Source organism: Bacillus sp. AFS040349 (assembly GCF_002577655.1).
Taxonomy (GTDB): Bacteria; Bacillota; Bacilli; order Bacillales; family Bacillaceae; genus Metabacillus.
On sequence record NZ_NUMC01000066.1, the window covers coordinates 1 to 51,308 of the forward strand.

The following is a 51,308-nucleotide window of genomic DNA, read 5'->3' on the forward strand; positions in this document are numbered from 1 at the left end:
GACTTTTGGGTCAGCCCCTTGTTATTTAATCAACGAAATAATTCCCTCATCATCATCTAATACTAGCTCTATTGCGGCAGCGAAAGGATCGATATTCATTTCGGTTTCTAACCAAAAACGAATGGCCTCTATTATATTGGCGGTTATCAATATTTGCTTACGATCCTGAATATATGCTTCAGCAGAAAAGCCGTAGTCATCATCATATAATAGCTCGATTTCTACGTCCGAAGGCTTTATTTTTCTTTTGTGAGCAATGTGTAAACATAGTGCATTTACAATGTTTTGTTCAGAAAGCTTTATTTGCCCCATATTGTATCTTCCTTGTGTTTACGTTTATTTTTATTTACAAAGTAAACAAATACTTTTCTGATAATAAAAATAACGGCAAAAATGGCTAAAACATTAATAACTAGGCCAATTAATGAACCTAAAATGCCAAGATTACTTAACAATCCCCCAAGTAATAAACCAGCTAACCCACCTAAGAACAAACCTTTCATTAAACTGCCGGCTTTTGGCTTTGTAGTAGTGTTGCTTTTTGTTGTAGAGGATTTTTGCTGAGTATCATCCTTTTTAATAAGTGACGGGCTGTTTGTATTTGAGTTAAACGATTTTTTACCAGATTTGTAGCCCTTTGCGCTAACTGTTGTAACTTGATCTCCAACTAAGAAGCCACTTATTGGAGTGAAAAGTAAGGTAATAGCGAGCATTGCTGAAAATAATTTCTTTATCATGGTGTATGTTCCTCCCTTTAAAAATGAGCAGTCACTTTTGTGACAATTAGTACTACGGTCTATCATATAGAAAGGTTTCATTTTTGAAAAGTTTTTTTAATCTGTTATTCCAACTTGTAGAAAGGGGAAAGAAATCAAAAAAATAGATCATTTTGATTCAGTTGAAGACGTTAACTGATTCAAAATGATCCATTTATTTATCTATACCACATAATTTCCCCAGATTTGTGGTCATAATTAATTTCAACATGAAAATCATGTTTTTCATAAAAGTGAACAAGTCTGTCAACATGATCCCAATCTCTTTTGGCAATGTCACCTGTAATTTTAGGAATGTTTTGCTCAATTGCAAGTTCTTTTAAGTAGTCCATACATATGGAGCCATATCCTTTATTGGCAGGCCCTTTAATATCACCAATGTGGATCGTTTCATCATCAATATAAGTTGCGTGAATGGAAAAATCCCACTTACCTTTATAGGAGGTTTCACAGTCGCATAACATAATTTTACAGGATTGCTCATCTTCTGGAGTATAAACGATAACTAACTTATCTTCTTTTGTTTGGTCAACACCTAGAACCTTACTTCTTTTGGCAATTTCCTTTAAATTGTCCTGCATCCTAAAGACTTGAAACTCAAGATCCTCTAATTCTTCTTTCAATTCTTCTGGATTATCAGAACGTTGGTCAACTTCTAATAGTTTACTAAACATTATTTCGCCCCTTTCATAGCTTATTTTGATGTGTGCAGGTATTTAGCGATTGTAAAATGATATATCTTCTTAAACTATATGAATGGTGTCTTCTTATCTTATTCATACGTAATAAAAAATGTTGCAACAAACAGTGTAATATTATAAAGGGTATTTTAAAACTATGCAATAGTTTCGTGTGCAAAATGTGGTTAATTATTCTTTTTTAAAACATTGACTAACCAGTCAATGTGGATTAAACTAAAATTGACTGATCAGTCAATATGACCTCATATAGGAGGAAGTTATATGAAAATAATCGAGATTAATAATTTGACCAAAAGCTATAAAAAAAACAGAGGAATTGATGACCTTTCCCTTTCAATTCATAAGGGGGAAATCTTCGGCTTTATTGGACCGAACGGGGCAGGGAAAAGCACAACAATACGTACATTGTTAAATTTTATTCACCCAACAAGTGGAACAGCCAAAATCTTTGGAAAAGATAGTGTGAAAGATTCAAAGGAAATTCGTAAGGAAGTTGGTTATTTACCATCTGAAGTTCATTACTATGATGATATGAAAGCTTTAGATTTACTTCAGTATTCTGCTAAATTTCATCAATACTCAAATGATCAACGAATCGTAGAATTAGCCGAGAAGCTTCATTTAGACCTTAATAAAAAAATTGAAGATCTATCGTTTGGAAATAGAAAAAAAGTGGGGATAATTCAAGCGCTTCTCCACGAACCAAAATTGCTCATTTTGGATGAACCAACAGGGGGATTAGATCCGTTGATGCAGCATACTTTTTTTGAACTATTAAAGATCGAGCGGGATAAAGGAGCAACCATTTTCTTTTCCTCTCATATCTTAAGTGAAGTTCAGAAAATGTGTGACCGTGTTGCGATTATTAAAGAAGGTAAATTATTAAAAGTAGAACGAGTTGAGAAGTTACTTAAAAATAATGTAAAAAAAATAAGCCTTACCTTTCAAGATGAAAATGAGCAAGCAATTGAAGAGATTGAGGGAATGAATAAAGTGAAAAACGGTGATGATTGGACCTTTTTGTATAGTGGCGATATAAATAGACTTCTTCATAAGATGTCAACACTACATGTGAAAGATTTACTAATAGAAGAGCCTTCTTTAGAGGAAGTTTTCATTCATTATTATGAGTAGGAAAGGGAGGGGATTTAAATGATATATCAACGTGAGTTAAAGAAAAACTTAAAATCACTTATCATTTGGGGGTTTGCATTAAGTGGAATCATTTTAATGACACTTAGCATTTATCCTCAATTTACTCAGGATCAAGAAACAATGAAGGAATTGCTTAATGCTTACCCGGATTCTTTTAAACAAGCATTTGGAATGGACCGCCTTGATTATGGATCTTTACTCGGATTTTATGGAGTTCAAGTTCACTTTATGACAACGTTATTTGGGAGTATCTTTGCGGTTATGTTAGCTTCAAATATTGTCGCTAAGGAAGAAAATGAAAAAACAATTGAATTTTTATTATCAAAGCCAATTACTCGTATGCAAATTATGACTGAAAAGTGGCTAGCTGTTATGACAAATATTGCTCTGTTAAATATAATCATTATGGTGATTTCTCTCATTGGCTTTCAATTTGCTGAGGAAGATCCGTCGATGAAAACGTTTATTTTGCTTGTTTTAGCAACTTTTCTACTGCATATTACATTTGCAGCTATATCATTCTTACTTTCAACGACAATGAAAAAGGCTAGAACAATCACATCGGTTTCATTAGGCTTTGTTTTTTTATCATATTTTTTAAGTGTAGTATCTGGTATTACCGAGAACTTGGAAGGACTCAAATATTTTAGTTTCTTCAAATATATCGATGCTGCTGACATTATTGCAAATCAATCCATTAAACTACTTTTTCTATGTATCATGATAACTATAGCTACTATAATGATCGTGTTAAGCTATGTTGCTTATCATCGAAAAGATATTGCTGTATAATCAGACAAAATGATAGTAATTAATTTGAGGTGTACACGTTGTATTCTGCATTTGAAAAATTACCTGATGAAAAGAGAGAAAAGATTTTAACAATCTGTATCGAAGAGTTTTCAAAAACTGGCTATGAAAAAACCTCAACTGAGACAATTACTTCAAGAGCTGGTATATCAAAAGGAATTCTTTTTCATTATTTTAAAAGTAAGAAAAACCTTTATTTATATGTTGTTGACTATTGCAGGCAGCTAATCGGAGATAAAATTATCGAAGAAATAAAAAAGGTTAAGACCGATGATTTTTTTGAAAGAATAAAAGAGGTTGTTCTCATTAAACAACGAATTCAATATGACTTTTTAATTGAAACAAAACTCGTTACAAGTGCTACTATTCATCCACCGGTTGAATTAAAAGAACAATTACAGAATTTGTTACAAAAAAATACTGATCAATATAGTGGAGAATTTTTAGCGAAGCTGTTAGATAAACAATTATTAGAAGGTCAAACCTCACCTGAAAAAATAATAGAATTAACTATGCTTGCATTAGATTCTGTTACTAAAAAATATGTTCATCTTTTTGAAAGTAAACAGCTAGAATATGACGATATACTAGAAAAAATGATGCCGGAACTTGATGAATATATTGATATTATTAAATATGGTGTGTATGGAAGTCGTTGATATGAACTTCACCATGTTGGGAAAAGATCAGTAGCGATACTGTTCTTTTTTGTTGGTTTCAATCTACAAAAAATCGGGTGGTGCCAGGTACCACCCGAACTGCTATGCTTTTACACTTCTATAATGATAGGAAGTATCATAGGTTTTCTTTTTGTCTGCTTATATAAATGCTGACCAATTGTTTTTTTGATGTTTTGTTTCATGACGTTCCATTGGTGAACTCTTTCTCTTTGTAGATCTTTAATAATTCGTTCTACTTGACGGTTAACATCTTTTAATAGGTCTTCAGAGTTTCGGGCATAAACAAATCCTCTTGAAATTGTGTCTGGTCCGGAAATGATTTTTTTATCGGCTTTACTTAAGGTAATCACTATAACAAGCATACCGTCCTCGGATAATTGTTTTCGATCTCTTAGAACAATATCACCTATATCACCCACGCCAATTCCGTCCACAAATGTGTTCCCTGCATGTACTTTTCTAGTTTGACGGGCTTCTTGGTTTTCAATGTCAACCACATCGCCCAGGTTTACGATAAAGGTATGATCTTTTTCTACTCCAACCGACTCAGCTAATAAACGGTGTTGATGTAACATTCTATATTCACCATGTATGGGAATAAAATATTTTGGCATCATTAATGTAAGCATAAGCTTTAGATCTTCTTGATATCCATGTCCTGAAACATGCATGCCTGTTGAACTTCCTGAACCGTAAATGACTTTAGCCCCAAGTGTAAACAAGTTGTCAATAATCTTCGAGACATTCCGTTCATTACCAGGTATTGGAGAAGCTGCTAATATGACTGTATCACCTGCAAGTATTTCTGCGTCACGATAATTTGAAGTGGAAAGTCGAGCAAGTGCAGCTAGTGGCTCTCCTTGACTACCAGTACATAATATAGCAACTTTTTCCGGGGCGAGCTCATTTATTTGACTAGGTTGAATCAACATACCCTCAGGAATGGTTAAATAGCCTCGTTCAATAGCTACATCAACCACATTCACCATACTTCTACCTAGAAGTGCAAGCTTTCTATTGGTTTTGAGTGCAGCATCAACAACTTGTTGAACACGATTAACATTTGAAGCGAAGGTGGAGACAATGACTTTTCTTGTGGCTTTAATAAAAGCTTCCTCCATATGCTCGCCAACCATTTGTTCTGATGGAGTTAAACCCGAGCGTTCTGCATTAGTACTTTCTGATAAAAGAGCTAGAACACCTTTTCTACCAATCTCAGCCATTTTGTGGATATCTGAATGTTGATCATTTACAGGAGTTAAATCGAATTTAAAGTCTCCAGTATGTACGACAACTCCTTCAGGTGTGTGAAAAACAATTCCCAAACAGTCTGGAATACTGTGATTAGTTTTAAAAAAGCTTAAGGAAATTTTATTAAATTCTACAGTAGATTCAGAATCTATTTGAATCAATTCAGTTTCTCTTACAAGATTATGTTCCATTAGCTTTAATTCAATTAAACCAAGTGTAAAACGTGTTCCATATATAGGAACATTCAATTTCTTGAGAAAGTAGGGAATACCACCAATATGGTCTTCATGGCCGTGTGTTACAACTAACGCTTTTATTTTTTCTTTGTTTTCTTCTAAGTAGGTTAAGTCAGGAATGATTAAATCAATACCTAATAGATTTTCATCTGGAAATTTACCTCCGCAATCGACTACAATGATTTCATCGGCATATTGAATCACATACATGTTTTTCCCGATTTCATTCACGCCACCAAGTGCGAATAATGATAATTGATCCGTGGCCATCATATGTCCTCCTATGCAAATAGTATTCATATTATGCCAATAATTTGGTTGTTTATTTGTTAATCGTAAAAAAAACTAGGGTTTTCTTAATTAAAGGAAAAAATTTTGCAGAGAAGTTGAGGTAACTGAATTTCTGTTATATAATAGGTAAGAATCAAATATTCTAAAAATTAGGACGGTGATTCAATATGAACACTGAGAAGAATATGATTGAGGAATTTAGTATTTGGCAAAAACAACTAGGAAAAGCTGATGGTACAATCAAAACCTATATTGGTGTACTAGAAAAATTCGAGGCTTGGTTATCATCAAAAGGTAAATCACTAAATTCGGTCTCTAAGAATGATGTTCAGTTATATATGGATGAACTTGAGAATCAACAAAAAACGGCTGGAACAATTGAAAAATATTTAGCGGCTATTAGTGTTTTTGTTCGTTTTATAGACAAGTCTGAAATTGTTTTGGATATCAAGCGTAAAGAGAAGATTAAGGATACAAGCATTCCTGAATCTCTGGAAGAAAGTGAAGAGAAAAAACTATTACTTGAAGTTAAAGCAGATGGTAATCTTCGCAATATAGCGATTGTTTATACACTATTATATACGGGCATTCGTATATCTGAACTATGTGCTTTAAATTTTGATGATATTCAAGAGGTTGATGGAAAAAAGAAGTTATTAATAAAAGATAATGATGGTGAGATTGATCGTTTTATTCCATTAACAACAGATGTAAGTTATCATCTGGAGAATTATATTGATTCTTTAACTATTAAAAAAGATGCCATTTTTGTATCAAGTGTGAATAAGCGGCTCTCTACTAGAGCTGTGCAGTATATGTTACAAAAATATGATGTTAATCCACATAAGCTTCGTCATACATTTTGCCAGAAGCTAATTAATAAAGGAATTAATCTTCATATAGTTGCAAAATTAGCAGGTCATAAAGACGTTAATGTGACAAAAAGATATGTTGGAAATACACAGCCAAATTTGGATAATGCAATTGATCAAGCTTTTTCATAGGATACACACGGATGCTTTGTCATGGTTAAACCACGTTATATAACGTGGTTTATTTTTTGTGAAACTAATTTTTTGAAAATTGTTGTTCTAAGAAAAAGCAGATTGTTTTTCAATTGAATAACATACTAACCATTATGGATATTCATTCCCTTTATACTATGACTATTGAACTATTTGATTGTAGAAATTTGGTGCTTATGACCTTTTTATTATTGGTGCTAATATAATATGCTTAATTTAATAGAATTATAGTTTGTCGATTTTTAGAAGATTTTTTATATAAACTAGAATATGTTGTCAAATACATAGGTTGTTTGTCATTGGGGGGATATTGATGATTGAAGAACACACGAGATACTCTCGTCTCGCACATATTACAAAATTAATTAATACAAAACTAGAATTGCATGAAGTGTTAGGGCATGTTGTAACGGCCATCTCTGAGGAAATCTTCCAGTGTGATTCAGTTGGAATATACCTCCCTCAAGAAGATGGGACATATCGGGGGTTTGTTGGTAAGCCTGAGTATATTAATGGTGCCACATTGGATATGCATGTAATTGATCCTAAGAAAGACCTCCTTGCAAATGAGGTCCTTGAAACAAAGGAAAGTATTTATATTCCTGATACGTCAAAGGATTCTAGGCCTGACCGTAGAGCGGTCGAGGCATTTAAGATAACTTCTCTTTTAGCACTGCCTATTAATTATGAAGATGAAGTATACGGACTGGTGTTTCTATTTAACTATGGAGTTTATATGAATCTTAAAGATGCTGAGATTCAGGCAGTAGAAGCTTATGTGAATATGGCTGCAGTTGCTATAAGAAATGCGAACAACCTGACAAAAAAGGAAAATCTTATTTCAGAAAAACAGCTTCTTATTGATGTTACAAAGGAACTGTCTCTTTGTTCTACTTTAAATGAAGTATTGGATAAATGTTTTTCATATGTAGGAATAGTCTTGAAAAATAAAAATATTGGGGCTCATTTATTAGATCCTGTTGCAGAAAAACAAATTAAGCCAGCCAGTCTTAGTAAAGGAAGCGATTGGACAGAAGAAGCCTGGATGAAAACTCATAATGTTATAAACATCGACCATTCAACAGATAAACTTTTTCAAGAGGTTATAAAAACGAAAAAGGCTGTGTTCATCCCGGATGTTTACTGCGACCCACGTCCTAACCATGAGGCGTGCCGTTCATTTGGTATTAAAGGTATTCTTATGCTGCCAATTGTAACAATGGGTGAAATATTGGGATTACTTGCTATTGTAAATCTAGGACAAAATAAACGTGTTTACACACAAGCTGAAATTCAGTTAGCACAGTCTATTGTTGAAGCGACTGCGTCTGTTTTATCACATATTATTTATATGGAGAAACAGGAACTTATCATAAAGAAGAGAACCTGTGAGTTAACAGAAAAAAATACGGAGCTTGAGGATGTTGTTGGAGAATTACAACGTTTAAGTCGTGAAAAGGAATTGATTCTAAATTCGGCAGGAGATGGAATTGTCGGTGTTAACATTGAAGGTAACATCTCTTTTTGTAATCCAGCTTCCGAAACAATATTAGGTTATAGTGAAAAGGAACTAATCGGTAAACCGTATAAAATCTTTTTTCATAAAAGTGATCAAACTCTACATAAGCAGGGGAATAAAGGTAACGGTGTAACAACCTATACTGATGCAGTATTTATTCGTAAAGATGGATCAAATTGTCCGGTTGAATATTCCTCAACGCCAATTAAAGAAGAAAAAAAGCTAGTTGGCTACGTTGTAACATTTAAAGACATTACGTACCGAAAACAAATGGAAGAGAAAATAAACTATCATGCTTATTATGATAGTTTAACAAATCTTCCTAATCGACTGTTATTAAAAGATCGACTTGATCAAGGATTAGTATATGCACAGTTGCACAAAGAAAAACTAGCGGTGCTGTTTTTGGATTTAGACCGATTTAAAACCATTAATGATATGCTTGGCCATAGCTATGGTGATTTATTATTAAGAATGGTAGCAAAAAGATTAAAAGAATGTGCTTACAATGGCTGCACGGTTTCACGTCAAGGTGGGGATGAATTTACTATTATTTTACCTGTAGCACGAAATGAATTCGCGATAAGGGAATTCGCGGAAAATATTATCTCTGCTTTTGAGGAACCTTTTGATCTTAATGGAAATGAGATTTTTGTTAAGGCGAGTATCGGCATTAGCTTGTTTCCTCAAGACGGTGAGAAAGCTGATGACTTAATTAAAAAAGCTGATACAGCCATGTACAAAGTGAAGGAACTTTCAGGAAATGATTATCAATTTTATACTTCGTCAATGGACAAGCGGACAATGGATAATGTGAAACTGGAAACGTCTTTATACCGAGCGTTGGATCTTAATGAATTTCTTGTAGTATATCAACCGCAATTTGATTATAAGCATAAGAAAGTTATTGGAGTGGAAGCACTTCTTAGATGGAACCACAGTTCAAAAGGAATGATTCCACCAGGACAGTTTATTCCACTTGCTGAAGAAACAGGGCTTATCGTGCAAATAGGTGAATGGGTACTTAAACAATCATGTAAACAACTTAAGGAATGGCAAGAAAAAGGATATAAGCATTTCTCAATATCTGTTAATGTATCGGCTCAGCAATTTAATAAAAAAGACTTTGTCACTATGGTTAAAAATATCTTAGCAGAAACACAACTTGATCCCAGTTATCTAGAGCTCGAATTAACTGAAAACTTGATTATCCAAAATACTGAGGAAACTCTATCTAAGATGTCTGAACTTAAAAAATTAGGAATTAAGATTTCAATTGATGATTTTGGAACAGGATACTCATCACTAGGATATTTAAGGAACTTTCCAATCAATACGTTAAAAATTGATCGATCTTTTATTAACGATGTTTGTCACGATTCAAAAAATGCAGCAATAACCAATACAATTATTACATTAGCGCACAATTTAAACTTACATGTTATTGCTGAAGGTGTGGAAACCAAAGATCAAATTGATTTTCTCTTATCAAGTGATTGTCACCTTGTGCAAGGTTTCTACTTTTCACCACCTGTAAAAGCAGACGATTTTTTTGAAAAGTACTTAAATTAGTTTTTACTATTTAATAGTCAGGAGGATAAAATGAAGGCAATTCGAGCTGTGCTTAACTATTTACATAATGGTGGAGTGAAATATATATTTGGAATTCCAGCAGGTTCTGTGAATGCGTTTTTTGATGAGTTGTATGATCTCCCAGAGATAACTCCTATTGTTACAAAGCATGAAGGTGCTGCTTCATATATGGCTGCTTCTTATGCAAAATATTCTCAGAGTTTAAGTGTTTGTATAGGATGTAGTGGACCAGGTGGTACAAACTTAGTTACAGGTGCAGCAAATGCAATGCGAGAGCATTTACCCGTTTTGTTTATAACAGGTGCTGTTCCTGTAAATACTGTTGGACTTAATGCTTCGCAAGAGCTAAATGCACAACCAGTATTTGAACCTGTTACGAAGTTTAGTGCTACTGTAAACCGTTCTGATGAACTTATGGACATTGTTGAAGAAGCGGTGAATATTGCCATGTCAGGTGTTCCGGGGCCAGTTCATGTTGCGATCCCAATAGATATTCAGCTTGAAATGGTTGATGAAAATATTGAAATTCCTGGATTCCCAGTCATGAAAAAGGTTGTTCCTCAACAAGAGATTGTAGAAAAAACTGCCCAAAGGTTGCTACACCATCAAGATGGAATTATTTTTGTCGGACAAGGAGCAAGACAAGCTGTTGATGAAGTAATTGAATTAGCAGAACTACTAAATATGTCAATTATTTGTTCTCCGCAAGCAAAAGGTTTAATGGAAGACAGTCATCCGCTGTTTAAAGGAGTATTTGGTTTTGCTGGTCATGAGAAGGCTTCTGAAATTGTTAATGAAAGCCAAGGGGATACTCTTCTTGTTGTTGGTTCAAGCTTAGGTGAAACTGCCACAAATAATTGGAATGTTAATTTAACAAAAAATAGAGAAGTTATCCAAATTGATTTCGATTCAACTGTTTTTAATCGCAAATACCAAGTTAATATACCTATAGTAGGGGATTGTAAGTTAACATTACGTACAATCATTGAAGAGGTGAAAAAGCATGTTAATGATCAACATGTTTATTTCAAGAAAGAAGAGTTTTTCGAACTTGAACATCATTTGGGAGAGTTTAACTCTCAAAATGTGTTAGTAGCTCTACAAAGAAGTTTACCAGAGTCTACTCGATATACAATTGACATTGGTGAATTCATGTCATATGTTATTCATTACATGAAGGTAAAAGAGCCTCATACATTTGATATTAATGTCCATTTCGGTGCCATGGGTACTGGAATAGGAACAGCAATAGGAAGTAAATTAGCTGAACCCAAAAGAGATGTTGTTTGTATAACAGGTGACGGTTGTTTCTTTATGCACGGTATGGAAATATTAACAGCAAAGGAATATGAGTTACCTATCCTTTTTGTTGTGATGAATAATGCACGTCTTGGTATGGTTTATCATGGACATAACTTACAATATCAACGATCGCATTCACGCTTCGAACAAAAAGCAGTGAGTATTGCTACAGTAGCAGAATCAATGGGTATATCCAGTGCATGTGTTCAACGAATGGAAGATTTAACACCAGAACTTATTCTACAGCTACAGTCTGAAAAGGGCCCTTCTGTATTGGAAATTCAACTTGTTGATCAAAATATTCCACCAATGGGTGATCGAGTAAAATTTCTTTCATCGTTTGGAAAATAAGAAACTCTTTAGATGGTTAATAACATTCACCACAACGGTATATGACAATAAAAAGCTGACGGTATTTTTGCCGTCAGCTTTTTTACTATTTTATTGTTCAATTTTTGGCTTTGTAATTAACTCGGCTTCAATAATGTATCGTTGTGGTGCTGGTCCGATATAGGTGAAAGGATAGCAGGTTGTAAGTGTTAGCGTACTTTTTGGTTTCGGAACAATTACCGTTTTATCGTTTTTATTGACAATTCTAATCTTTTTAATTTTGTATATAAAAGAAAAATCTGAACGGTTCACGATTAGTTTATCTCCAACGACTAAAGAATCAAGTTGACGAAAAAAGGTATCGCGATGTGCTGATAAGACTGAGTTACTATCCTCACCAGGTAAGGGTGTTGATGTTATATGACCAACACCCTTTTTAAGGATTTCCTCACTTGCTCCCTGAAATATAGGCAATGTTCTATCGAGCTTAGGAATAGTTAATATTCCTATTTTAGCACCTTCTTCAGGAGGGTCTGAATTGACGGTTTTTATTGTTTTACCTTGTTGAGGTGGAGAATAGGATGCTTTTACCTCTTGTTCGTTTATCGATTGAAATCCAATTGTAATCCAATAGGTTTGATAGATAAAAACGGTGATTCCAACTAAGATTAGCCCGATAGATAGATAAGAGACAATCCTAGTAGCCATTACTTAACCTGTTGAGGTCTTTTTGTTAAGAAAAATCCTGTTATTCCCACACCAATAGCTAATAATCCGAGAAGCATATTCATCCATAATGAAGAAGCTGTATCCGGTAATCGGTTGTGTAGAAGGTTAGTTAGCTCTCCGGCCATATCTCCTACTTCCGCAAGTTCAATACCAGATTCAATAAAGAATTCAGAGCTTAACATATCTTCAGATAAACTCATATCTAAAAGCATATCTCCATTTGTGTTATATAACTCTATTGTTAATGTATTACCATATAGCTCTTCCATATTCATTAGTTCTTTAAAAGTAACCTCTGTTCGCACTCCATTGTTATCATCTAAATAGAAGCGTGCATCTAGTTGTAAAACCTTCATCATATCTTGAAGGATTGAAACTAATTCATCCTGTTGTGCATCAGTTAAAACTGACATATCTTCCATCATTAAAAATGGATCAAGCCTTGTTATTATGCGTTCCATTTCTTGCTCTAACTGCTGTTCATCAAGTGCCATGAAATGGTTAAATAAGGAGTCTACCTCTTCATCAGTTAAACCGATTAAAGCTAGAAATTCCTCAATCTCTGCCATTTCTCCATCATGATCTAAATAAAAGCTTAAGGCAACATCAAGATCTTCAATGAAATAATAATCATCAAGAGTTTCACCAAATTCGGCTAAAACAACATCCATTTCTTGTCTGGTCATTTCATAAGAAGCTAATAATTCAGCTAGGTTTTCATCAGTTATCGGAGTTCCTAACATAAAGCGAAGATCTTCTGCTGTTTCAAAATCATCTAAACTTAATTCATAATACTCAAGATAATCTATTAACTCTTGTTGCGACCATCCTAATTCGGTTAATATCTGATCAATATCTTCCTGAGGTGGTGCAGCAAGTGCAGGTTGCTGTGTTAAACAAAACAATGCAACACATAAAACAATTATTTTTTTCATAAAAATTCCCTCCAAAAATAGTAGATGATGGTAGTATTAGAACAATTTCCATAACTATTCATAAATAGGGAAAAAACTACAGTTATTCACTCAATATGTATGATTTTCCATCTAGAGGCAAAAGCTATAGAAAACGCAGCATCAAATGAGGGGAACTTTGTTATGAATAGTGAAAAAGATCAGGTGGTAGCTACTATTAAGGAGGAACTTAAGGGTTCTTCAGACTTGGTGGTTCAACAATTGGATGCGAAAGAGAAAAAATGCGAATTTTATTATATTAGCAGCATTTGCAATAAAAAAAAGATACATGATGATATTTTAACGCCTTTTTTTGAGGTTGAGGATATTAAAAAGTACAAAGATTATTTGTTTTCACTGTCAGGAATTAGAGAACTGAAACAAGATGATAATCCAGTCGATTTATTAATACGTGGTTCTATGGTTATTTCAATTAATGAAGCATTATTAACGATGGAAATAAAAGAGTTTGTAAACAAAAACATTCCTGAAACAACAATTGAAACAACAATTCAAGGGCCTCAAACAGGATTTAGTGAAGATTTAGAAACAAATATAAACATTCTTCGTCATCGCTATCATCAACCAACACTGGTGATAGAAGATGAAAAGGTTGGGAAAAAAACACAACAGAATATAAATATTATTTACGATTCTAAAGAGGTTGATTGGGACGTATTAAGAGATTTCAAAGACAAACTTAAAGCAATCGATAAGGATGTGGTTCAATCATCCGGGCAACTCTCAAGGTTAATAAGTGGAAAAAAGGCATTCTTATTTCCGACCATTGTTATATCCGAACGACCTGATCGAGTTGCCTATAACTTATCAAAAGGTAAGGTAATCATTTTAATGGAAGGTACAAGGTTTGCGCTTATTTTGCCTTCGGTCTTTTATGACTTTATGAGTTCAATGGATGATTTGTATCAACCGAAAGGAATTACAAGATTTCTTCTCTTTTTAAGGTATTTTGGCCTTGCTACTGCTCTTTTACTTCCTGCGATATATGTAGGAATTACTGCATTTAATCCAGAGTTGTTTAGGGTCCAGCTCGCTCTGTCAATTGCAGGCAGTCGTGCGTCTGTTCCATATCCTGCTTATATTGAAGTGTTATTTATGTTAATAATGATGGAGCTTTTAACAGAGGCAAGTATTCGGTTGCCAAAAGCAATAGGACCAACTGCTACAACAGTTGGAGGTCTTATTTTGGGGCAAGCGGCTACAGAGGCAGGGCTTGTGAGTAATATTATGATTATTATTGTATCAGCAGTTGCAATATCTAACTTTGTTATCCCAATAAATGAAATGGGCTTTGCGATGAGGGTGACAAAATACTTTTTACTTGCAATGGCAACCTTTATAGGATTAATTGGAGTTATCGTAGCTTTAATAGGACTCATTTTTTATTTAGTTAGTTTGAATAGTTTTGGACAGCCATATTTAGGAGTCTTTCTTAAAGAAAACTTAAAAAAATGAATATTAGGAAATACGTAATGTAATGAGGAGCATTATCCCAATTCTACTAAAAAACTAGGAAGATGATTATGTCAAAGCGGTTTATCTATGTCATGTTAATTCTAAATATGTTAACAAATATCGTAGCTTATGTTCCAATGGTATTAATAGAAAATCGAAGTAATGGCTCAATATTAGCTATGATTTTAGCTGTACCGATCGGGATTATAATCATCTATTTTTTCACAAGGTATATGAGCAATTTCCCATACATGGGATTGCCAGAAATACTTGATAAATATACACCTAAATGGTTTCGATTAATTTTTCTGTTTATACAAGGTGTTTTATGGTACGTAGCAGGATTAGTTACATTAGTTGCTTTTACGAATATTTCAAAGCAGTATATTAATCCCGATATGGATGAGCTTCTGATTATGGTTACTTTTTTAATTGTCATTGTATTTGGAGCAATTTTACCATCAAAAAAGGTCTTATATGCAACGGAAATTATCTTATTACTTAATCTCCCCTTCATTGCTTTTATCATATTTAAGTCATACTTCAATGAAGACTTAATGTGGGATTCAGTTCGTGTTGCTGTAACGCATTTTCAAGAATTTCCAAGTTTTGAATCAATTTCTACGGCTACATTTGTTTACACAGGTTACACAAATCTTGTTATTTTTAATCGTTTATATAAGGAAGTAAAAGTTAAATATTTATGGCTTGTTGGAGTACTAGGATTTTTCACATTAATCACTACTTTTATCATTCCAATAGGGCTGAATGGATTTGATGGAGTTGAATCCTTTACATTTCCTTGGATTGCGACAACAGAAGCAATGCGAATTGAGTTAGGTTTTATTGAAAGAATTAGTTTTCTTTTCCTAGCTTTATATATCAATGTTTCTTTAGCCAGTGTTATACTCCATTGGCATGTGGGATTAGAGCAGTTAAAGAGTGTTTTCCCAGCTATTAAATTTAAAAACAAAGATATTAAGCCTTTTATTCTTGTTGGAACTTTTGCATTGTTAGGTTTGGTTGTTCAACATTTTTTTCAGGAAAAGACGATAGGAGATATTGCAAAAGTGTGGATGATGCTCTTGTTGCCTGCCCAAATTGCGGGCTTAGTCCTTTTGAAGATATTATCAATAAGAAAGGAAAAGCTCTCAAAATGAAAATCAGAATCTTATTGGTTGTTTCCGCTATGCTCCTATTCTTAGGTGGGTGTGGATATAAAGATATTGACCGGCGCTTTTTTGTTGTTTCGGTTGGAGTGGACAAATCTGAGGGAAATGAGAATAAGTATGATATTACGTTAAAGTTAGCAGTTCCATCAAGTGAAACAAAAACAGGAAGCAATGAATCACGGATGATGACCGAATCCGCTGAAACGATTTCTGAGGCAGTAAGAATAATTAAGTCAAAAGTAGATAAAGAGTTAGATTTTAGCCATACAAAAATGATTATATTAGGTGAAAATATTGTTGAAGAGGACTTAACAAATATCCTAGATTGGTTTTATCGTAGACGTGATATTCAAGCTATTGCCTGGATGGCAGTTGGAAGCCCATCTGCTCTATCAGTACTTGAAGCAGAGCCTCCCGGAGAGAGAGTACCATCAAATGCACTGTTTTTGAGCTTTGGGAATTTTGGAACTGAAACACCCTATATAACATCTATTTATGTATTTGACTTTAGAAGAAAGCAAACAGAAAGAGGCATTGATCCTGTTTTGCCAATTATTAAAACTGACGAGGAAGCATTCTCTATTAACAAAACAAGCCTTCTCTCAAATATGAAACAAGCCTTAATTTTGTCAGGGGAAGAAACAAAATACTTTAACATGTTAAGAAATAGGGCTTCAAAATTTGAAATTAAGGTAGTAAAAGCAGGGAAACCCTATTTTGTTTTTTCAACAGATAAGATTAAGGCAAGCTTTGATTTGAAAACTGACAAAAACAATCGTCCTGTTATATCTTATGATGTTCATCTAAGTGGTATTGTTGAAGAAGCTTTTGAAACATTAGATGAAGGTAAAGCTAGTGAGTATGAAAAAAAGGTAAAAATTGAAGTGAAAAAACAAATTAACAGCCTGCTAAAGAAAATGCAAAAGGAAAAGGTAGATCCACTTGGGTTTGGATTAAGGTATCGTGCAACAAAAACAGGTAAAGAATTTAATAAAATAGAAAAATGGGATGAAATTTATCCTGATGTTCAATTTAAAGTAAATATATCAGTGGAAATGAAGAATGTAGGAATAATACATGACCAGGAAGGATATCCTGAATGATTAATTAGAGACAACTTTCCATCAGGAATAAATTTTCATATGAAAAAGTAAGCAGCTTGATGGAGGGATAGTATGATATTAATAGGTGCAGATAAACCACACCATGCTCACAGATTTTCAGCTGTCACAACGACATATCGGGAACATTTTCATATAATTGATGGATTTACAAGGGAAGTAAATGGCAATAGTTTTGATCGCCACCGCCATTTATATAGAGGAATTACTTCTTTTAAAAATAAACATTATCATCGATTCTATGGTGAAACAGGTCCTGCTATACCGTTACCGGGTGGAGGTCATTATCACTTATTTGAAGATCGAACTTATTATAATTATGACGAGCCGATCGATATAGAATATGGTGGTGTGCTGTATGGTGATGGAGAACGTCCAAAACACGATCACCGATTTAAGGGAAGAACTTATGGGATTGTGGGGGAAGATCCGCTTGCTAGAATATCATGTACGGGAATTGCGACTAATTTAATTAATCATAAAGGCTCATGAAAAAAGAGGCGGGGTTTACCCCACCTCTTTATTTTTTTATCTATAAATCTTTGAACCACCGTCAATAAATTCTTTTGACTTTTCTTTCATTCCTTCAGTTAATAACTCATGCATTGGTTTACTTGAGTCATTCCCCAATTCTCTAATGTCATGTGATATTCTCATAGAGCAAAATTTCGGTCCGCACATTGAACAAAAGTGAGCTGTTTTTGCCCCTTCAGCAGGTAAAGTTTCATCATGGTATTCTCTTGCTCTTTCTGGATCTAAGGAAAGATTAAACTGATCATGCCACCTAAATTCGAAGCGTGCCTTTGAAAGAGCATCATCTCTGTTTTGTGCTCCAGGATGACCTTTTGCTAGATCTGCAGCATGTGCTGCAATTTTGTAGGCAATTACACCTTCTCGAACATCTTCTTTATTTGGTAAACCTAAATGCTCTTTTGGTGTTACATAGCAAAGCATGGCTGTTCCGAACCAACCAATCATCGCAGCACCTATAGCAGAAGTGATGTGATCATAGCCTGGAGCAATATCAGTAGTTAACGGACCTAAGGTGTAAAATGGAGCTTCTTTACAAATCTCCTGCTGCTTCTCAACATTCTCTTTTATAAGATGCATTGGAACATGGCCTGGGCCTTCAATCATCACTTGAACATCGTAATTCCATGCGATCTCTGTTAATTCACCAAGAGTCTCCAGCTCAGCAAATTGAGCTTCATCATTTGCATCGGCGATCGAGCCTGGTCTTAATCCATCACCTAAAGAAATGGAAATATCATATTTTGAGAGAATTTCACAAATATCTTGGAAGTGAGTATATAAGAAATTTTCTTTGTGATGAGCTAAACACCATTGCGCTAAAATGGAGCCGCCTCTAGAAACAATTCCAGTGGTCCGTTTAACTGTTAAAGGGATATATCTAAGAAGTACTCCAGCATGTATAGTAAAATAATCTACCCCTTGTTCTGCCTGTTCAATAAGCGTGTCACGATAAACTTCCCATGTTAAATCTTCAGCAATTCCATTCACTTTTTCCAATGCCTGATAAATAGGGACAGTACCAACGGGAACAGGAGAATTTCGGATAATCCATTCACGGGTTGTATGAATGTTTTTCCCTGTTGAAAGGTCCATTATCGTGTCTGCTCCCCACCTAGTTGCCCATGTCATTTTTTCAACTTCTTCTTCGATAGAAGAGGAAACAGCAGAATTTCCGATATTAGCATTAATTTTAACGTGAAAATTTTTCCCTATAATCATTGGTTCTGTTTCGGGATGATTAATATTTGCGGGAATAATAGCACGGCCAGATGCAACTTCTTCACGTACATATTCGGGGTCCATTTGCTCTCGAATAGCAATATACTCCATTTCGGGTGTTATAATCCCATTTCTAGCATAATAAAGCTGTGTTACGCGGTTACCGTCTTTTGCCACAAACGGGTGAATTTGATTAGAGGGAAAAACCTCTAAGTTAGAATGTTTACTAGAAGCTTTATATCCATTATCCTCTGGCTTAATTTCTCGTCCTTCGTATCGTTTAACATCATTACGATCAAGGATCCATTTTTCTCTCGCTCTTGGTAATCCTTTTCTAATATCAATTTCAGCAGTTATATCAGTGTATGGTCCACTAGTGTCATAAACTCGAACAGGTGGATTAACTTCTTCACCATATGTATTCTTCGTTACACTCTGAGTAATTTCTCTTACAGGAACTTGAATGTCAGGATTACTTCCTTGTACATAAACTTTTTTACTTCCGGAAAATGGCTGTTTAATTGTAATCTTCATACTTTCTCCTCCTTGAAAATGAAAGTGATCGATTGAAACATCAGCGGAAGGCAAAAATAAAAACGGGTTCTGAAATTCAGAACCCGTTCAATAGGTGTAGGTAGAAATGTAAAAAGATGCGCGCTTATCCCTTTACAATTGTCGCTACTTCCCTACGCTGGTATCATCCAGATCAGGTTCAAAGGGTCAAAGAACTTCAAACGCGTTCCTCTCTCAGTCCAAGCTAATGGACTCCCCTAGTAGAAAATGGTAATTTAATTAAAATCAGTTATAATCATAACATAATTATCCATATAGTCAACAGAATATTTTGAATAATAAGAGGAGGTGAAGTACCCTTACCTTTTCATCAATTGTCGACGGAGCTTCTTCATACGGACGTGCCATTCTTCAGATAGTTCACTAAGAGATAGAATCTTTTCAACTTGAGATAGATCATCTTTTTGATGGAAAAATGTATCGTGAATGGCTGCAACTGAAATTCCTGCAGAATGTTTTTTTAACAGTTTAATACTTGAATTTGAAGAGATTTTCCCTTCCTCTAAAACACGAAAGAAATAACCGGTATAACCATGTTCAACGATCTTATTTAATAATGTGTTGATATCTGTATACTTGTTGATCGTTGAACAAGGAAATCGTCCTTGTGAAACTTGAACTACAACTTCACCAATTTGATAAATATCACCTATACATACATCTGTTTCTTTCATACCTGAAACTGTTAGGTTTTCTCCAAAAGCAGCTTTTGGTAATGTTTGTTTATAAAGGTTCTCCCAAAATTCATAATGTTCGTAGGGATAAACACAAATGACACGTTCAGCCCCTCCATGGTACTCGTGGTTAGCTACATCATCGTCTACAATATTGCTTGCTTTAACCTCTAGTTTTTCAACTTGATTCTTACATATCCCTGAGCGAAATTCTTTTCCTTTATGTTCAAGTGTAGATGGTTTTCCTTTACTAAGCCAAATAATTTTTTGATTCAATAGTATCACTTCCTCATGTATTTATCTTTGTGTCAATAATAGAAAAAAATACACCATAACCTTATTAAATGGTGTATTTTCAAGAAAGCTAAATTTTTTTTTTCTTATTTATAGGTAAAGGATTATTTTTATTCATTTCAATATTTAAAATTTCATCTAAGTTTTGACTAGCAACCAATGTTCGTTGTGCACTAATTCCATCTTCTTTGGCGATTGAAAACATTCTTTTTCGGTATTCTTCTATTACTGCATCTAGTGATTTCACACTGAACACCTCGAGATTTACATATATAGATATATAGGTGGTAAAAAGTCCTATTAAATCTATTATCGGTTATTTTTGCCAATTGTAAATAGGGAAATATGCTTTTTATGTGTAATTTTTTGAAAATATAGAAAAAAGAAGGGTTAACGATTGTGGAATGAGAGAATAAGGGGAAATATCAGCTAGTTTGTTTATTGAGGGAAGCTAAAATTTATCGCTGCAGCAAGAGATGATGTGCTGTCTGCAGCGATAATGATTAATTTCTGCCACGTCCAAACCTGAATTGTGCGTTCAACTGACCTTGTAGCATTTTTTTTCTAACATCAGCTTCACTTTCTCGTTGTCTTTCTTTTAATCTCATTTCTTTTAAGATTTCAGTTGTTTGTACACCGTCCTCTCGTTTATCTGCGATGTCCATTAGTGTCTCAATATCAGAGAACGAATATTTTCTAGTACCTCGTTCATTCCGATATGGAGCAATTAGTTTTCTTTCTTCATAATATCGAATTTGTCTCAACGTTAATCCAGTCAACTCACTGACAGTACCAATTGAGATTACCTTTTTATCCTTGTATGAGCGGTCTTGGTGATTCATTACTCCACCCCTTAAAACATTCTTTTTACAAGTATATCCTGTTATGTAAGGAATGGCTTTTGTTTTGTTAGAAAATCTAACATAAAAATATGGGATTTTAAAATGGGTGTTAGGAATACTCACAGTGAAACTGAATCTTCTTTTAGATGAGGATAAAATGGGGAAAAACGCAAGGGATTTATAACATCGTTAGAACATTCTGAGCATTCACGTTGCTTAATCAGAAATTGCATATTCAACCTATAAATTCTTTATAGGAATCGTGAGGAAACCCGGTATTGAGTTGCACGAGGATTTGTTGGGTAAGAAAGCTTAAAAAGGTGAGTGGAAATATTGAGGTTACCTCTTCATACTGATTTGTTTTAGAATTGTAAATTGTTAGGATATCAATTTTCTCATTTTTTAAGATTGCCATGTATAATTGCTGAGCTTTCGGCTCATCTTGGTTAAGGTAGAAAACCGTTGTTCTCAAATGATCTGCCTTTTTTGCTATAACCTTTACTTTCACAAGTTTCAACTCCTTAAAGTGTTGAAACTATTGTCGACAAATTTTTAAGAATTTAATCAAATTAATACAATCTTAATAACTCGAAAGAAAATCTTAACATTATATTAATCGTCACATAATATTTTTGAGGTAAAGTAAGAAAGGTAAAATTATTAAATATGGAGATGAGTGCTATGAGCAAAATGTTACAAACTGCACTTGAGGAACAAAGAAATTATTACTCTCAAAAACTACTTGCAATTGGTGTTTATAATGGTCAGGTTATGAATAAGATGACGCTAACCGAACTTAAAAATGAATATAATTATTTCTATCATAATGTTCCGAATGTAAAGAAAAAAGGGAATTCTGCGGGATGATAGAGGATGAGAGCTCCACTTAATAGATAAAGAGCTCTCTATACATTACATGCTTATTCTTGTATGGATTTAATAAAAAATTCATTAAATGGGTCGTGTAATATGGTCTTAAGTGCTTGGAATTCTTTTTTTACTTGATCAAGATTCTCTATGGAGGAGTGGATATAGAGATCAAGAATTTCTGAACGGAAATCATGTTGATCATTTTTTTTACAGTGAATTAATCTGTCAATTTCAGTCAATACAAGATGATCATTTGAACATTCCTCAAAGATCCATTTCTTCCCTATTTCTGGAAACTCACGATGATTAACAATCCACATACAGCATGCAATGGGTTTTATTACATTTAAATATAGTTTTGTTTTTGATTTATTCGTTTCAAATAAAGATTGATGATTTCTTTTTGCCATGCTTAAATAGTGATGCAGGACGGAAACTGGGGAAAAAGAAAGTTTTGATAGTTTTCTTATTTCTTTTCTAAAAGAAGGGTGACTATGATAGATGATAGGAGAATGAATCCACTCTAGCAATGTTGGATTAGATTTCAAAAGTAGTTGCAGAGCTTTTTTTATATCCCACCCAACATATTCCTCGTTATCATTTATAGAATACTCTAAGGTATTCTTTCCTTCTATAAGCTGTAAGTACCGGTTCATTTCACGTTTATAAATAAATCGAACATCACAATCACTAAAAGATGTGTTCATATTCCATGCTCTGCTTCCAGATTCGCACGCATATAGAATTTTAATATTTTGCTCTTTTTCTATTTTCTCTAATGTTTCTAGTATTTTTTTATTCATAAGTCACCTCAAGATACATCTTTTCTTCTTTTTCTCCTTTAATACCTTCAAATATTCAATGATTAATAGTAAAATAAAAAAGAATCTAAAAATTGAATAGTTTATCTATGGTTAATTTTGAACAAGAGGGCGATGGAATGAGATCATTTACTGAAGAAGAATTACAGAATGCATTAGATTTATTTCGTGTATTTGCAAGAGCTTTTAAAAGTATTTCCGAGCATTCTATCCGAGATAGTAAAGAGCACGGGTTTAATCCAACAGAATTTGCTGTTTTGGAATTATTGTTTACAAAGGGGCCGCAAAAATTACAGCAAATTGGTTCAAGATTGTTACTTGTTAGTGGAAATGTTACCTATGTTATAGATAAGCTTGAAAAAAACGAGTTTATCTATCGAGAACAGGATCCTAAGGATAAGCGTTCTATTTACGCTAAACTAACTGACAAAGGGCAAAACTATCTAGAAGAAATCTATCCTATACATGCTATACGGATTGCTCGTGCATTTTCAGGTCTTTCGGATGAAGAACAGGAACAATTGAAAGCGTTATTAAAAAAAGCTGGAGTTCATAGTCAACACTTGCTATTTAGATAGACAAAATGTTAATTAGTTTTGTAAACGTTTTCCGAGGAGTGACTCATACAGGTCACTCCTTTTTATTTTCTAAAACAAAATAAGATAAACCACTAAGCTGTATATTTGCCCTTGTAAAGATAGTCACGTATCCTAATAATTAAATGCTACGAAAAGAATGGATGACTCAAAACATGTTAAAACTTGAAATAGCAATTGTAAGAATTTATATTGAGTTAGATATTACATAATAAATCTTACTTTTATAGAGAGGGGTAAAGAATGAAAATAAGTTCTTTTTCAATAAGAAGACCTGTGTTTACTATCGTGACAATGATCCTTGTTTTAATACTTGGTGCTGTTTCTGTTATAAATATTCCATTGAAGCTGATACCGGAAATCAATCCTCCAATTGGTGTAGTCGTGACCAATTATCAAGGTGCTGGGCCTAATGAGGTGGTTGAAAAGGTATCAAAACCATTAGAAGAGGCACTTTCAACAGTTCAAGGAGTGGACACAATCACCTCCACCTCACAGGAGAATGCAAGTTTAGTTATTATGCAATTTTCTTGGACAACACATATTGATGATGTTCAGGATGAAATTAAGGCGAAAATGGGGGATGCACTGCTTCCTGATGATGCTGGTGATCCACGTTTCTTAAAGTTCGATCCATCACAGTTTCCAATTATTCAACTTTCGTTAACATCAAGTGAAAACGCTGATCAGCTACAAGAGCTTGCAAAACAATTAGAGCAGGAATTAACCAAAACAGTAGGTGTAGCAAGTGTAAACCTCTCAGGTGTAACTACAGATGAGGTTAGTGTTGTCATTAATCAAGAAAAGTTAGAAGAATATGCAGTTAGTCAATCAGAAATTGTGGATGTTATTAGAGCAAACTCAGTAACAACACCTGGAGATCCCGTTGTCACAGAAGGCAAACAGCTAACAACCAGGGTGATTAGCAGTATTGATTCTGTTGATGTATTAAAAGGTCTCGTTGTAAAAAAGAACCCAGCAAATGGAGATAATATAACAATAAAAGATGTGGCAGCTGTTGCTATTACACCACAAAAATCAAATACCATTACCCGTGCAAATCAAGAATCTTCTTTATTAGTAAGTGTACTGCAACAATCGGATGCCAATACTGCTGCTGTTTCAGATGCTTTTCAAGAAAAACTAGATGACATGCTATCAGAGGAAGAGTATGAATCTATTGAAGCGGATATTATTTTTGACCAAGGAGATTATGTTGACCAGGCTATCGGTAACATGGTCAATACTCTAGTAATCGGTGGACTTCTTGCCATGCTGATTTTATTTATCTTCCTTAAAAGTGTTAAAAGTCCTTTAATCATTGGGATAGCCATTCCATATTCCGTTATTGTGACGTTTGTGTTAATGTACTTTTCAAATTTCACCCTAAATATTATGACCTTAGGTGGTTTAGCACTAGGAATTGGTATGCTTGTTGATAATGCCATTGTTGTAATAGAAAATATCTATCGACACTTATCTATGGGAAAGAGCCCGAAAGAAGCAGCTTATCAAGGGGCAAAAGAGATGGGACCTGCCATCATTGCATCTACGCTAACAACGGTTGCTGTGTTTTTACCTGTTGTCTTTATAACGGGAATCATTGGAGATCTTTTTACAGAATTTGCGTTAACAATTGCTTTTAGCCTATTTGCTTCACTATTTGTTGCGTTAACAATTGTTCCAATGCTCGCAAGTCAATTATTAAAAAAACCCCGCGAAAACATAGAGAAGGTTCGAAGAGAGTCTTCATTTATGCACTCATTAGATGGAACAATAAGATGGGCACTCCGAAATCGTGCACTAGTTTTGATTTTAACGTTAATGGTTTTTGCTGGAAGTTTATATGGGTTCACAAGGGTAGGAGCAGTCTTTCTTCCAAATACTGATGAAGGTTTTTTTACAATTGATGTTGAACTCGAAAACGGTACTGCTTTATCGGCAACAAGTGAAGTTGTTGACTCGATAGAAAAAGAGCTAGAAGAAGAGGAAAATGTTGAATTATTTGTAAGTTTAATTGGCTCTACACAGGAAGAATCCTTTAGAGGATCTGGAAGTACTAACATAGCCGAAATCTATGTGAAATTAAAAGAATTACAAAGTAGGGATATATCTACATTTGATTTTATTGATGATATAAAGAAGTCAATAGAGCAAGCGGCGAATCAGGTAAATAATACAGCTGAGCTTTCTTTTAACACCCAATCTTCAACAGGTTCAACACCTAATACTTTGAGTTTTCACGTTAAAGATACAAATGAGACTCGTTTAAAAGAATCTATTGCTAAAATAGATGAAGCGTTACTCGATATTGAAGAGGTAGCTGAGTTAAGCAATGATCTAACTGAAACTGTTGAAGAAATACAGATTAAGGTGAATCGTGAAGAAGCACTTGAAAATGGATTAACTCCTGCTCAGATTGGTATGGTTGTTAATGATGTAACAAGAGGAACAGACACAATTCAAATGACGAATCAAGAAAACAACGAGATTTATACAGTGAATGTGCGATATGAAGATTCTGTTCGTGAAAATATTGATGCATTAAAACAATTGCTTATTAAAAAGCCAGATAATAGCTTTGTAAATTTAGGTGATGTGACAACCATTGAAGTTGGAGAAGGCCCGGTTTCTATTCAGAGAATCGATAAACAACTAGCTGTACAATATACATTACGGTACGAGAATACGACAAATTTAGGTGATATTTCAAAAGTTGTTGATGAAGAAATAGAAGAGCTTGATCTGCCGGAAGAAACGGAAATTGAATTTGGCGGTGATCGAGAACTTTTAGAATCTTCAATGGACGATATGATATTGGCTTTTGTTCTTGCAATCGTTTTTATCTACATTGTCATGGCTGCACAATTTGAATCTTTCAAATATCCATTTGTTATTATGTTTACCGTCCCATTAATGTTAATTGGAGTTGCAATTGCGTTAGTAGCCTCAAACTCTCCAATTAGTTTAACAGTTGTTATTGGTCTTATTGTATTAGCTGGTATTGTGGTTAACAATGCAATTGTCATTGTTGATTACATTAACCAGAAAAAAGCAGAAGGATTTAAAACTTATGACGCACTTGTGGAATCTGTAAAAGTAAGAATACGCCCTATTTTAATGACTGCACTCACGACCATTCTTGGACTTGTTCCACTAGCTCTTGGTCTAGGTGAAGGAACCGAAATTAACAGACCGATGGGAATAACAGTAATAGGTGGACTTATCTCAAGTACTTTCCTAACATTGTTTATTATTCCTATTGTGTATAGTTTATTTGATAGGGAAACTAGAAGGATGAATAAAAAATATGTAACTCCAGACGGTCAGTTGATTCCAGCTTATTTACTTGAAGATAAACTAATTCAGGAAGATGGACAGGAAGAAATCGAAAGCAGCTCACAAGATAATAAAGAGCAACTTCCGGCCCCACCAAACCCTTCTAAATTTGAAAAAGAAGATATGGTGAATATGCTCGAACAAATCATTGATATTGTGAAAGATAAAAAATAAGGACAAGTGGGGCGTAGATCCCATTTGTCTTTTTTTTGTATCTCAACCGATTTGATCGATTAATGAGCGTAACATATCATCTTGTGGAGATTCTCCATATTTTTCAAACGGACAGCCTGAGTTTTTCACTCTGTTTAATACATGTTCTATTGTAAATTGTTCAACAGAAAGTTGTGGAGTAATTTCCTCCCAATATAGAGGGGCAGCGATATATGCACCTTCTTTTTTACCTCGAAGAGAATATGGAGCAATAATTGTTTTACCCTCGGCGTGTTGAATATAATCCACATACAACCGGTTTCCACGATTTTTCTTCATCCGTTCAATAGTAAAATCATCAGGAAAACTTGTTACCAAAAATTCAGCAATAAAACCTGTGAACTTTCTTGTTTCTTCATAAGTTAGAGAATTTTTGGAAATAGGTATATGGATTTGTAATCCTTTATTACCTGATAATTTTGGAAAGGTTTTTAACTGAAATTTGTCAAAAATCTTTTTCATTTCTAATGAAGCTTTAATAGCTAAGTGAAAGTATCCTTTAGAAGGAGGATCTAGATCAAATACGATTTCAGTTGGGTTACTAGTATCGATTGTTTGAAATGGTATATGATATTCAAATGCTAATTGATTCCCCAACCAAATTAATGTTGATAAATTATTACAAACTATATAATCAATATCCTCATGTTTTTTTGTTTGTATAAAGTCAGGTGCATAGTCAGGGCAATTTTTTTGATAAAAGGCTTCACCGAACATTCCATGTGGAAAACGGATGACAGTTAACAGTCGATTTTGTAAGAATGGCAGCATATATTGAGAAATTTGATATAAATAACTTAAAAATGTCTCCTTTTTTAAGTCAACCGTTTCCCATAAAGGTTTGTCTGGATGTGTGATTGAAATTTCTTGATGAATAGGTGCAGTTTTAAGTAAAAGCATGTCCCATGTACAATCTTCCACATGATAATCAAATCGAAATGTAAAAAAAGACGGTTCTCTTAGCTGATCTTTATATAGGGATAAAAACTGTAATTCAACCACAATTGCTGGTTTAATCTCAATAAAATTAGCTGTTTCCGAATGTTTGTTTTCTCGGATAATTTGCAGAAGTGCATCGCGTTCTTGACTGGAAATTCCATGAGAAAACACTCCTACTTGTATAATGTTATTTTTTGAATAAACCCCAACATGAAAGTAACCATTTTCTTTATCATAACCAGTAATAAAAAAACAGGCTCTTTTATAATTCTTAATTTTTAGCCACTGCTTCGTGCGAACGCCTGCTTCCCATTTTCCTTTTTGCTGCTTCGCAATAATGCCTTCTCCATCTTCTAACTTCATCTCTTTCCATAAGGTTGAATAATCGGTTGTACAGGGAACATACTGTAAAAGATTAGAAGTTTTAGTATCAACAGTAGTACCGAGGTTTAACGCCTTAAAAAGATTTTTCAACTCAGACTTTCTTTCCTTCAAAGTATATGATTGTAATGAATTACCCTTTAATTCAAGTAAATCAAAGGCAAGAATTCGACAAGGATGTTTCTCTGATTCATGAAGTATTTTTTCCTTGTTTTTTAACCTGCCTCTAATTTGAAGCAATTCAAAGTTTGAAAAATGGGGAGTTTCAAGATAAACAAGTTCTCCATCCAATGTAATTGGTAAAAATGGCTTGAAGGCTTTATGTAGTTTTTCAACTTCTTTTATAATTTCTGGGAAGTTGTCATTTAGTGATTTTTCATTTCTACTCGTTAACTCAATGGAGGTGTTTGTAATAGTTAATATCGAGCGAAATCCATCATATTTCGTTTCGTAAATCCAATCTGAACCAGTTGGAATATCTGCGTGTAATGTAGGAAGCATTGGTTTCATGATTTTCCCCCTAAAAATTGATAATCGTAAGTATCTAATTCTTAATATGGACAGATATAGCATGAAACATGAAAGGAGAGAGGTATTTTTGAACAAAGCTGTATTTTTGGATCGAGATGGTGTAATCAATGAGGTGTTAACCAAACGGGTAAAGTTTGTTAATAAACCAGATCAAATGTATTTGCTTGAAGGTGTTGGTGAAGGAATAAAAATGTTAAACGATGCAAACTTTTTAGTCTTTGTTGTAACAAACCAAGGTGGAGTTGGATTGGGGTATATGAAGGAAGAGATGTTAAAAAGGGTACATGAAAAAATGAAGAAAGATATTAATGAGTACGGTGGAAAAATTGATGATATTATTTATTGCCCTCATAAACCACATGCTGGCTGTGCTTGTCGCAAGCCGGAACCTGAGATGCTCCATACACTTGCGAACAAACATCAAGTTTCTTTAAAAGAAAGTTACATGATTGGTGATCGTGATGTTGATATTATGGCAGGGAAGCAAGCCGGAGCAAAGACAATTTTAATTGGAGATGAAGAAGGGTTAGCGGATAAACATTTTCCCTCTTTATATGAAGCCGCAGAATGGATTATTGCTCACTAAAAAGCGATCGGATGTGTTCCGGTTGCTTTTTAATAATCAGAATATTATTGCAACCTTTTTTACTACATGGTATTCTATTAACGTGAAAACGCTTGCAACAAAAGAGATTTCGGGAATATTGAAATCTCTATTATTTTTAATTTTTGTGCAAACGTTTCCGCAATTAACGACAAAAATTAGGGGAGGTAAAGAAATTTGAACGTAAAAGAAAGAAGATCATTAACTTATTTAGTTGTATTTGTTATGTTTTTACAGCTGTTTTCGGGTCTTTTTCCTTATGCAAACGCTAGCGCGGAGGTAATTAGTCCTGTCATTGAAGAAGATGGCAGTGTAACATTTCATTACAACCAGACAGACGAAACATCGGTATTTGTCATTGGTAATTTTAATGGATGGGATGTAACAACTGCAGTTGAAATGAAATTAGAAAATGGGGTATTTTCTGCTACTATTTCAGACCTGGAGCCAGGAGAATATGAGTATAAGTTTCTTTTTAATAATCGCAGCTGGGATAAAAACAGTACTGATCCACTTAATCCAAATACAGCGAACGGCAATTCAGCCTTTACAATTGAGTCATTAGAGCCTGTAAAGGTTCAATCAGCTCTAATGGACTCACTTAATGAGATTCTTGTTACAACAAATAAGAACTTTGGTGAGCAGAAATTTGTTTTAACAGATGTTGCTGAAAATAAGGTTATAGAAACAACTGTAACAAAAGTGGAAGATAAGAAAGTCAAATTGACTGTTACTGATGAATTAAGTGTAGATGTAAGAAAAGTTTATAAAGTATCATTAGGTGATTCTGAGGGTAAAAAGGTAGTAATGCGTAACATATTAAATGATGAGAGCTTTTTTTATGCCGGAAATGATTTAGGATATACGTATTCTCCTAGTAAAACAACTTTTAAACTTTGGGCACCAACTGCAACAAAAGTAAGTCTAGCAATCTATGAAGATGCAGGTACCTATGAAGGTCCTTTTGTTTTTGACCATACAGGCGGTACAGAAAAAATGATGACAAGAGCGAACAATGGTGTCTGGTCATTAACTGTTGATGAAGATTTGAAAAATAAATACTATATGTACAAACTCGATTTCGCTGACGGAACTTCGCATTATGCCGTTGATCCATACGCACGTTCTACTTCTGCTAATGGACAAAGAGCTGCGATTGTAGACTTAGACAGTACTGATCCAACGGGATTTGATCCTGCAGATAAACCTGCAGTAGTTTCTCCTGCTGATGCCATTATCTATGAACTCCATGTAAGAGATTTCTCAATCGATGAGCAATCAGGTATGGAGAATAAAGGGAAATACTTAGCTTTTACCGAGACAGGTACAACAGGTACTAACGGTGTAAAAACAGGTGTGGATTCTCTAAGAGAATTAGGTGTTAACTATGTTCACTTATTGCCAACTTATGACTTTGGATCAGTGAATGAATTAACTGTCAACGACCCAAATTCTTCGGATGTTAAGTTTAACTGGGGGTATGATCCAATTCACTTTAATGTACCAGAAGGCTCGTATTCTAGTGATCCTATGGACCCGACTAGTAGAATTAAAGAATACAAGAGAATGGTTCAATCCTTACATGATAATGGAATACGTGTTATAGCAGATGTTGTTTATAATCACACTTATATGAATGAATCAACACAGCTTGAAGGAAGCTCACCCTTTGATCTTATTGTGCCTGGTTATTATTATCGTACCGATGATGCTGGAAGTATTACAAATGGATCTGGTACAGGTAATGAAGTGGCCTCTGAACGACCAATGGTCCGTAAGTATATCAAGGATTCTGTGCAATATTGGGCAACTGAATTTGGAATTGATGGATTCCGATTTGATTTAATGGGACTCATCGATCAAAAAACAATGCAGGAATTAACGAAAGAACTACAAAACAAAGTGGATCCTAATATGTTAATTTATGGAGAGCCATGGACAGGTGGTTCAACTAGTCTTCCATCTTCTATGCAGCACGTTAAAGGTTCTCAAAAAGATCAAGGATATGCTGTTTTTAATGATAATATTCGTGGAGCTATTAAAGGTGACAGTGATGCAGCTGGAACAGGCTTTGCAACAGGTGCTTCTGGAAAAGAGGGAGACATTGTTGAAGGTGTAAAAGGGGCAATTGATCAGTTTACAAACAAACCACAAGAGAGCATCACATATGTAACTGCACATGATAACTTGAACCTATGGGATAAATTAATGAGAGTGGCTGGTACTGATACGGATCATGAGTCAGATCAATATGATCCTCATGCAGTTATTACAGAGGAAGATGCTTTAACGAATGAATGGGTAAAACGTAGTCTTTTAGCAAATGGAATTGTATTAACTTCACAAGGCATTCCATTTCTTCATGCTGGTGAAGAGATGCTTAGAAGTAAATATGGTGTTCATAATAGCTATAAAAGCCCTGACAGTATCAATAAGATTCGTTGGGAATTAAAGAACGACTATCAATCTGTTTTTAATTACTACAAAGGATTAATTGAACTACGTAAAAAACATGCTGCTTTTAAAATGGATTCGAAGGAAGAAGTGCAATCACATTTACAAGTACTAAAACAGAATGAAAATGTTGTGGCATATCAACTAAAAGATCACGCGAATAATGATACATGGAAAAATATCGTTGTCATTTATAATGCAAATAAAACGGCAAAAGAGGTAGTATTACCTGTAAACGGAAATTGGAATATTGTGGTTGACCATACATCAGCTGGTACTGAAACAATTCGTACGGTTAATTCAGGCAAAGTAACTGTTGAAGGTCTTTCCATGATGGTTCTTTATGATCAAAAAGAAGCAGAATACACACCTGTGCCGACAAGTATTGAAATAAACCCTGATGTTTTTGCTATTAATCCTGGTGAAACAAAAGGTGTTAGTGCATATGTGAAGGATCAAAACGGACGTGTAATGTTAGGTGAAGACTTAACGTGGACTTCTTCTAATGAAGCAGTTGCAAAAGTTAATAATGGTCGAGTTGTTGGTGTAACAGAAGGAACTGCCATTATTACCGTAAAAGCAGGAGAGATTCAAGCGAAAATTGAAGTAACGGTTGCAACACTTCTACCGGATACAATTTCAATTGTCGGGAATGACTCAGTATTTGCAACATATTCAACACAACTATCAGCTCATGTAAAGGACCAATTTAATCAAGATTTATTAGATTCAAAAGTAACATGGTCATCCTCTGACAAAACGATTGCAACTGTTGACAATAGCGGAAAGGTGACAGGAATCAAACCAGGTAATGTTGTTATTACAGTTACTTCAGGAGCTGCACAAGCAACTTTTGATATAAAGGTTAAGGAAAATGTTAAACGTTATGTGCGTATTAAGTATGTGAGACCTGACGGTGATTTCACTGGTGATTTTGGTGCTTGGAACTTGTGGGTTTGGAATACAGGTGTGAAAAACGACCAAATTGACTTTGAAACAATTGAAGGTGATACAGCTATAGCAAATGTTGAAATTGCACCTGAAACCGAGTCAATTGGCTTCTTAGTAAGAAAAGGAACAGATTGGAACACAGCTAAGGTTTCACCTGATAGTGATGACCACAACGTGACGATTAATCGTGATGATATGATAACAAAGGTAACCGTTGTGACAGGTGTTGCAGGTCAAACAGTTGTACCAACTGTGAAAGGTCCTGATTTACAAGATGGAGATGCTACGTTCTATTATAGAGATGAAGAACTTTTCCAAAATGATGAAATGCATACGATTGATGATGTGAGGGTAAAAGTTAATGGCCAAGAATATCAAATGGATTATAGTGAACAAAATGAGTATTTTATTTATAAATTAAAGGATTTAGAGGAAGGTTCATATGAATATTCCTTTTTAGTGACAACAGACGGTGAAACCAAAGAAGTAACCGATCCAAAGAACACGAAAAATGGCAAATCAATCATTACTTATACTCGTCCAGACTTAAACATTGAAACGAAGGTTTCTCCTTCTGAAATCACATATAATGAAAACACTGTTTTAAAAGTAAATGTAACATCTGAGGATCAAGTTAGCATAAAAGAAATTACGGCTGATTTGTCAGCATTGGGTGGAAAGAACAAGGTTGAAATTGATCCAACAATAGGTGCTGTTTCAATAGGTGCTAACGAGTCGGTGACAGCTGGAGAAAAGGAAATTGTCATCAGTGTAGTTGATGAGTTCGGAAACACTCACAAAAAAACAGTGATCGTAACGATCAAGCCAGAACAAGTTGTAGGAGATAAACTAGACTTTGATTGGGATGAGGCACGAATTTATTTTATGCTAACAGACCGTTTTAAAGATGGTGATCCATCTAATAACGGCGGAGTAGAATATGATCCAACACACTCAGAAGCATATCATGGTGGTGACTTCCAAGGGATCATTGATAAGCTAGACTATATTGAAGACCTTGGTATTAATACAATCTGGATATCACCAATTGTTGATAATATTGACTTCAATAAAGGATTAGATTTCAACACGACAGAAGGGCTTAAAGCAAAACAGTATGGTTACCACGGATACTGGGCAAAGGATTTTACAACGTTAGATGAGCATTTAGGTGATATGAAAACTTTCCAAAAACTTATCGAAAAAGCACATGATCGTGGAATAAAAATTATGCTAGATGTGGTTGTAAACCATGCAGGATATGGAATGGATGGGGAAGTATGGGAAACTTGGAAAGCAGATTCTGATCATCTTCCAACTGAAGAAGAATTAGCTGAATTTAGCGGTATGCTTCGAACAGTCGATGAAGATCCTACAGTACGTGGTGAACTAGATCATTTACCAGATTTTAAAACAGAAGATGCTGCAGTGCGCCAACAAATCATAGACTGGCAAACAGCTTGGCTTGAAAAAGCGAAAACGAGACGTGGAGATACAATTGACTTCTTCCGCATTGATACAGTTAAACATGTAGAAGATGCAACATGGCAAGCATTGAAAAATGATTTAACTTCTATTGATCCTGAATTTAAAATGATTGGAGAATATTGGGGAGCAAGTATCAATAATGACGGGGGATACTTAGGAACTGGTCAAATGGATTCACTATTAGATTTTGATTTTAAAGAAAAAGCAAAATCTTTTGTAGATGGTTCCATTGATAGTGTTGAAACATATTTACAAGATAGAAATAAACAACTTTCAAACACAGCAACATTAGGGCAATTTCTAAGCAGTCATGACCAGAATGGTTTCTTAACGGAATACGTGAATGGGGATGTTGGGAAGCTGAAGGTTGCATCCTCTCTACAAATTACATCGAAAGGTCAACCTGTTATTTACTATGGTGAAGAACTAGGACGATCTGGGAAATCGGATTGGGAAAAAGATACGGATGGAAATGTAGTGGCATTTGGTCAAAATAGAGGTGATATGCCATGGGAACTTTATGAAAATAAAGATCCTGAAGCAATGGCTCTACATGATCATTACTCTAAACTTCTTACTATTCGTAAAGATTTTTCAAAGGTCTTTTCAAAGGGTACAAGAGAAAAAGTTGCTGGTGGAGACTCTGATAAATACATTGTTTTCTCAAGAGAATATGATGATGATCGACTGTTAGTTGGCCTTAATACAACATCAGAAAAGAAAAAAGCAACTTTTAAAGTGGACTTTGCTCCAAAAACAAAGTTAACAGATCTTTACAGTGGTAAAAAATACAAAGTTAGTAAAAATCAAGAAATAACGATAGAACTACCTTCAAAAGATCAAGGTGGAACAGCCATTTTGGCAGAATTTACTCCAGGTAAATCAAATAAAAAACAAAAAGATCATAAGAAAAATAAATAAATGGCAAAATGTTGATTGATACTAAAGAAGTCTGATGAGATTTTCATCAGACTTTTTTCGATTAAGAACAAGAAGCTGTGAAGATAAAGTTCCTGCACTGGGGAGGATCTTTCTAGCTGAATTTAGTGACTAATGGAATCTTATAAAGACCCTTTTTTTAGAATATTTAAGCTTTTTTACGTACTGTTTTTGTTTTCTTTCCAGCTGTAGCTGCATTGGTTGTTGTTGCAGTAGATACAGCAAGATCGTCTCCTGCAGCTTTTGCTTGTTTTGCGGGTTTTGCTTTTGGTTGTGGTTTTTTCGTTTTTTCAATACTAGCCTGAAGGGCGCTCATTAAGTCGACTACATTTTGTCTAGGAGCTGCTTCTGCTGCAGGAGTTTTTCCTTCATTTTGATTTACCTTACGTTCAATTAGTTCTTGAAGCGCTAAACGGTAATCATCTTTGTATTTTTCAGGTTCAAATGTTGTTGTTAGTTGATCAATTAGCATGATGGCAGTTTCAAGCTCTTTTTCACCAACTTCAACTTGCTCGGGAACACTCGGTACTTCTTTTACATTTCTTACTTCATCAGGATAGTGAACAGTTTCCATAACAATGCAATTTTCATAAACTCGAACCATTGCTAGTTGCTGTTTTGAACGAATTGTAATCTCAGCAATCCCAATTTTTCCGGACTTTGTTAATGCTTCACGAAGAAGACCGTATGCTTTTCCACCGTTTTCTCCAGGGCCAATAAAGTATGAACGATTAAAATAAATAGGATCTATATCATCGATACTAACAAAGTCAATAATTTCAACTGTTTTGTCTTCATGCTCATCTTTCAATTCTTTTAATTCTTCCTCAGTTAGAACAACATATTTTCCCTTAACATATTCATATCCCTTTACAATTTCATCTGGAGTAACTTCTTCATCACAATTCGGACATGTTTTTTCATATTGAATTGGGGAGTGACATTTTTTATGAAGAGTTCTAAGTTTTATATCCTTGTCTTCAGTAGCTGCATAAAGCTTTATAGGAATATTAACGAGTCCGAAGCTAATTGAACCTTTCCACATTGTGTGCATCTACGATCCCTGCCTTCATCAAATGTTTATTTAGTACTTAGCTTCAGTTTTATACAGTGTTTTCATAAGTAGAAATAGCTACCAATTAAAAAAGAGCAGAAACAGTCCTGCTCAAAGTTAAAATGTCCCCATTTGTTGAAGTGCAATAATAACTACACCGAGAATCCAAACATACACAGCAAATAATTTTAATGACTTGTTCTTTACGAATGAAATCATAAACTTTACAGCAATATAGCCAAAGATAGCAGAAGCAAGCGTTGCGATAAACATGGATGTTAAACTTATTTGTGGGACATTTCCAGATACCATATCCTTTAATTGGTAAATAACTCCTCCACAAATGGCTGGAATAGACAGTAGGAAGGAAAAGTAAGCAGCTGCTTCTTTGTCCATTTTTCGCATTAGAGCTCCAACTATGGTCATTCCAGACCGAGATATGGCTGGGAAAATCGCAAATGCTTGAAAGCTACCAATAAAAAAAGAATCAAAAAGAGAAATGTCTTCTACTTTTTTTGCTCCATTTTTAATGGAATCAGCAAACCATAAGAAAGCACCTGTTACCAGAAATTCCCATCCAATTGTAACGCCTGATTTAGAAATGCTATCAAAATAGTCACTAAACAAGACACCAGCAATAACGGCAGGGATTGTTCCAATAACTAGAAGAGCAGTAATACGGCTAAAAGGATTTTTAATTAGTTTTAGTAAAATATCTTTATAAAAAACAACTAAAGCGATAAGTGTACCAAGATGGAGCATGGTGTCTAAAAATAAGCCCGCTTCTTCCAGTCCAAAGAAATTGCGGCCTAAATATAAATGCCCCGTGCTACTAATCGGAATAAATTCAGTTAAACCTTGGATAATTCCTAATATGATTGCTTGAAGCCAATCCATTTTTCATACCCCCCATTAAAACAATGCTTGTCTGTATACATGAATATGTGTAATATATAAGCTTGTAGAACAACTTATTGGAAAATAGGTGATATAGTGGAAGAATTAATTCTTTCTATACTTGAACAGTTTAAAGAACTTTCTTATTTTGGAATTATGCTGGCATTAACGATTGAATTTGTACCAGCTGAGTTAGTACTACCTCTTGCTGGTTATTGGGTTTATGAAGGTGATATGACATTATGGGGGACTGTTCTTGCAGGGACAGTAGGTGGAACGTTCGGGCCATTGACTCTTTATGCTGTTGGAAGATATGGTGGACGACCATTTATCCTTAAGTTTGGAAAATACTTTTTCATTAATGAAGAAAAGCTAACTAAAGCAGATGAATTTTTTGAGAGGAATGGTGCAATGGTTGCTTTTACAGCAAGATTCTTACCTGGAGTAAGAACGTTGATCTCCATTCCATGTGGTATGGCAAAAATGAATGTTTGGGTTTTCTCTATCTATACGTTTGCTGCAATGCTGCCGATTACTTTTATTTATGTTTATCTCGGATTAAAGCTAGGCGAAAATTGGAAGAACGTAGGTGAGCTTGCAAACCAATATATCCTTCCTGCCGGTATAGCAGTTCTCGTTATATTCGTTGCTTATAAATTAATTACTCGTAAAAAAAAGAAAACTTATAGTGAACAACATAAAACAGCTTCAAAAAAACATTAGAATAGATTGACTATAAAATTCAACGGCATTGTTGCCATGATCGGAATTTAAATATGCTCAGGAAGACCTTTGCCTACATTGGCAAGGGTCTTTTTTGTTGTCTCAATTGTAAACAAGGGTAAATAATAGAATTTAATTAATAAATGAGTGTCACGAAAACCTTGAAAATAATTATTCAATATGTCAAATGTGTAACAAATTATAGGTCTTAAATCCTTAAAATGAAAAAAAACTATAAAATTTAATTTCTACACCCTTAAGTTAAAAAAAGAATTCGAAACTATGTATTGAAACGAAAAAACACTAAGTAGGATTTGGTGAAACCGCATTGCATCAAATGAAATACATGTGTAATTTATTGGAAATCGGCGATTTCTCTGAAAAAAAGTTCATATGATCTGCTAAAATGCATTTATAGTCTGATTTAATATCAATAGGTCTAAAGTAATTTGTTTTGTAACAATTGACTTTCTTTTGTAGAAATTCAGAAAGATAGTTTCATATATCTTCCTTTGCGGTCCCTCTATAATTTAGCTATTATAGACAAAGTAATATAGGGGAAACAGAGGTGAACCGCCATGCTTAGCCTTTTGTTTAGACTAGGTAAGAAAAAGCGAACATTAGAAGAAACGGTTCTCCTAATTCAAAAAGGAGACCTTCAATTACAAAATGAATTAATTGAACAATATAAGCCATTTGTTGCTAAAACAGTATCATCTGTTTGTAAAAGATATATTAGTGAAAATGATGATGAATTTAGTATAGGTTTAATTGCGTTTAATGATGCTATTGAAAAGTATTCTACAGATAAAGGAAGCTCTCTGTTAGCATTTGCAGAATTAGTTATAAAGAGAAAAGTGATTGATTACATTCGGAAGGAAGCTCGTAATCCTTACACGGTTAACTTAGATCTGCAAGAGCACGAAGAAGGAGAGTATTCTCAAAGTAAAATTGAATCAGATTTATCAATTGATGAGTACACGAAGGCAATTGAACAAGAGCATCGAAAAGAAGAGATTATATTTTTTCAACACTGTTTAAACGATTTTAATTTAACCTTTGCTGAAATATTAGATCAATCACCAAAGCATTTTGATGCACGTCAAAATGCCATCATGGTTGCAAAGGAAGTCGTCAAGGATGATGACCTACGACATCACCTTTTTACTAAAAAACAACTTCCGGTTAAGCAACTAGAAGCAAAAGTAGCAGTAAGCCGTAAGACAATTGAGAGAAACAGAAAATACATCATTGCAATGGCCATCATCCTTTCAGGGAATTTCGTCTATTTAAAAGATTATATTAAAGGGGTGCTAGATTCATGAAAAAGGGAGTCGTCGTAGAATATAGTGATGACTTTGTTACGTTGCTCACCCCGGATGGGCAATTTTTAAAAGCTAAGAATAATGAAGGTGTCTATGAATTAGGTGAAGAAATATCTTTTTTTCCTGTAGTGGATAAACGTGAAGAAGTTATCAGAAAGAGAAAAAGAAATCACATCCTCAGCTATTTTAGTACTCGTATGGCTAAGGCAGGGGCTATATCAGCAATTGCTATCATATTTTTTATGATCAGTTTTCTTCCATTTTTTCAAAATGATCAGGTATATGCCTATATGTCTATTGATATAAACCCTAGTTTTGAAGTGGGTGTTGATGATCAACTAAATGTGATTTCTTTAGAACCACTAAATGACGAGGCTAACAAGCTAATGAAAAAGGTTTCGGACTGGGAGAATAAACCTTTTGATGAGATTGTTGATCGGATCGTTGGTGAATGTAAATTAGAAGGGTACGTTTATCCTGGTAAGGAAATTGTTATAACGACAGTGGTTAATGAAGAAGATAAAAAGGCGCAAAATAAGCTTCAAGAGGATATTAGTAAAATCCAATCTTCGTATGAAGAAGACCAGATGATTGTTAAAACAATTGAAGCTGATCAAGAAACTAGAGAAAAAGCTCAAAAACAAGGGGTTTCGACTGGTAAATATATTGAATTAACTGAAAAAGAGGTAAAACCAGTTAAGGAGAAAGAGACAACACCAGTGGAACAAAACAATACTCCTTCAACCCAAGAAAAAGAAGATACAACAACTACTGATCCAGTAAAACAGGAAACTTCAACAACAGTTGAAGAAAATCAACAAACAAAAAATGAACTAAATTCAAAAGCAAAAGAAAAGTTAAATGAAGTGAAAAATGAGTTAAAAGGGCAGAAAAACGAACAAAAACAAAATAAAGGCAATCAAGTAAGTAACAATAATCGTGACAAACAAAAACAGAAAAACAACAATCGACATAATCAAGATAACGTTGACGATGATCGTGATAATCGAAAAGACAGAAAAGATAGAGATCATAATGATGATGATCGGCATAAAAGATGGAACTCGAATAGAGATAAAGATAAAGATCGAGATGATCGTGAAGAAAGAAAAAGAAACAACAACCGCGATGATGATTAAGGCTGATCCAAATGGACCAGCCTCTTTGCCATATTATTCAGTTCTTTGTCCGTTTAGTTGTGATTGTGCTTGTGCAACTAAACGCTTAGTAATTTCGCCACCAACAGATCCGTTTGCACGGGAAACTGTATCTGAACCTAGGTTTACACCAAATTCATTTGCAATTTCATATTTAATTTGATCCAGAGCTTGCTCAATCCCTGGTACAAGTAACTTATTGCTGCTTCTAGCCATTTGGAACACTCCTTTAGATGATTGTTCTAAGCTGATAAAGTATTCGATTTTTCAGCCTTACTCATAAGGTATCTTTCATTGTTAGTTTCTATACTGGAAAAGTTTAGACTAACTTGATGACTTTTTTATAGGTAAATTATTTCTTACTCCTAATGAATTAATATACATGAGCTTCACGATTAATTGTGTCTTTCATTCAAATATACTTGTGCTCTTGTTTGTAAATGAGAAGCTGTTACTGCTAAAACAGTTGTTACAAGAATTCGTTCGATCGTTTTCCACTGACTTTCAGTAAGTTCACTAAATTTCTTTGGTATTGCATTTACTTCTTCTACTATTTGTTGTTCCAGTGTTTGACCTCTAAGTGGGAGTTTTTCCAGTTTCTCAAGAATTGTTCCATACATTTCATAAAACATAATCGGGCTGATTAAATCATCGCTTCGATCTGAAAGAGTGTTAAAAACTTCTGTAAGGACCTTTCGAATTTTTTCGAAGTCAAATACATATTTTAAATCTTTTACAATCAATAGCATAGCTGCTTGGTCAATTGAATATTTTTTACCAAGTTCAGGAGGCCCGATTAACTCTTTAACATCTCTTTTAATCCAGTTTTGAATGGATGTTGATTTTAAAGATGTTAATTCACATAAATTTGCTAGTGACACAATTTCATTTGTAGATAAGCCAAACTCCTGTAAATTTCGCCGTTTACTAGCTTTTATTAAAAAGGCGGGAATATGTATATCAATTGGAGAAGTAAAGTTTGATGCTTTTTCTATAATAAGTAAAGGAGGCTGTTTGGACTCGCCTTTAAGTGAATATAATAATGCTGTCATTTCTTTACGTGTTAATTGTATAGTCATCTTGACACCTCTTTTTTAGTGGTCTCATCGGAAAGTATAATGTGATTTCATTTTAAAAACCTGTGGACATACCTCGATGTTAAATATGTAACAAATTAGTGAACAATTTGTAAAGTGTAAATAAGTATCTTGCTTTTACACATAAAAGTTTCTATAATTTTATTATAGTATAAGTTCATGTGAACTTGAAATTATTTGGAGGTATTTATGGCTAAAAGAATTTTTCTATTTCTTTTATCAAATATTCTAGTCATTACAACGATTGGAATTGTTTTATCACTCTTTAACGTTTCTCCCTATCAAAATGTAAATGGTAATTTAGATTTGGTTAGTCTTTTAATTTTTAGTGCTGTGGTAGGTTTTACTGGAGCATTCGTATCACTTGCCATTTCTAGATGGATGGCTAAAATGATGATGGGTGTCAAAGTAATTAACCCTGAGGGCCAACTATCGCCTTATGAAAGAGATCTTGTTGAAAGAGTGTATCGATTGTCTCGAGCTGCTGGTTTAACAAAGATGCCTCAAGTTGGTATTTATCAATCACCTGAAGTAAATGCTTTTGCGACAGGACCTTCAAAGCGACGTTCTTTGGTGGCTGTATCAACGGGACTTCTTCAGGAAATGGATGATGATGCAATTGAAGGTGTATTAGCTCATGAGGTGGCTCACATCGCCAATGGTGATATGGTTACAATGACGTTGCTACAAGGAATTGTCAATACGTTCGTTGTATTCTTTGCACGTATTGCTGCATGGGTAGCCTCTCGTTTTGTACGAGAAGACCTGGCACCAATTGTTCATTTTGTTGCAGTGATCATTTTCCAGATTGTATTCTCCATTTTGGGAAGCCTGGTTGTTTTCGCATTCTCTAGATATCGTGAATATCATGCTGATCGTGGTGGAGCTGACTTAGCTGGCAAGGATAAAATGATACACGCGTTAAGATCTTTAAAACATTATACTCAACGAGTTAGAGATGACCAAGCATCTTTATCAACTTTAAAAATAAATAGTAAAAAAGGGATGTCATTATTCTCAACACATCCCGATCTTGATGATCGTATAAGTCGATTAGAAGCTAAATAAATTTAAAAAAAGAATGACAATGGAAGTGCCGTTGTCATTTTTTTTTTGTACGATTTGAATCTATTTATTTTTATTGGATGAATTTGTGAAAAACAAATGCTTTGTTATTAGTGCTTGAAGATAAAGCGAGTTTTTCTAATAAAGCACTTTTCATTTAATCGTTTTTTCTTTATGATTATAGGACTTAGTTTTTTATATAGGAAATTGTTTTTGCAGGATAGGAATGAAGAATGAATGAATAAATTAAAACTTCGAATACAATCTTTAACCCCGGTACAATTAATTGTTTCATATTACTTTTTAGCTGTTACAGTTTCTGTTCTTTTATTAAGTTTGCCTGTGGCACATAAACCTGGTGTTGAGTTTGCTTTTATCGACAGGCTCTTTACTGCTGTTAGTGCAGTTAGTGTAACAGGTTTAACTGTAATGTCTACTGCAGATACATTTAGTGTACCTGGTATTTTTATATTAGCCTTTGTTTTACAATTTGGTGGGATAGGCATTATGACACTAGGAACATTTGTATGGCTTATTGTGGGAAAGAAAATAGGGCTAAAAGAACGCCAGCTAATCATGACTGACCAAAATCAATCCAACTTATCTGGTATCGTAAATTTAATTCGGCAAATTATTGTACTCATTCTTATTATTGAATTAATTGGAGCATTAATTTTAGGAACTTATTTCTTAAAATACTATCCAACATGGCAGGAAGCATATCTGCATGGATTTTTCACTTCGATTAGTGCAACAACAAATGGTGGCTTTGATATTACTGGTCAATCTTTAATCCCCTATGCTGATGATTATTTTATTCAGTTTATTGTGATGATTTTAATCATTTTGGGTGCAATTGGTTTTCCGGTATTAATTGAAGTGAAAGATTTTCTTTTTAATAAAAGTCAACGATTTCGTTTTACGTTGTTTACCAAAATAACATCCATTACCTTTTTTGCTTTAATTTTGGTGGGCACAATTACAATTGCTGCTCTTGAGTATGCTTATTTTTTTAAAGGAAAAGAATGGCATGAAACGTTTTTTTACTCTCTATTTCAATCAACAGCAACCAGAAGTGGTGGTTTAGCAACAATGGACGTTAGTATGTTTACAGATACGACGATTTTAGTTATGTGTGCGTTAATGTTCATTGGGGCATCTCCAAGCTCAGTTGGAGGGGGAATTCGAACGACAACATTTGCTTTAAATCTTTTATTTCTTTTTCATTTTGCAAGAGGAAATAAGTCAATTAAGATTTTTAAAAGGGAGCTTTATGAGGAAGATTTAATGAAGTCAGTCGTAGTGACAATGATGGCATTTCTAATTTGTTTTTTTGCCCTTGTCATATTAACGATAACAGAGCCTTTCGATTTTATTAAAATATTATTTGAAGTTTGTTCAGCATTTGGTACAACAGGACTATCGATGGGAATCACACCTGAATTAAGCTCAATTGGTAAAATTGTTATTATGATCTTAATGTTTATCGGTAGAATTGGTATACTTACGTTTTTGTATCTTTTAGGAACAAAGGAAAGGAAAGCAAATTATCATTATCCAAAAGAGCGAGTAATCATTGGATAAATTGCGAAGGATTGATGCATTGAGCATCAATCCTTTTTGAATTTTCCTTTATAGTTTAGCTAATCATTGTTATAGCTTACATCTTTATCGGGATTATGGAAGGCATTGGCGTTAAACATATTTTCCGTTTTCTACCTATGATAGAAATGAGAACTTCAGGTAAAAGTAAAAAAGTAACATAATAACAAAGCTTAGATAAAAGCTTAAAATATGAGGTGATTCGTTTTGAAAAGAAAAGCGTTTAGAAATCAAGCTACAAAAAATAATTTTACCCCTACTGAAAGCCTACCCGATACTGAATTTGCAGAAATTAACGATGATCAGGATCTGATGAAGGGTGCAAACCGTAACTCTAAACAAGGAAAGCAAGGGAAGTAAAGATGACAAAAAAGAAAAATATGAAAAGTAAAGATATGCAAAATCATAAGAAACCGATGGAGACTGACATATTACAAGAAGAATTTGGTCAAGAAACTGGTGATGTTAACGCATCAAAGCTTTATGAGGCAATAGCAGGAAACGAAAAAAAAGAGAAAAAAAAAGGTGAACAAAAAAAATAAAATAAAAAGTGAGAGATAAAAAATCTCTCACTTTAGCTAACCATTGTATCAAGCTCACTTGAAAGTACTGTATAAACAGTTGTTTTAGAATGAATAGCATCATAATGAACAATTACAAAAGAGTTTTCATTTTTAATTTTACCCGTCTTCAAGTAATGATCTAAATTAAACGGCAAAGTTTCTAGTACAGTATGCTTAAATAAATCCTTTTCAGAGAACTGTTTTTTAGCAAATTCTTCTCCTAATAGAAGAGGGTTTTCTAGTACTGAGTGATAAATCTTACTTCTTTCTTGCTTTGATAATGTGTCACTCCACCATGGCTTACGAGGTTTATAATTTTGGTTCCGTAAATAATCAAACTTCATAAAACCGCTGGCAATTGTTAAATCGCTTCTCTTAATGCTTCCGAGGAAATCATATAAGTGTTTGAATAAATCTTCAAGTTGATGACCAATTCTTGTCCATCCTTTTTTATCCCAATATGTTCCGAAATCTTGAAAGAAGTCAAATGGTGTTGAGAAAAGATGTGTTACTAAATATTCAATTGTTTCATCCATTCGATGGTCATTCCAGTATTTTTCCAATACATCTTCAACTTGTTTAATTTTCGTAATATCTTCAAAGGAAAGAACATTGTTTTTAAGAATTTCATAAGGAGAATGATCCATATATACATATCCATGATGTTCAGCTCGAAGTCGTAATCCTGTGCCTCTAAGCATTTTTAAGAAACCAAGTTGAAGCTCTTCAGGACGAAGTTCAAATACATCATTAAATGTTTTCTTAAAGGAATCATAATTTTCCTCAGGCAGACCAGCGATTAAATCAAGATGCTGATCAATTTTTCCGCCTTCTTTTACCATTGTCACAGTTCTCGTTAGCTTATTAAAGTTTTGCTTTCTCATAACAAGTTCGTTTGTAGCATCATTTGTTGACTGAACACCTATTTCAAAACGGAACAAACCTTTTAGAGCATGATCATTCAAGAATTGAATTACTTCTGGTCTCATGATGTCTGCTGTAATCTCAAACTGAAAAACAGTACCTGGTTTATGCTCATCAATAAGAAATTGAAACATTTCCATTGCATAGCTACGACTTATATTGAAGGTACGATCAACAAATTTTATTGTTTTGGCACCATTCTCCATAAGAAAGCGAATATCTTCTTTCACTTTTTCACGATCAAAATAACGAACTCCAACTTCAATGGAGGAGAGGCAAAATTGGCAGCTAAATGGACAACCACGACTAGTTTCGATATATGTTACGCGTTTTGAAAGGTGTTGTAGATCTTCTTCAAAACGAAATGGAGAAGGTAGAACCTTTAGGTCAAGTTTATTACGTTGCGGTTTAATCTGCACCTTGCTTTCCTCACGGTAAGCTATCCCACTTACATTTTCAAAGTTTTGATCCCCACTCAATTCATCCAGTAGCTGTTTGAATGATTGCTCTCCCTCACCAATGATAATGAAATCAACCTCTGGGATTTTATCCATCCATTCTTTAGTATCGTAAGTAACCTCAGGGCCACCTAAAACAATAATTAAAGAAGGATTGATTTTCTTAAGCATTTTAATCACTTTTATTGTTTCTTCAATATTCCATATATAACAGCTAAAACCGATAACTTCAGGCTTTTTAGCGTGTAAATCTGTTACGATATTCATGGCAGGATCTTTTATTGTGTATTCTGCCAGTTCAACTTCGTATTCAGGTTGTGCATAGGCTTTTAAGTAACGGATTGATAGGCTTGTATGAATATACTTAGCATTAAGCGTTGATAAAACAGTTTTCATTTTCGTATACACCACTTCAATTATTTTTTATACATAAGCTTGTTGTGCTTTTGATACAGTAAAGACAAAGAAAGGGTTAGTTCCCCAATTACATATTGTATCATAAATATTCTTAAAAACGTATATGTGTCATGTGGGCATGTATCCATAGTATGGAAAAGTTCTTTTGAAAACAAACCTAAAAAAGAACAAGCATAATACTTGTTCTTTAGGAAGTGTTTATTTGTTAAGTGACAGGCTCTTTAAGTAATAGTGAATACCTGAAGGCTTTATTTCTATAAAAGGACTAGTTAATTCTTTTATTATCTTAGTTGACAAAATGGATGTAAGGAGAATTGATAATGTTGTTAGCAGAACAATACTTTGAAAATCTCCCATCCAATCTACTGCATCGGTGTTTCTCATGTATTGAATGATAAAACCATGTAACAAATAAACATAGAACGTTCTAGTGCCCCATTCCGTGAAAAAGGTCTGTTTCGTAGGAATCAATGCCAAAAAGCTAAGAGAAGTTACAAGTGTTAAACAGTAAAATCCTAGTCGTATAAATGCACTGCCTATTGATAAATCACCGAATTGTGCATATGACTTTGAACCAAATAGCCATTCATAATCAAAATCAGCAAAGAAATAAGTAATAAAGGTGATAGATAATAGGAAGAATGCGATTCCTCTAACATGTGCCTTTGTTATATAATCAAAATGCTCTCTTTTAAGGTAAAAGCCAATTAAGAATAAGGGGAAGAATACAAATGTTCTAGATAGACTTAAGTAATTGCTTATATCTTCTAAATACCCAACTGAAAGTCCAATAACAAAGGCAATCGCAAGCGACCATCTGGCGGAAAGCTTCGTTGCTCCAAATAAAAACAGATTCCAGAAAAATAAACTAACTAAAAACCATAAAGACCAGTGCGGATCTAGTGGATCAAGCACATTTGCATTCTGTTTCTCAACAAAAAAATAATAAACAGAATAGATTCCCTGAAAAATTAGATAAGGTATTATTAGCTTTTTAGCGATTTTGCTTACATATCCTTTTTTCTTAAACCCTTTTGCGAAATACCCTGAGATAAGGATAAAGGCAGGCATATGGAAGGTATAGACAAATTTATAAATGGTCAACATAATTGGACTTTCATCTATAAATGGCCGGATAACATGACCAAAGACAACTAAAAAAATTAATAAAAACTTTGCATTATCAAAATAGCTAACACGATTTTTCATGCGCTCACCTTTCCTTCAGAAGTTTTAAATCGAAAACTACCCTTCTTTTCCCGATTTTGACATACGTTTAAACGGTACCTTTGTATCATTTTTTATAAAAGTTTCTACTGCAAAATTGAAGCTAGACTCATTTTTAGAAAATATAAGTAACTTCTTAGACATTTGATTTATTAGTTTAGGTGTTGAAAAAACTAAATATTTACTGAAAAAATCCTTACTAAAGTATGTTTCGAATCAATCTGCTTCTTTTTTAGGGACGTAATAAAGCTGTCATCTTTTTGTAAGATAGATGACAGCTTTTTCCTTTAAATGAACAGTATTGTCGAAATACCTTACTATATTACAACCTTCACAGTAAAAAAGAAACATTTTCTATCATTTTGTAGATAGGTGAAGGACAATGCCATAACTTGTAGAATACATGATAGTAGAAAGTTCGTGATTAGGGGTGAAAAGATTGAAGCAAACGATGGAGGATCGCGAAATCGTTGCCTTAAAAGCACAATTGGCTCAAGTAGAAAAAGAGAATGAAATGTTAAAATTTAAATTGCTTCAGCATGAAAATATACTAGAAGGTGCATTGGATGCTGTTGCTATTTTTGATGAAAATATGAGATTTATAGATGTAAACTCCGCCGCGTGTCATATGTTTCAATTGCAGAAAAAAGAGTTATGTAAACGAAATCTCTATGATTTTTTATCTCTTATACCAAGCAATCAAATAAGAGAAGTTATTGATGCTATTTATCAGGATGATCCAATTAGGAAGGAATTAATTGTCAAATTAGATAATGGACAGGTCAAATTTTTGGAAATCTCATTACGTAAAAATGCAATAAACGGCTATGATCTTGCTATGATTAAAGATGTTTCATTTAAGAAAATGCTTGAGCGTGAACGTACAATTAATGAGCAGCTTTTTAAAGATTTATTTCATCGTGCAGTGGATGGAATTGTCATCTTTGATCAAAAAGGTGATTTTATAGATGCGAACGGTTCTTTTTGCTCAAGCTTTGAAATAACGAAAACGCAGTTGAACTCTTTTGGTCTTGAAGATTTTATTGATGAGCAAGAGAAATATAGGCTCGATAACCTGTGGAAGATGCTAAAAGAAAATGGAAGCGCAAAGGGGGAGCTTCCTGTTATCTTAAAAGACGGTAGTAAGAAAATCTTCGAGTTTACAACAACTTCAAACATTATTGATGGCATTTACATGGCCATTATGAGGGACATTACAGAAAAAAGATCTATGGAAATACAGCTGTATAAAAGTGAGGAACGTTTTCGAGAGGTTTTTGAAAATGCGATAGACGCAATTATGATTTGGGATAAGCATGGTCAAATTTTGAAGGTGAACCAGGCAGCAAGCCGTACATTTGAATTAAATGAAGCAGAGCTTGTTCGTCGTAATATATTGGATTTTGTTGATCAAACCTCTCTAAGTTTTCTTAAAGTAAAAAAAGAATACTTTAAAATAGGCGCAATAAGAGAAGAACTTCTTTTTCATATGCCTAATGGACAAAATAAAGAGCTAGAGTTTACTTCTAAAATGGATATACTTGATGGTCATCATTTAACGATTTTTCGGAATGTTAGTGAACGAAAACGAATGGAAAAAATATTAAGGGAAAGTGAACATAAATTTCGAAGTATTTTTGATGGTGCAATGGATGGAATTATTTTATTTAATCATTCTTTTGAAATCATTGAAGCAAATGAAACAGCAAAAAAAATACTAAATTTAAATTCAGAAGATATCAAATCATCTAGAATATGTGATATTCTGTTTTCACATGCTCATGTAGACCCTGACACCAAAACGCTTGAGTCATATGAAGAAAATATACAAGAGATCATGTATATGAATGAAAATGGAATTGAAATGATCTTAGAAATTGCTCTTAAGAATCATATTGATGAAAATATGAATCTGGCTGTTTTTCGTGATGTAACAGAGAAAAGAGAGTTAGAAGAACAACTTAGAAAGTCAGATACATTAAATGTAGTTGGAGAACTAGCAGCGGGTATTGCCCATGAAATTCGCAATCCAATGACTGCATTAAAAGGATTTATTCAGCTGCTAGAGGGAAGTGTTAAAGAGGACTTTTCTATGTATTTTAATGTCATTACATCTGAGCTAAGTAGAATAGAGTCCATCATTACTGAATTTCTAATTTTAGCAAGACCTCAAGCTATTCAGTATTCCAATAAAGATATTGGAACTATAGTAAAAGAAACAATGGAATTGCTAAATGCCCAGGCCATTTTAGTAAATGTCCAGATGAAACTAAATATAGAACAAAACCTGCCATTGCTATTCTGTGAACCAAATCAACTGAAACAAGTTTTTATCAATGTGTTAAAAAATGCGATTGAAGTAATGCCAGATGGAGGCCAAATTGATGTTACAGTTAAACGAAAGAATGAAGACCAGCTATTAATTTCCGTGAGAGACAGGGGATCGGGGATTTCACAGGATAAAATAAAGAGACTAGGTCAACCATTTTACACAACAAAGGAACGTGGAACAGGGCTTGGTTTAATGGTAAGCTATAAAATAATTGAGGAACATCAAGGTCAAGTTGAGGTTGAAAGTGAAGAGGGGAAAGGGACAACATTTCATATTACCCTTCCGATTACACAGTAAAAAATTTAGTGAAGAGGGGATACACAAATGTTTTATACTTATTATGACTCCCCAATTGGTAGACTTACAATTGTATCGACACTTAGGGAAATTACCCACTTATTTTTAACTACAGAACATTTTAAAGATTTTCAAACTGTAAATAAGCTTGTGGATGATCCACAACATCTTATCCTTCGTGAAGCAGTAAAACAGCTTGATGAATATTTTTATGAAGGAAGAGCAAATTTTGACCTACCATTCGAGATAAAAGGCACTGACTTTCAAAAAAAGATTTGGGCTGAGTTACGTCAAATTCCGATAGGACAAGTTTGTAGTTATCAGGACATTGCCATCAAAATTGGTAACAAGAGTGCTGTACGTGCTATTGGGCAAGCAAATAAAGCAAATAGATTGCCAATATTTATTCCATGTCATCGAGTTATAGGGAAGAATCAGAGGCTAACCGGTTATGCTGGAGATAAAAATGATTTGAAAGCTAAGCTTTTAACTCATGAGAATGTTTCATTTAAACATTAATATGGTTTTAAAGGGAACAACTAACTACTTGTCACATTTTTTCCTTTGCAACATATTATTTGAGTAAGAGAAAAAAGTTGTATAAGGTAAAGAAAGGGGCAAGTTATATGTGGAATCAAAGCAAACGTCCAAAAAAAGTTCTCTTTTACACTTCTATATTATCAAAACTTCATATTCTTTCAGAAAAGGAAAAAAACATCTTAATTGAAAAACAAAAAAGAACAAAGCACTAGTGTTAACTAGGCTTTGTTCTCAGCTTGTAGAGAAAGT

43 protein-coding genes and 1 riboswitch are annotated in these 51,308 nt (G+C 34.0%); of the genes, 24 read left to right on the top strand and 19 right to left on the bottom strand.

From position 1 onward, the window contains the following. Nucleotides 1-21: 21 nt before the first annotated feature. From COD11_RS15055 to COD11_RS15065, 3 genes are all read right to left on the bottom strand, one after another. On the bottom strand, nucleotides 22-312 hold the full coding sequence (locus COD11_RS15055; RefSeq protein WP_098797724.1) for a YxcD family protein: 291 nt from the start codon (nucleotides 310-312) through the stop codon (nucleotides 22-24). After that, complete coding sequence (locus COD11_RS15060) at nucleotides 300-737, bottom strand: hypothetical protein (protein WP_369689283.1); 438 nt, start codon at nucleotides 735-737, stop codon at nucleotides 300-302. The genes COD11_RS15055 and COD11_RS15060 overlap by 13 nt, the downstream gene beginning before the upstream one ends. A 197-nt stretch (nucleotides 738-934) precedes the next feature. Continuing rightward, entirely contained in the window at nucleotides 935-1,450 is a 516-nt protein-coding gene (locus tag COD11_RS15065) for a hypothetical protein (RefSeq protein ID WP_098797725.1), read from the bottom strand. Between the two features lie 288 nt (nucleotides 1,451-1,738). On the opposite strand from COD11_RS15065, the gene COD11_RS15070 reads away from it, so the two are divergent. From COD11_RS15070 to COD11_RS15080, 3 genes are read left to right on the top strand one after another with little or no spacing between them, the layout of a single operon-like run. Continuing rightward, entirely contained in the window at nucleotides 1,739-2,611 is an 873-nt protein-coding gene (locus COD11_RS15070; RefSeq protein ID WP_098797726.1) for an ABC transporter ATP-binding protein, read from the top strand. A gap of 18 nt (nucleotides 2,612-2,629) precedes the next feature. Beyond that, nucleotides 2,630-3,424 carry an ABC transporter permease subunit gene (locus tag COD11_RS15075; protein WP_098797727.1) on the top strand — a complete coding sequence of 265 codons (795 nt, stop codon included), beginning with the start codon at nucleotides 2,630-2,632 and terminating at the stop codon, nucleotides 3,422-3,424. Nucleotides 3,425-3,462: 38 nt separating this feature from the next. Continuing rightward, nucleotides 3,463-4,101 carry a TetR/AcrR family transcriptional regulator gene (locus COD11_RS15080; protein ID WP_176551103.1) on the top strand — a complete coding sequence of 213 codons (639 nt, stop codon included), beginning with the start codon at nucleotides 3,463-3,465 and terminating at the stop codon, nucleotides 4,099-4,101. Nucleotides 4,102-4,211: 110 nt separating this feature from the next. Here COD11_RS15080 and COD11_RS15085 read toward each other — a convergent pair whose 3' ends face one another. Then, nucleotides 4,212-5,879 carry a ribonuclease J gene (locus COD11_RS15085; RefSeq protein WP_098797729.1) on the bottom strand — a complete coding sequence of 556 codons (1,668 nt, stop codon included), beginning with the start codon at nucleotides 5,877-5,879 and terminating at the stop codon, nucleotides 4,212-4,214. 188 nt (nucleotides 5,880-6,067) lie between these two features. Here COD11_RS15085 and COD11_RS15090 point away from each other — a divergent pair, with 188 nt between their 5' ends. The 3 genes from COD11_RS15090 (at nucleotide 6,068) to COD11_RS15100 (ending at nucleotide 11,690) form a co-directional block, all read left to right on the top strand. Next, on the top strand, nucleotides 6,068-6,904 hold the full coding sequence (locus COD11_RS15090; protein ID WP_098797730.1) for a tyrosine-type recombinase/integrase: 837 nt from the start codon (nucleotides 6,068-6,070) through the stop codon (nucleotides 6,902-6,904). 334 nt (nucleotides 6,905-7,238) lie between these two features. Next, a complete protein-coding gene (locus COD11_RS15095; protein ID WP_098797731.1) occupies nucleotides 7,239-10,016 on the top strand; it encodes a bifunctional diguanylate cyclase/phosphodiesterase in 2,778 nt (925 codons plus the stop codon). Between the two features lie 30 nt (nucleotides 10,017-10,046). Continuing rightward, the gene (locus COD11_RS15100) at nucleotides 10,047-11,690 is read left to right on the top strand and encodes a thiamine pyrophosphate-binding protein (protein WP_098797732.1); all 1,644 of its coding nucleotides are present in this window, start codon (nucleotides 10,047-10,049) and stop codon (nucleotides 11,688-11,690) included. 90 nt (nucleotides 11,691-11,780) lie between these two features. On the opposite strand, the gene COD11_RS15105 is transcribed toward COD11_RS15100, so the two are convergent. Both COD11_RS15105 and COD11_RS15110 read right to left on the bottom strand, forming a co-directional pair. Continuing rightward, entirely contained in the window at nucleotides 11,781-12,377 is a 597-nt protein-coding gene (locus COD11_RS15105; RefSeq protein ID WP_098797733.1) for a class D sortase, read from the bottom strand. Next, complete coding sequence (locus COD11_RS15110; protein ID WP_098797734.1) at nucleotides 12,377-13,333, bottom strand: processed acidic surface protein; 957 nt, start codon at nucleotides 13,331-13,333, stop codon at nucleotides 12,377-12,379. Before COD11_RS15110 ends, COD11_RS15105 begins: the two co-directional genes overlap by 1 nt. A gap of 162 nt (nucleotides 13,334-13,495) precedes the next feature. Between COD11_RS15110 and COD11_RS15115 the strand changes: the two genes are divergently transcribed. The 4 genes from COD11_RS15115 (at nucleotide 13,496) to COD11_RS15130 (ending at nucleotide 17,612) form a co-directional block, all read left to right on the top strand. Then, a complete protein-coding gene (locus tag COD11_RS15115; RefSeq protein ID WP_098797763.1) occupies nucleotides 13,496-14,827 on the top strand; it encodes a spore germination protein in 1,332 nt (443 codons plus the stop codon). A 68-nt stretch (nucleotides 14,828-14,895) separates the two neighbouring features. After that, the gene (locus COD11_RS15120) at nucleotides 14,896-15,987 is read left to right on the top strand and encodes a GerAB/ArcD/ProY family transporter (RefSeq protein ID WP_176551104.1); all 1,092 of its coding nucleotides are present in this window, start codon (nucleotides 14,896-14,898) and stop codon (nucleotides 15,985-15,987) included. After that, complete coding sequence (locus COD11_RS15125; protein ID WP_098797736.1) at nucleotides 15,984-17,102, top strand: Ger(x)C family spore germination protein; 1,119 nt, start codon at nucleotides 15,984-15,986, stop codon at nucleotides 17,100-17,102. Before COD11_RS15120 ends, COD11_RS15125 begins: the two co-directional genes overlap by 4 nt. Nucleotides 17,103-17,174: 72 nt before the next feature. Continuing rightward, nucleotides 17,175-17,612, top strand: a complete 438-nt coding sequence (locus tag COD11_RS15130; RefSeq protein ID WP_098797737.1) for a YmaF family protein — start codon at nucleotides 17,175-17,177, stop codon at nucleotides 17,610-17,612. Between the two features lie 36 nt (nucleotides 17,613-17,648). On the opposite strand, the gene thiC is transcribed toward COD11_RS15130, so the two are convergent. The 5 genes from thiC to COD11_RS15155 form a co-directional block, all read right to left on the bottom strand. Continuing rightward, entirely contained in the window at nucleotides 17,649-19,406 is a 1,758-nt protein-coding gene (thiC, locus tag COD11_RS15135) for a phosphomethylpyrimidine synthase ThiC (protein ID WP_098797738.1), read from the bottom strand. Nucleotides 19,407-19,538: 132 nt separating this feature from the next. Beyond that, nucleotides 19,539-19,654, bottom strand: a riboswitch (TPP riboswitch). 90 nt (nucleotides 19,655-19,744) lie between these two features. Beyond that, a complete protein-coding gene (locus COD11_RS15140; RefSeq protein ID WP_098797739.1) occupies nucleotides 19,745-20,395 on the bottom strand; it encodes an MOSC domain-containing protein in 651 nt (216 codons plus the stop codon). 88 nt (nucleotides 20,396-20,483) lie between these two features. Continuing rightward, on the bottom strand, nucleotides 20,484-20,660 hold the full coding sequence (locus tag COD11_RS15145; protein WP_098797740.1) for an aspartyl-phosphate phosphatase Spo0E family protein: 177 nt from the start codon (nucleotides 20,658-20,660) through the stop codon (nucleotides 20,484-20,486). A gap of 256 nt (nucleotides 20,661-20,916) precedes the next feature. Then, the gene (locus COD11_RS15150) at nucleotides 20,917-21,255 is read right to left on the bottom strand and encodes a MerR family transcriptional regulator (protein ID WP_098797741.1); all 339 of its coding nucleotides are present in this window, start codon (nucleotides 21,253-21,255) and stop codon (nucleotides 20,917-20,919) included. Nucleotides 21,256-21,490: 235 nt separating this feature from the next. Then, complete coding sequence (locus tag COD11_RS15155) at nucleotides 21,491-21,763, bottom strand: hypothetical protein (protein WP_098797742.1); 273 nt, start codon at nucleotides 21,761-21,763, stop codon at nucleotides 21,491-21,493. A gap of 173 nt (nucleotides 21,764-21,936) precedes the next feature. Here COD11_RS15155 and COD11_RS15160 point away from each other — a divergent pair, with 173 nt between their 5' ends. Further along, complete coding sequence (locus tag COD11_RS15160; RefSeq protein WP_098797743.1) at nucleotides 21,937-22,122, top strand: Fur-regulated basic protein FbpA; 186 nt, start codon at nucleotides 21,937-21,939, stop codon at nucleotides 22,120-22,122. 53 nt (nucleotides 22,123-22,175) lie between these two features. On the opposite strand, the gene COD11_RS15165 is transcribed toward COD11_RS15160, so the two are convergent. Next, entirely contained in the window at nucleotides 22,176-22,928 is a 753-nt protein-coding gene (locus tag COD11_RS15165) for a nucleotidyltransferase domain-containing protein (RefSeq protein WP_098797744.1), read from the bottom strand. Nucleotides 22,929-23,065: 137 nt separating this feature from the next. Between COD11_RS15165 and COD11_RS15170 the strand changes: the two genes are divergently transcribed. Both COD11_RS15170 and COD11_RS15175 read left to right on the top strand, forming a co-directional pair. Further along, nucleotides 23,066-23,524 (top strand): MarR family winged helix-turn-helix transcriptional regulator, encoded by a 459-nt coding sequence (locus tag COD11_RS15170; protein WP_098797745.1) that lies wholly within the window; start codon nucleotides 23,066-23,068, stop codon nucleotides 23,522-23,524. A gap of 261 nt (nucleotides 23,525-23,785) precedes the next feature. Next, nucleotides 23,786-27,055: an efflux RND transporter permease subunit gene (locus tag COD11_RS15175; protein WP_098797746.1), complete on the top strand. Its 3,270-nt coding sequence runs from the start codon at nucleotides 23,786-23,788 to the stop codon at nucleotides 27,053-27,055. A gap of 42 nt (nucleotides 27,056-27,097) precedes the next feature. On the opposite strand, the gene COD11_RS15180 is transcribed toward COD11_RS15175, so the two are convergent. Beyond that, nucleotides 27,098-28,924 carry a DNA ligase D gene (locus tag COD11_RS15180; RefSeq protein WP_098797747.1) on the bottom strand — a complete coding sequence of 609 codons (1,827 nt, stop codon included), beginning with the start codon at nucleotides 28,922-28,924 and terminating at the stop codon, nucleotides 27,098-27,100. 61 nt (nucleotides 28,925-28,985) lie between these two features. Between COD11_RS15180 and COD11_RS15185 the strand changes: the two genes are divergently transcribed. After that, nucleotides 28,986-29,531: a D-glycero-alpha-D-manno-heptose-1,7-bisphosphate 7-phosphatase gene (locus COD11_RS15185; protein WP_483296296.1), complete on the top strand. Its 546-nt coding sequence runs from the start codon at nucleotides 28,986-28,988 to the stop codon at nucleotides 29,529-29,531. Nucleotides 29,532-29,726: 195 nt separating this feature from the next. Next, on the top strand, nucleotides 29,727-35,363 hold the full coding sequence (gene pulA / locus COD11_RS15190; protein WP_098797748.1) for a type I pullulanase: 5,637 nt from the start codon (nucleotides 29,727-29,729) through the stop codon (nucleotides 35,361-35,363). Nucleotides 35,364-35,529: 166 nt separating this feature from the next. Here the strand turns inward: pulA and ku are convergent, their stop codons facing one another. Together ku and COD11_RS15200 are read right to left on the bottom strand one after the other, a co-directional pair. Continuing rightward, the gene (gene ku / locus COD11_RS15195; protein ID WP_098797749.1) at nucleotides 35,530-36,435 is read right to left on the bottom strand and encodes a non-homologous end joining protein Ku; all 906 of its coding nucleotides are present in this window, start codon (nucleotides 36,433-36,435) and stop codon (nucleotides 35,530-35,532) included. A 117-nt stretch (nucleotides 36,436-36,552) separates the two neighbouring features. After that, the gene (locus COD11_RS15200; protein WP_098797750.1) at nucleotides 36,553-37,332 is read right to left on the bottom strand and encodes an undecaprenyl-diphosphate phosphatase; all 780 of its coding nucleotides are present in this window, start codon (nucleotides 37,330-37,332) and stop codon (nucleotides 36,553-36,555) included. Between the two features lie 93 nt (nucleotides 37,333-37,425). On the opposite strand from COD11_RS15200, the gene COD11_RS15205 reads away from it, so the two are divergent. The 3 genes from COD11_RS15205 to COD11_RS15215 all read left to right on the top strand — a co-directional run bounded on the left by COD11_RS15205 (nucleotide 37,426) and on the right by COD11_RS15215 (nucleotide 40,519). Further along, nucleotides 37,426-38,055: a DedA family protein gene (locus COD11_RS15205; protein ID WP_331275807.1), complete on the top strand. Its 630-nt coding sequence runs from the start codon at nucleotides 37,426-37,428 to the stop codon at nucleotides 38,053-38,055. A gap of 578 nt (nucleotides 38,056-38,633) precedes the next feature. Then, nucleotides 38,634-39,380 (top strand): RNA polymerase sigma factor SigI, encoded by a 747-nt coding sequence (gene sigI, locus COD11_RS15210; protein WP_098797751.1) that lies wholly within the window; start codon nucleotides 38,634-38,636, stop codon nucleotides 39,378-39,380. After that, nucleotides 39,377-40,519: an anti-sigma-I factor RsgI family protein gene (locus COD11_RS15215; protein ID WP_098797752.1), complete on the top strand. Its 1,143-nt coding sequence runs from the start codon at nucleotides 39,377-39,379 to the stop codon at nucleotides 40,517-40,519. The genes sigI and COD11_RS15215 overlap by 4 nt, the downstream gene beginning before the upstream one ends. A 33-nt stretch (nucleotides 40,520-40,552) precedes the next feature. Here COD11_RS15215 and COD11_RS15220 read toward each other — a convergent pair whose 3' ends face one another. Both COD11_RS15220 and COD11_RS15225 read right to left on the bottom strand, forming a co-directional pair. Beyond that, nucleotides 40,553-40,753, bottom strand: a complete 201-nt coding sequence (locus COD11_RS15220) for an alpha/beta-type small acid-soluble spore protein (RefSeq protein ID WP_098797753.1) — start codon at nucleotides 40,751-40,753, stop codon at nucleotides 40,553-40,555. 179 nt (nucleotides 40,754-40,932) lie between these two features. Further along, nucleotides 40,933-41,616 (bottom strand): DUF1836 domain-containing protein, encoded by a 684-nt coding sequence (locus COD11_RS15225; protein ID WP_098797754.1) that lies wholly within the window; start codon nucleotides 41,614-41,616, stop codon nucleotides 40,933-40,935. A 207-nt stretch (nucleotides 41,617-41,823) separates the two neighbouring features. On the opposite strand from COD11_RS15225, the gene htpX reads away from it, so the two are divergent. The 4 genes from htpX (at nucleotide 41,824) to COD11_RS15245 (ending at nucleotide 44,843) form a co-directional block, all read left to right on the top strand. Further along, nucleotides 41,824-42,702, top strand: a complete 879-nt coding sequence (gene htpX, locus COD11_RS15230) for a protease HtpX (protein ID WP_098797755.1) — start codon at nucleotides 41,824-41,826, stop codon at nucleotides 42,700-42,702. A 234-nt stretch (nucleotides 42,703-42,936) separates the two neighbouring features. Further along, nucleotides 42,937-44,283: a TrkH family potassium uptake protein gene (locus COD11_RS15235; RefSeq protein ID WP_098797756.1), complete on the top strand. Its 1,347-nt coding sequence runs from the start codon at nucleotides 42,937-42,939 to the stop codon at nucleotides 44,281-44,283. Between the two features lie 225 nt (nucleotides 44,284-44,508). Further along, nucleotides 44,509-44,661, top strand: a complete 153-nt coding sequence (locus COD11_RS26910; protein ID WP_098797757.1) for a hypothetical protein — start codon at nucleotides 44,509-44,511, stop codon at nucleotides 44,659-44,661. 2 nt (nucleotides 44,662-44,663) lie between these two features. Next, complete coding sequence (locus COD11_RS15245) at nucleotides 44,664-44,843, top strand: hypothetical protein (protein WP_098797758.1); 180 nt, start codon at nucleotides 44,664-44,666, stop codon at nucleotides 44,841-44,843. Nucleotides 44,844-44,875: 32 nt separating this feature from the next. Here COD11_RS15245 and COD11_RS15250 read toward each other — a convergent pair whose 3' ends face one another. Both COD11_RS15250 and COD11_RS15255 read right to left on the bottom strand, forming a co-directional pair. Beyond that, nucleotides 44,876-46,642, bottom strand: a complete 1,767-nt coding sequence (locus COD11_RS15250; RefSeq protein WP_098797759.1) for a B12-binding domain-containing radical SAM protein — start codon at nucleotides 46,640-46,642, stop codon at nucleotides 44,876-44,878. Nucleotides 46,643-46,861: 219 nt separating this feature from the next. Further along, entirely contained in the window at nucleotides 46,862-47,872 is a 1,011-nt protein-coding gene (locus tag COD11_RS15255) for an acyltransferase family protein (RefSeq protein WP_098797760.1), read from the bottom strand. 457 nt (nucleotides 47,873-48,329) lie between these two features. Between COD11_RS15255 and COD11_RS15260 the strand changes: the two genes are divergently transcribed. Together COD11_RS15260 and COD11_RS15265 are read left to right on the top strand one after the other, a co-directional pair. Further along, a complete protein-coding gene (locus COD11_RS15260) occupies nucleotides 48,330-50,519 on the top strand; it encodes a PAS domain-containing sensor histidine kinase (RefSeq protein WP_269217425.1) in 2,190 nt (729 codons plus the stop codon). 27 nt (nucleotides 50,520-50,546) lie between these two features. Beyond that, nucleotides 50,547-51,038 carry a methylated-DNA--[protein]-cysteine S-methyltransferase gene (locus COD11_RS15265; RefSeq protein ID WP_098797761.1) on the top strand — a complete coding sequence of 164 codons (492 nt, stop codon included), beginning with the start codon at nucleotides 50,547-50,549 and terminating at the stop codon, nucleotides 51,036-51,038. The last annotated feature ends 270 nt before the right edge of the window (nucleotides 51,039-51,308 follow it).

Excerpts from the sequence above, each read along its gene's own strand:
- COD11_RS15055 (WP_098797724.1), bottom strand. The coding sequence starts at position 312 with ATGGGGCAAATAAAGCTTTCTGAACAAAACATTGTAAATGCACTATGT.
- COD11_RS15060 (WP_369689283.1), bottom strand. The coding sequence starts at position 737 with ATGATAAAGAAATTATTTTCAGCAATGCTCGCTATTACCTTACTTTTC.
- COD11_RS15065 (WP_098797725.1), bottom strand. The coding sequence starts at position 1,450 with ATGTTTAGTAAACTATTAGAAGTTGACCAACGTTCTGATAATCCAGAA.
- COD11_RS15070 (WP_098797726.1), top strand. The coding sequence starts at position 1,739 with ATGAAAATAATCGAGATTAATAATTTGACCAAAAGCTATAAAAAAAAC.
- COD11_RS15075 (WP_098797727.1), top strand. The coding sequence starts at position 2,630 with ATGATATATCAACGTGAGTTAAAGAAAAACTTAAAATCACTTATCATT.
- COD11_RS15085 (WP_098797729.1), bottom strand. The coding sequence starts at position 5,879 with ATGGCCACGGATCAATTATCATTATTCGCACTTGGTGGCGTGAATGAA.
- COD11_RS15090 (WP_098797730.1), top strand. The coding sequence starts at position 6,068 with ATGAACACTGAGAAGAATATGATTGAGGAATTTAGTATTTGGCAAAAA.
- COD11_RS15095 (WP_098797731.1), top strand. The coding sequence starts at position 7,239 with ATGATTGAAGAACACACGAGATACTCTCGTCTCGCACATATTACAAAA.
- COD11_RS15100 (WP_098797732.1), top strand. The coding sequence starts at position 10,047 with ATGAAGGCAATTCGAGCTGTGCTTAACTATTTACATAATGGTGGAGTG.
- COD11_RS15105 (WP_098797733.1), bottom strand. The coding sequence starts at position 12,377 with ATGGCTACTAGGATTGTCTCTTATCTATCTATCGGGCTAATCTTAGTT.
- COD11_RS15110 (WP_098797734.1), bottom strand. The coding sequence starts at position 13,333 with ATGAAAAAAATAATTGTTTTATGTGTTGCATTGTTTTGTTTAACACAG.
- COD11_RS15115 (WP_098797763.1), top strand. The coding sequence starts at position 13,496 with ATGAATAGTGAAAAAGATCAGGTGGTAGCTACTATTAAGGAGGAACTT.
- COD11_RS15120 (WP_176551104.1), top strand. The coding sequence starts at position 14,896 with ATGTCAAAGCGGTTTATCTATGTCATGTTAATTCTAAATATGTTAACA.
- COD11_RS15125 (WP_098797736.1), top strand. The coding sequence starts at position 15,984 with ATGAAAATCAGAATCTTATTGGTTGTTTCCGCTATGCTCCTATTCTTA.
- COD11_RS15130 (WP_098797737.1), top strand. The coding sequence starts at position 17,175 with ATGATATTAATAGGTGCAGATAAACCACACCATGCTCACAGATTTTCA.
- thiC (WP_098797738.1), bottom strand. The coding sequence starts at position 19,406 with ATGAAGATTACAATTAAACAGCCATTTTCCGGAAGTAAAAAAGTTTAT.
- COD11_RS15150 (WP_098797741.1), bottom strand. The coding sequence starts at position 21,255 with ATGAATCACCAAGACCGCTCATACAAGGATAAAAAGGTAATCTCAATT.
- COD11_RS15160 (WP_098797743.1), top strand. The coding sequence starts at position 21,937 with ATGAGCAAAATGTTACAAACTGCACTTGAGGAACAAAGAAATTATTAC.
- COD11_RS15165 (WP_098797744.1), bottom strand. The coding sequence starts at position 22,928 with ATGAATAAAAAAATACTAGAAACATTAGAGAAAATAGAAAAAGAGCAA.
- COD11_RS15170 (WP_098797745.1), top strand. The coding sequence starts at position 23,066 with ATGAGATCATTTACTGAAGAAGAATTACAGAATGCATTAGATTTATTT.
- COD11_RS15175 (WP_098797746.1), top strand. The coding sequence starts at position 23,786 with ATGAAAATAAGTTCTTTTTCAATAAGAAGACCTGTGTTTACTATCGTG.
- COD11_RS15180 (WP_098797747.1), bottom strand. The coding sequence starts at position 28,924 with ATGAAACCAATGCTTCCTACATTACACGCAGATATTCCAACTGGTTCA.
- COD11_RS15185 (WP_483296296.1), top strand. The coding sequence starts at position 28,986 with ATGAAACATGAAAGGAGAGAGGTATTTTTGAACAAAGCTGTATTTTTG.
- ku (WP_098797749.1), bottom strand. The coding sequence starts at position 36,435 with ATGCACACAATGTGGAAAGGTTCAATTAGCTTCGGACTCGTTAATATT.
- COD11_RS15200 (WP_098797750.1), bottom strand. The coding sequence starts at position 37,332 with ATGGATTGGCTTCAAGCAATCATATTAGGAATTATCCAAGGTTTAACT.
- sigI (WP_098797751.1), top strand. The coding sequence starts at position 38,634 with ATGCTTAGCCTTTTGTTTAGACTAGGTAAGAAAAAGCGAACATTAGAA.
- COD11_RS15215 (WP_098797752.1), top strand. The coding sequence starts at position 39,377 with ATGAAAAAGGGAGTCGTCGTAGAATATAGTGATGACTTTGTTACGTTG.
- COD11_RS15220 (WP_098797753.1), bottom strand. The coding sequence starts at position 40,753 with ATGGCTAGAAGCAGCAATAAGTTACTTGTACCAGGGATTGAGCAAGCT.
- COD11_RS15225 (WP_098797754.1), bottom strand. The coding sequence starts at position 41,616 with ATGACTATACAATTAACACGTAAAGAAATGACAGCATTATTATATTCA.
- htpX (WP_098797755.1), top strand. The coding sequence starts at position 41,824 with ATGGCTAAAAGAATTTTTCTATTTCTTTTATCAAATATTCTAGTCATT.
- COD11_RS15235 (WP_098797756.1), top strand. The coding sequence starts at position 42,937 with ATGAATAAATTAAAACTTCGAATACAATCTTTAACCCCGGTACAATTA.
- COD11_RS15245 (WP_098797758.1), top strand. The coding sequence starts at position 44,664 with ATGACAAAAAAGAAAAATATGAAAAGTAAAGATATGCAAAATCATAAG.
- COD11_RS15250 (WP_098797759.1), bottom strand. The coding sequence starts at position 46,642 with ATGAAAACTGTTTTATCAACGCTTAATGCTAAGTATATTCATACAAGC.
- COD11_RS15255 (WP_098797760.1), bottom strand. The coding sequence starts at position 47,872 with ATGAAAAATCGTGTTAGCTATTTTGATAATGCAAAGTTTTTATTAATT.
- COD11_RS15265 (WP_098797761.1), top strand. The coding sequence starts at position 50,547 with ATGTTTTATACTTATTATGACTCCCCAATTGGTAGACTTACAATTGTA.